The following is a 56,630-nucleotide window of genomic DNA, read 5'->3' as shown; positions in this document are numbered from 1 at the left end:
CTTGCATGACCACTGAACTTCCCAACCTCGAACACAGCCTGATCGGCCAGTTCTCCTTCCAGATCGCACCCAGCGCTCACAAACCACGCATCCTGTTGCTGCACGGCTCCACCCGTGAGCGCAGCTTCAGCCGTCTGTTGGTCGAGGAAGCGGCGCGGCTGCTGCAACACTTTGGCGCCGAGACCCGTATCTTCGATCCATCGGGCCTGCCGCTGCCCGATGATGCACCGGTTGAGCACCCCAAGGTGCAGGAGCTGCGGGACCTGGTGATGTGGTCGGAAGGGCAGGTCTGGTGCTCGCCGGAGCGGCATGGCGCCATGTCCGCGGTATTCAAGGCGCAGATCGACTGGATTCCGCTGGCGTTGGGGGCGGTTCGACCCAGCCAGGGCAAGACGCTCGCCGTGATGCAGGTTTGTGGCGGGTCGCAGTCGTTCAACGTGGTCAACCAGCTGCGCGTACTCGGGCGCTGGATGAGGATGTTCACCATCCCCAACCAGTCCTCGGTACCCAAGGCATTCACGGAGTTCGACGCTGAGGGGCGGATGAAGCCGTCTGCCTATTACGACCGGGTGGTCGATGTGATGGAGGAACTGATGAGGTTCACCCTGTTGCTGCGCGACCAGAAGGACTTTCTTGTAGATCGCTACTCCGAGCGCAAGGAAACCGCAGAACAACTTTCCGCCCGCGTTAATCAGCGTTCAATCTGAGGTGCCGTAGAGTGATTGACGTGAGACTGGCATCCGCGTCGGATGCCGAGGCAATCCAGGCCATCTATTCACCTGTGGTGCTGAACACCGCCATCTCGTTCGAAGAGATCCCTCCGTCACTGGAGGATATGCGTAGGCGGATTGTGGCGACGCTTGAGACCTATCCCTACCTGGTCGCCGAGCAGGCAGGCGCCGTGGTCGGCTATGCCTACGCCAGCCAGCACCGCGCCCGGGCAGCGTACCGCTGGGCCGTGGATGTGACGGTGTACATTGCAGAAGATGCTCGTCGCCAGGGCGTTGGGCGGCGTTTGTATGAAGTCCTGCTGCCGATGCTCCAAGCGATGGGCTACCGCAGCGCCTATGCGGGTATTGCCCTGCCGAACGATGGCAGCATCGGGCTTCATGAGCGCCTCGGCTTCTGCCACATCGGCACCTTTCCGCGGGTTGGCTACAAACATGGCGCCTGGCATGACGTGGGCTACTGGCTACTCGAGCAGGGCGAAACTTCAGCGCCTCCGAGCGAGCCAATTACTCTTGCTGCTTACCTTGCAGGCCGTGACGAAGGTTTTCGCTGAAAACGGTCTAGTGCAATTGCAAACCTATGAAGCCGGCGTGATCCCATACGCCACTCGATGATTCCTGCCAGGAGATTTAGATGCTTGTTGCGGCTGCCGTATTCGTCTTCACACTGGTTCTGGTCATCTGGCAACCCAAAGGGCTCGGCGTCGGCTGGAGCGCGACGATTGGCGCGGTTCTGGCGCTCGGTGTCGGTGCGGTATCTCTGCAGGACATTCCCACGGTGTGGGCGGTGGTGTGGAATGCCACGGCGGCGTTCGTGGCGATCATCATCATCAGCCTGCTGCTGGACGAGGCCGGCTTTTTCACCTGGGCGGCGCTGCATGTAGCGCGCTGGGCCGGTGGCAGCGGCCCGCGCCTGTTCGCTTTCGTGGTGCTGCTGGGCGCTGCGGTTTCCGCGGTGTTCGCCAATGACGGTGCGGCGCTGATTCTCACGCCCATCGTCATGTCGCTGCTGGTGGCGCTGCGTTTTTCCAGCGCGGCGACCCTGGCGTTCGTCATGGCCGCGGGCTTCATCGCCGATACCGCCAGCCTGCCGCTGGTGGTCTCGAACCTGGTCAATATCGTGTCTGCCGACTTCTTCAAGCTCGGCGTGGCCGACTATGCGGCGGTGATGGTGCCGGTGAATCTGGTCAGCGTGGCGGCCACCCTGGCGGTGCTGTACCTGTATTTTCGCCGCAGCATTCCGGCCAGCTACCAGGCAACCGAACTACAGGCCCCGAGCGAGGCCATTCGCGATCGCACCACCTTCATCTATGGCTGGTGGGTGCTGGCTTTCTTGCTGATCGGCATTTTCGCCCTCGAACCCATGGGCGTGCCGATCAGCGCCGTCGCGGCGCTGTGCGCGGTGGTGCTGCTTGCCGTCGCGGCAAAGGGGCATGTGATCTCGACGCGCCGGGTGATGCGCGAAGCGCCCTGGCAGATCGTGATCTTCTCCCTGGGCATGTACCTGGTGGTGTTCGGGCTGAGCAATGCCGGCCTGAGCCACTACCTGGCGACGCTGCTCGACCGGCTCGCCGAGCAGGGATTGTGGGCAGCCGCCCTGGGCACGGGCTTTCTGGCAGCGTTGCTGTCGTCGGTGATGAACAACCTGCCCAGCGTGCTGATCGGCGCGCTGTCCATCGAGGCGAGCCAGAGCAGCGGCATCGTGCGCGAGGCGATGATCTACGCCAACATCATCGGCTGCGACCTCGGTCCCAAGATCACGCCCATCGGCAGCCTCGCCACCTTGTTGTGGCTGCATGTGCTGCAGCGCAAGGGCCTGCGCATCACCTGGGGTTACTACTTCAAGGTTGGCGCCTTGCTGACGGTGCCGGTGCTGCTGGTTACCCTGTCGGCGCTCGCGTTGCGCCTGAGCCTCTAGCGGCGTGCTCGGTGATCAGATCACGGGCTGGGCGCTTGGCAGGAAGCGCTCGATGTCGATGGCGTCGATCTGGTCCGGCTGCAGGTGGCGTTCGGCGTAGCGCATCGGCATTTCGCTGCGCAGGAACAGGGCGAACAGGTCGGCATCGATATGCCCCTTGTCGCGCAGCCGGGCGAGAATCTCGATGGATTCGGAGAGGGTCTTGGCCTGTTTGTAGGGTCGGTCGGCGGCGGTCAGCGCTTCGAAGATATCGGCAATGGCCATGATGCGCGCCGGGATCGACAGCTGGCTCTTGTCCAGCTTGCGCGGGTATCCGGTACCGAGCAGGGTTTCGTGGTGGGTGCCGGCATATTCCGGTACGCGCTTGAGGTTCGAGGGCAGCGGCAGGTTTTCCAGCATGACGATGGTCTGGATGATGTGCTCGTTGATCTTGAAGCGTTCTTCGGCGGTCAGGGTGCCCTTGCTGATGCTCAGGTTGTAGAGCTCGCCGTGGTTGTAGAGGTGCTCCGGCACGCTGATCTGGAAGCCGTACTTGGGGTCGAAGTCCTTGGTTTGCGGGCGCGGGAAGATGTGCTGCGGCTTGTCGGCCAGCAGCCGCTCGCGCGCCGGTAGCGGCTCGGCGGGCAGCGCGGCCATGTGCATCAATTCACCGTGGGACAAGCCGAGTCGATCATCGAAATGCCTGAGCCAGGTGCGCTCGGCGGCCTTTTGCAGGGTGCCGACGTGCTCAGGGTTCATCAGCTCGCTGCCGATGTTGCAGCCAGCGATAAAGGCGAATTCGTCCTGCAGCGCCTGGGCCGTCGCCTGGTACTGCGCGTCGGCTTGTGCGCGGTCCTGGCCGTCGAGCAGTTGCTGCAGCCGCTCGAGCTGGGCATCGCGCAGGAGTACCTCGAAGCGCATGCGCACCTCGTGGATGCGGTTGTAGATGGTTTCCAGCTTGGTGGCCTTGTCGACCACATGCTCGGGCGTGGTGATCTTGCCGCAGTCGTGCAGCCAGGCGCCGATACGGAATTCGCGCCATTCATCTGCCGTGGTGAAGCGGAAATTGGCCAGCGGCCCTTCGTTCACCTCGCTGGCCGCTTCGGCGAGCATCATCGCCAGCTCCGGCACACGCTCGCAGTGGGCGCCCGTGTACGGGCTCTTGGCATCGATGGCGCCGGCGAGAATTTCGATCATGCCGTCGATCAGCGCCCGCTGCGAATCGATCAGGTTGTGGTTTTCCAGGGCCACGGCGGCCTGGGAGGCGAGGGCGCCGATAAAGGCCACCACCGGCGGCGAGAAGGCGATGACCTCGCCGGTCTCGACGTCCAGGGCGTTCATGAACTGCAGCACGCCGATCACTTCGCCGCCGCGGGGCGCCAGGGGCACGGTAAGCATGGACACGGTGTGAAAGCCCGACTCGCTGTCGAAACGGCGGGTGCCGCTCAGATCGAAGCGGCTTTCGCCGTATACGTCGTCGATCACCACGGTTTCGTTGTGCAGCGCCGCGTAGGTGGACACGTGCCGCTCGTTGGGCAGGCCGGTATGCGGGTCGTGCAGGGGAATCTCGACCGTCGGCAGCTCATCGTCCATCGAGCGCAGGGCGAAGCGCAGCGTGCCGTGCTCGGTCTTCAGGTACATGGTCGCCGCCTGGGCGTTACAGGTGCGCTTGCCCTGCATGAGGATGTGGCGCAGCAGCGCGTCGCGGTCGCGCTCCGAAGACAGCAGCAGACCGTTCTCCACCAGGCTGGCGAGCTTGAGCTGGGAAGCCTGCAGCGCCTGGGTCTGGCTCTGCAGCGCGTCCTTCATCTCGATGTGGTTGCGGTTTAGCGTCTCGATCTCGGCGAACAGCGAGGCCGGCGGCAGTTCACCGGAGAAATCCATCTGGCGGATTTTTTGTGTGTCCTGCACCAACAGATCGATGGTGCGATCTATGCTCTGCATACCGCCCAGCACCAACGGCATGGTGCACAGCAGGATGCCGACGGACAGGCCCAGTACCAGCAGCGAGGGAGCGCCCAGCGTGAGGGCGAGCAGCGGCGCCAGCTGCAGGAGCAGGAACAGGCCGACGACCAGGCTCCTGCTTCTGAACCGCAGTCGGAATCGCTGCTTGATTTGCCCTGATGACATACTGCAACCTGCGCTACGGTCCCATCGCGTATTTCACGTACCATCCGACCAGGCAACGGTGCTGCGGCTGGATGTGCAACGCTCAGTTCGACTCAGGGAATGAGATTAAAAAAGGAGAGTACTGTGTTTGCACCTTTCAGGATATGGCCACTTGCTGGCGTATTGCTAGCTACTTCACTTTTCGCCGCGGAACCTGGCTCGTCGATCGGCTACGTGATGAAGGTACAGGGTGAGGCTAGCGTCATCCGCGACGGCGCGACGGTGCCTGCGACGATCGGCACGCCGCTGTACGTCGGCAGCACGGTGAAGACCGGCCCGGCGGGCTCCATGGGCGTGACCCTGGAGGACAACACGGTGATGTCCTTCGGCCCCAACAGCGAGCTGACTCTGGACGAATTCATCTTCGACCCGGCCCAGGACGATCTGAAACTGAGCGCCAAGATCACCCACGGCACGCTGGATTACATTTCCGGCACCATCGCCAAGCTCAAGCCCCAGGCCGTCGAGATCAACACCCCGACCGGCACCATTGGCGTGCGCGGCACGCACTTTCTCGTCAAGGTGGATTGAGCTCGCATGTTTGCCAATCCATTGCGCCTGATCGGTCTGTTGCTCTGCGCGCTGCTGGCCAGCGGCTGCGCGTCGAAATCCTACGTGGTGCTGGTGGAAAGCCCGGACGGCAGTACCGGCGCCATCGAGGTCAAGACCAACAAGGGCATGACCCGCGTCGACCAGAAAGGTTATGCGGTCAATCTCGATGGCAGCAGCGCCGCGCCGTTCCAGGTCGAGCAGCCCAGGGTCGAGAAGGATTTCTCTGCCGCCCGCGCCGCTCAGCCAGCACTGCCGAAAAGCTACCTGCTGTATTTCAGGACTGGCGGTGCCAAGCTGACCGCGAAATCCCAGGCGGAGATCCCCGAGATCCTGCAGACCGTGCGTGACCGCGGGCCGTCGGCGGTTTCGGTGATCGGTCATACCGACACCGTCGGCAGCAAGATCGATAACGAGGATCTGGGCCTGCTACGTGCCCGGGCCATCGCCCGACAGCTGCAGGATAACGGCCTGCAGGCGATTGAGCTGGTGGTGACCTCCCACGGCGAAGGCAACCTGCTGGTGAAAACCCCGGACAACACGCCGGAGCCTGCCAACCGCCGGGTGGAAATCACCATCCGCTGAGGTCTTACTTGCTGGCCATCACCAACCGGTTGCCGTGCTCGCCACTGCGCAGGCGCTGCAGGTGATAGGCCACCAGTCCATCTTTGGGGCGCTGCGCAGCCAGCGCCTCGAACGCCGCCAGTGCCTCGGGCGCGCGGCTTGCCAGCAGGTGGTAGGCCGCTTCGTAATCCTCATCACTGTCATTCATCGGCACGGCCATGGCTTCCAATGGCTCGAACACTGCGACGGCCTCGGCCTTGCCCTTGAGCAATACCTCGCCGACCGGGCGCATCGGCACCTCGGGGCAGTGCTCGCGGATCGCGCTGGACACGCAGAGCAGGGTGCCGACCTGGCCGTTCAGGCTCTCCAGGCGCGAGGTGGTGTTCACCGGGTCACCGAGGGCGCGGTAATCGAAGATCACCGAGCCACCGAAGTTGCCGACCACTACCTCACCGCTGTGCACGGCGATGCGCGTGTGGCCAAAGGTGATGCCGCGCTCGCTCAGGGCGGCGACGTACCCCTGGGCGAAACGGTTGATCTCCAGGGCGCAGGCCAGGGCACGGCGTTGGTGGTCGGCCTGGGGGATCGGCGCCGAGAACATGATCGCCACCGCGTCGCCGACGATGCGATCCAGGGTGCCCTCATGGCGAAAGGCGATGCCGATCACCTGTTCCAGGTAATCGTTGAGCAGGCTGACCGCCGCTTCCGGTTTCTGACGCTCCATCATCGTGGTGAAGCCGGTGATATCGGTGAACACGAAGCTGCAGCTTTGCCGCTGCCCGCCGAGCGCCAGTTGTTCAGGGTGGGCGACCAGATGATTGACCAGGTTGGGCGACACGTAGCGCGAGAAGGCTTCCTGGATCCAGCGTTGCTCCCGCTCGGCGGCCATATGGCGCACGATGCTGGCAGCGCCGTAGACCAGCAGCAGGCCGATGGATGGCGTGAACAGATCCAGCAGCACCCGGTGCGCCACGAAGCCGTACCAGGCCGCCGCATTCAGCACCGCTACCAGGGCCAGCATCAGCAGCGCCGACAACAGGGCCCGTGCGTACAGCCCCAGCAAACCCAGCGCCAGGCCGCCCAGCAGTAGGGCCAGGCCTTCCACCGCCGTGGCCCAGCCGGGGCGCAGCAGCAGGGTGTCGGTCAGTACCTGCTCCAGCGTCTGGGCATGCACCTCGACGCCGGGAATGATCCCGCCCAGGGGACTGAAACGCAGATCCTGCAGACCCTGGGCCGAGGTGCCGACCAGGATGATGCTGCCTTCTACCGGCGGCGCCGAGCCGTCCAGCACCTGCCAGGCGGGAATGCTGCGGCTCGCCTGGGGCCGAGTGAAATACACCCACAGCTCGCCACTGGCTGCGGTGGGAATCTGCACGCGGCCGATATCCACGCGCTGCACGCCCGAGTCGCTGCTGATCAGCCGGTAGCGCCCGGTGCGCTGCGCCACCCGCAGGGCTTCGGCCACCAGCGAGGGGCGCAACTCGCCGTTCAGCGACACGAACAGCGGAACCCGCCGCACCACGCCATCGGCGTCGGGCCTGAAGGTCATGGCGCCAAGCCCGCGGGCGGCCTGTTCCAGTTGTGGCAGTGGCCGCGCGGCGCCCTGGAAACCGGGCACGAAAGCCAGTGGCGAGGGGCCTTGTTGTACCAGGCCAAAGCGGCTCATTGGCGGTCCGCCATCGCGGGGGCTTTGCTCGGCGGCGAAACCGAGCACGACATTGCTGCGTTTGAGCACCTCGGCGAATTGTTCGTCATGGTCTGGCAGGGCGGCCAGTTGGGTGGCCAGCGTCGGCGGCAGCAGGTTGCCGCGCAGCAGTTGCTCGGGCGAGGTGCGGTCAGGCTCGGCGAACAGCACGTCGAACACCACCGCCGCCGCGCCGGCCTGCTCGAGGCGCTGTACCATGTCTGCCACCTGGGTACGCGGCCAGGGCCACTGGCCGATACGCTTGAGGCTTTCCTCATCCAGGTCGACCACCCGCACCGGCGCGTCCTGATAAGGCCGCGGCTGCAAGCGTTGGTACTGATCGAACACCGCGTGGCGTGCCTTCTGTACCGGCATTGGGTCGAGCAGAAACACCACGCAAAGGCCCAGCAGCATGGCCAGGCAGAAGGCGCCGCCGGAAAAAATCAAGCGAGGTCTGGGCACGAGCGCTCCGAGTGGTGAAGGGCAGAAGGGCATGCTACAGGGCTGAGCGAGCGTAGCACTTCGAGGCCATCAGGCATGCAGGGGGCTGCTGTGAGGTTTAAAGTATCGCCGGCTGCCGCCTGTGATACGGGATTGTGCTTCAGGGGCGGCCGGCCCGAATAGCGAAACATTCGAACAATCGCCTACCGCAGCAGGAGTACGCGCAATGAATAAGCCCCTCCCGACAGGCATCCGCATGGACTGTGGCGTGGTGGACTTTCCCGTGCACTTCATGCGCGGCGGCACCTCCACAGGGTTGGTGATCGACGAGCGCGTCGCGCCCCAGGACATCGTCCTGCGCGAGGAACTGCTGCGCCACCTGATGGGCGTGCCGCTAGAAGGCGAGGCGCCCGGTAACCGCCAGCTCACCGGCCTGGGTCGTGGCCCGGCGACCAGTAACAAGGTGTTCTTCGTCGAGTTGGAAAACGTCGAGGGCAAGCTGCGCCTGGTCAGCACTCTGGCGCAACTGGCCGCCAGCCATCCGGCCATCGACTGGAGCGTGAACTGCGGGAACATGTCGTCGGCACTACCGTTGTGGGCGCTGGACATGGGTCTGGCTGACGGCGCGAACGGTGATTTCGAGATCGATATCCGCAACACCAACACCGGTGTGATCACCACCGGGCGGGTGCTGCGCGATGCCGACAAAGCGCTGCGCAAGGTGGCGATTCCCGGTGTGCCGGGGCAGTTTCCAGGTGTGGACCTGTTCCTGCATCACCCGGTCGGCGCCAAGACCGGTGCCTTGCTGCCGACCGGCAATGCGCTCGACGAGATTCTCGGCCACCCGGTGTCCTGCGTGGATGTGGCGGTGCCGATGGTGATCATCGACGCAGCATCCTTCGGCAAGACGGCACGCGAGCCGCTCGTCGAGCTGGAGGCCGATAGCGCCTTCATGCAGGCGCTGCGCGAAGTGTGGATCGAGGCGGGGCTGCGCATGGGCCTGAAAAAACGCAGTGGCGAGCCGATGAGCCGCGAGGAGATCAGCCGCAGCGAGACCATCCCCAAGGTGTGCATCATCGGCCCGGCCGCGAACGGCGGCACGCTCTCGGTGCGCTACTTCACCCCGCAGACGCTTCACGCCTCCATGGCTGTGTCCGGCGGCTGCTGCCTGGCCGCTGCCACCTTGATACCGGGCACCGTCGCCGCCCGCCTGGCCGCCGCTACACCGCAGGTCGGCGAGCAATTCGCCGAATACGCCGTGGCCATGGAAAACCCTGCCGGCATCCTCGACGCCACGGTGGTGGCCCGCGATGCTGGCGCCGGGCTGGAAGTCAGAACCGTGGCCTACCGACGCAGCGCCCAGGTGCTGCAGCGTGGGCATGTGCCGCTGTACAACGCTTCTGAGGAGTTGGTCGCGGCGCTGGAAGCGCTGATGTAAGGCGCCCGGGGCGAACGACCGGCTGGATCTTCGTGAGACAAGGCCTGCGCCTGTATATGGGCATTGTTCATTGCTGAGTCAGAGCCTTGTAGCGTGCTGATCATTATATTGGTGATGGCTGGCGGAATTGCTGACTCAGCCAAACTCGCCAGCATTGGCCACACCATCGAGCAGCCACTGCCGGAACACGCCCAGCGCCGGCAGCACGACATTGCGTTTGGGGTAGGCGAGAAAGTAGGTGCGGCCACTGGCAACCGGTGTGCCGGTGGTGCGCAGCTGGCCCTGGCGCAGTTCTTCCTCGACCAGCACCTGGGGCACCAGGCCGACGCCGATACCGGCGCGCACGGCCTGGATCAGGTGCGAGGTCAACTCGAAGTTGGGGCCGTCCTGCAACTGCCCGCTGTTCACCCCATGCCGAGCGAACCAGGTCGACCACATCGGCGGGTGGCTGGCCACCTGTAGCAGCAACTGCCTGGCCGCCAGCTCGGGCGTCAGCGGCTCGCCGGCCGCGAGAATCGCCGGGCTGGCGATCAGCACCATGGATTCCTCGAGCAGCGGGTGGGCCACCAGTTCCGGCCAGGCGCCGTCACCCACGCAGATCGCGCCGTCGAGCTGACCGTCGCTGAAGTCGGCGTGGATACGCGAATGGATGTGCACCTGTACGCCCGGGTTGGCGGCGTAGAACTCGTGCAGCCGCGGCAGCAGCCATTTCGAGCCGAAGGTCGGCAGCAGCGCCAGGCGCAGGGTGCCGCCACCGGAGCCGTAGTCGATGGCCTGCAGCGTCGCGTTGCGAATGCGCGCCAGGGCGTCGGACAGCGTGTCGGCGTACAGCCGGCCCACGTCGGTGAGCACCACGTTGCGGCCTTCGCGTTGGAACAGGGTGATGCCCAGGAAGGCTTCCAGCGCCTGCACCTGGCGGCTCACTGCGCTCTGGGTCAGCGACAGTTCGGCGGCGGCGCGGGTATAGCTCTGGTGGCGCGCCGCCGACTCGAAGGCCAGCAGCAGGGACATCGACGGCGTCAGTCTGCGCAGATTCATTCGTAAAACTCATGGGTTGCTACGGCGAATACCCTTGTAGCACAGGCATGCACTCTCGAAAATGCTCGCTATTAACCGCCTGATGTAATCGCCCGTTAGAGGCGTGTAGCTCAATGGGAGATAACCGATGATCGCCAACCTGAGTGTTCCACAACCGACCCAGGCCCTTTACCTGGCCTTTCTCGACGCGCTCGGCGCCGCCGGCTTTCGCGGCGAGATCGCTCGTGACCACGCCAGCCGCACCGTGCTGGCGACCGACAACTCCATCTACCAGCGTCAGCCCCAGGCGGCGGTGTTCCCCCTCAACGAGGACGACGTGCAGGTGCTGGCGCGAGTGGTCAGCGAGCCTGCGCACCGCAGCGTCAAGCTGACGCCACGGGGCGGCGGCACCGGTACCAATGGCCAGTCGCTCACCGATGGGGTGGTGGTCGACCTGTCGCGGCACATGAACCGCATCCTGGAGATCAATGCCGGGGAGCGCTGGGTGCGGGTGCAGGCCGGGGTGGTCAAGGACCAGCTCAACGCCGCGCTCAAGCCCCACGGGCTGTTCTTCGCGCCGGAGCTGTCGACCTCCAACCGCGCGACCATCGGCGGCATGATCAACACCGACGCCAGCGGCCAGGGCAGCTGCACCTACGGCAAGACCCGTGACCACGTGCTGGAGCTGACCACCATCCTGCTCGGCGGCGAACGCCTGCACAGCCATCCGTTGAGTGAGTCGACCCTCAGCGAACAGCTGGCCCGCAGCGACCGCACCGGCCAGGTGTACCAGTGCGCCGAGCAGATCCAGCGCGAGAAGGCGGCGTTGATCGAGGCGACCTTTCCGAAGCTCAACCGCTGCCTGACCGGCTACGACCTGGCGCACCTGCGCGAGGCGGACGGGCGCTTCAACCTCAACAGCGTGCTGTGCGGCTCCGAGGGCTCCCTGGGTTTCATCGTCGAGGCGCGTCTCAACGTGCTGCCAATTCCCCAGTACTCGGTGCTGGTCAACGTGCGCTATGCCGGCTTCATGGACGCGCTGCGCGATGCGCGCAACCTGATCACCCTGCAGCCGCTGTCCATCGAGACCGTGGATTCCAAGGTGCTGCTGCTGGCGATGAACGACATCGTCTGGCACGGCGTCGCCGAGTACTTCCCCGAAGACCCCCAGCGGCCGACCCTGGGCATCAACCTGGTGGAATTCAGCGGCGATGACCCCGATGAGGTCAACGGCCGCGTCGAGCGCTTCATCCAGCATATTCAGCAGGACACCAGCGTGGTGCGCCTCGGCCACACTCTGGCCAGCGGGCGGGCGGCGGTGTCGCGGGTCTACGCGATGCGCAAGCGCGCGGTGGGCTTGCTCGGCAACGTCGACGGCGAGGTGCGACCGCAGCCATTCGTCGAGGACACGGCGGTGCCGCCGGAAAACCTCGCCGACTTCATCGCCGAATTCCGCGCGCTGCTCGACGGCCACGGCCTGACCTACGGCATGTTCGGCCACGTCGACGCCGGCGTGCTGCACGTGCGCCCGGCGCTGGACATGAAGGATCCGAAGCAGGCCGCGGCCATCCGTCCGATCTCCGATGCGGTGGCGGCCCTGACCCAGCGCTACGGCGGTCTGCTGTGGGGCGAGCACGGCAAGGGCGTGCGCTCGGAATACGCGCCGGCGTTCTTCGGTGAGCTGTATCTCTCGCTGCAGGCACTCAAGGCCGCGTTCGACCCCTACAACCAGCTGAACCCCGGCAAGATCGCCACGCCCCTGGGCAGTGACGAGGCGCTGCTGAAGATCGACGAAGTGACCCTGCGCGGCGACCTCGACCGGCAGATCGACGAGCGTGTGTGGCAGAGCTACGGCACCGCGGTGCACTGCAACGGCAACGGCGCCTGCTACAACTTCGACCCGGACGACGCCATGTGCCCGTCCTGGAAGGCCACGCGCCAGCGCGTGCATTCGCCGAAGGGCCGGGCCTCGCTGGTGCGCGAGTGGCTGCGCCTGCAGGGCCAGGCCGGCGTGGACGTGCTGGCGCCGATCGCCAGCGGCCCGCTGGATTTCCTGCGCAGCCTGCCGAGTCGCTGGCGCCATTCCCGCGCAGGCGATGACGACTTTTCCCACGAGGTCTACGAGGCGATGGCCGGCTGCCTGGCGTGCAAGTCCTGCGCAGGGCAGTGCCCGGTGAAGGTCAACGTGCCGGAGTTTCGCTCGCGCTTCCTGGAGCGCTACCACCAGCGTTACCTGCGCCCGCTGCGCGACTATCTGATCGGCTCGCTGGAATTCAGCCTGCCGCTGTTCGCCCGCATGCCGCGGCTGTACAACGGAGTGATGGGTTCGCCCCTGGTGACGCGCCTGCTGGCCGAGCACATCGGCATGGTCGACAGCCCGCTGCTCAGCGATTTCGACTTCAAGGCCCTGGCGGCGCGCCATCGCCTGGCGACCGCCACGCCGGCCGAGCTGGCGCGGCTGAGCGCGGCGCAGCGGGGCAAGAGCCTGATCCTGGTGCAGGACGCCTTTACCCGCTATTTCGAGACGCCGGTGTTCGCCGCCTTCATCGAACTGGCCAGCCGGATGGGCTATCGCGTATGGCTGGCGCCGTTTATGGCCAACGGTAAGCCGCTGCACGTGCAGGGCTTTCTGCCGGCCTTCGAACGCACCGCACGGCGCACCGCGAAAGGCCTGCAGGCGCTGGCCGGCTTCGACATCCCGCTGGTGGGGCTGGATCCGGCAATGACCCTGGTTTACCGCCAGGAATACCGCAAGATCGCCGGCCTGCAATGCCCGGACGTGCTGCTGCCCCAGGAATGGCTGCTCAAGGCCCTCGACGGCCAGCCCAAGCTGGCGGCCAAGAACGTGGCGTTCCGGTTGCTGGGCCACTGCACCGAGAAGACCAACGCGGCGCCGAGTGCGGCGATGTGGGTGAAGGTGTTCGAGCAGGCCGGGCTGCAGGTGTCGGCCGAGGCCACCGGTTGTTGCGGCATGTCCGGCACCTACGGGCACGAGGCGCGCAACCTGGAAACCTCGCGGACGATCTTCGCCCAGTCCTGGGGACCTGCACTGAATTCCGGCGCCGCCGCCGAGCCCCTGGCGACCGGTTATTCGTGCCGCAGTCAGGTGGCACGCCTGAAGAGCGCCACGTTGCGCCACCCGATCCAGGCATTGCTGGAGCATCTGCAGTAGGAGGAGGAGTAGTGGCGATTCCTGTGGCTAGGTAGGGCAGGGAGCATCGCTGCAGGGCTGGAATTTTCGCGGGCACGGCCCGCTCCCACGAGAGAGTGCAGTCGTAGAATTGATGGGTTTCACCCATCCTACGGTCTAAGAGCCTGTTCAAAGTCTCGCGAGCTAGAGCAATGCAAGGCCTAGGCGGCCCCGCAAAAACAAGCGAGGACCGGTCGGAGTCGCGCTCGACTTTACGAGCTGTAAATGAGCAGTCCGACTGCGCTGGCAATCCAGCCTGTTTTTAACGCCGCAGTGCCGACGCGCAGCAAACTTTGAACAGGTTCTAAGCGGCGGAAACGGCCGGTCGCTTAATCGGTAGGAGGGGCTTTAGCCCCGAGCTCTTTGCGCTCTAATACAGCTCGGGGCTAAAGCCCCTCCTACCGGATTGTTAGATGTCCGCTTCTGCCTTGTAGCAGCCTCATCGGCGCCGCCTGAAAAGACCGTGAACAGGCTCTAGAGGATCACCCGCAGACACTGGCCGGCGTGGTACAGCGAGAAGCCCGCTTCGTAGTAGCAGGCGCGCAGCGCGGCGGTACGCAGCGCTTTCATCCGCGACAGCGGAATGGGCAGCACGCTGGTGTCGCTTTTGAGCAGGTAGTCGGCCAGGGCGTGGCCCACCACGGTGCCGGTGGTGTTGCCGCGGCCGTTGTAGCCGGTCACCGCGACCACGCCAGGCGCCGGTTCGAACAGCTTCATCAGGTGATCCGGGGTGAAGTCGATGCAACCGGTCCAGTGCATTTCCCAATCGACCTTGCCGAGCTGCGGGAAGTAATGGCCCTGGATGCGGTCCGCCCAACTGCGCACGAACCAGTCCGGCTTGTTGTTGGACTTGCCCATGCTGCCCAGCAGCAGGCGGCCCTGGTCATCACGGCGTATGCTGCTGAGCACCGTGCGGGTGTCCCACGAGCCCTGGCCGTGGGGCAGCACGCTGTCGGCCGCCGTGCCGCTCAGCGGCTTCGAGGCGACCTGATAATAATAGCCGCGGAAGAAGTTGCGCTGCACCTCGGTCCAGTCGCCCTCGGTGTAGGCACCGGTGGAAATCACGATCTTCTCGGCCGTGACCGTGCCCAGGGCCGTGCGCACCAGCCAGCCATCGGCCTGCCTGTGCAGCTCGCTCACCGGCGATTGCTGGTGCAGCACACCACCCAGGCGCAGCACGGCACCGGCGAGGCCCTTGGTATAGCCCATGGGGTTGATGGTGCCGGCGCGACGGTCCAGCAGGGCGCCGGTGATCTTGTCGGTGCCGCAATGCTCCACACAGGTGGCGCCGGTCAGCAGCTCGACATCCGCGCCACGGCGGCGCCACTGCGATTCGCGGGCCTTGAGGTCTTCCAGGCCTGCGGCGTTGTGGGCCATGTGCAGGGTGCCTTGATGGCGTGCCTGGCAGTCGATCTGGTAGCGAGCGATGGCTTCGAACACCTTGGCCGGCGCATCGCCCAATACCTTATTGAGGCGGCTACCGACCTTTTCGCCCAGCGTGGCTTCCACGTCGTCGGGCTTGATCCAGGTGCCGGCGTTGACCAGCCCGACGTTGCGCCCCGAACCGCCATGGCCGACTTCGAAGGCCTCCAGCACGCACACGCGCTTGCCTGCCTCAAGTAGTTGCAACGCCGCCGACAGCCCGGTGATTCCGCCGCCGATCACGCAGACATCGACTTTAACCTCGCCAACCATTACACCGGCGTCAATGGGCGCTGGCGTTGCCACTTCCCAGAGGCACTGTTGCTGGAAAACTGTCATTTCACCCACTCCCTTCAACATCGGTTAGCGCGGTAGCAGGCCCATTTCCGGCGACGCTGCGAAAGGACCTGCTCTCTTACGTTTTGGTGTGGCAGCCCGCCCAGGTTGGGGCCGTTATTTTTCCAGTACCCGGATTGGACTGAAAAGGCCATCGGTATTGCTTTGAACTGGTGCCTGCGGCTGACCCTAGGTATGAACTTTCCGGTGGCCGCCCAGATCAGTCCGATCACCGGCGACAGCCAGCAAGCGAACGCGACTGGCGCATACAGCAGGGTCGGTATGCCCAGCGAGGATGAGACGAATGCCCCGCCCATGTTCCAGGGAATCAGCGGTGAACACAGCGTGCCGCAATCTTCGATGCTGCGCGACAGTACCGTCGGCTTGTAGCCCATGGCGGCGTACTTGTCTTTGAGCAGTTGCCCGGGTAGTACCAGCGAGGTGTAGACATCACCGACCAGGGTGCCAACGCCCAGTACGCTGGTGTAGCTGCTCAGCACGAGGCCAAAGCGATTCTTGATCACCTGATCGAGCTTCTTGCGTAGGGCGTCGAGCGTGCCGTGGGCCTCCAGGGCGCCGACGAAAGCCAGTGCGATCAGCGTCAGGGTGATGACCCAGGTCATCGACATGATGCCGCCCTTGGACAGCAGCTTGTCCACTGAGGCGATCCCTGTCTGGCTGACGAAGCCGTTATGCAGGATATTGGTCAGCTCCTTGGGGCTGACACCCTGGTAGAACACCGCCACAACGGCGGCCAGCACTACGCCAGCGAACATCACTGGCAGGGCCGGCGCTTTGCGCATGGCCAGGATGATCACCGCCAGCGGTGGCAGCATGGTCAACAGGCCGATACGGTAATGCTGCTCTACGCCAGAACGCATCAGCTCAATACCGCTGGCATCCACCGCCTGAGCTGCGTAGCCGGAACCGATCCAGGCGTAGAGCACCAGGGAAATCAGCATGGCCGGTACGGTGGTCGGCAGCATGCCCTTGATGTGGCTCCAAAGATCGGTACCGCACACGGCCGGGGTCAGGTTGGTGGTTTCCGAAAGCGGTGACATCTTGTCGCCGAAGAAGGCGCCGGAGACGATCGCACCGCCGGTCAGGTAGGCCGGTACGCCCAGCCCTTCGCCTACGCCCATCAGTGCCAGGCCTACCGTGCCCACGGTGCCCCATGAGGTTCCGGTCATCAGTGAGATCAACGAACAGAGCAGGCACGTCACCACCAGGAAGCTGCCACCAGACAGGTAGCTGAAACCGTAATAGAGCAGCGTGGGCACGGTACCGGAGGCGATCCACGAGCCGATCAGCATGCCGATGCACATCAGAATGAAGATGGCCGGGATGCCGATACGCACCACCTTGAACATCGAGGCTTCGATACTGAACCAGGGCATGCCCCGGCCTACTGCGAACAGTCCGCACAGCAGCACACCCAAGGCGAGCGGTACATGGGGGGTGAAATCCTCGAAGAGGAAGAACTGAACCATCAGCAAGATGGCGGTAATTATCAGGGGAGCCACTGCCACAGCAAAGGACGGCGCCTCCCTGGTCACTTCCTTACGGGCGTCCAAGGTCAAACTCCTTTGTTTTTGGGGCAGTACGCGAAAAGGGGGGAGTGCGCATCGCGAGCCTCTTTTGTTTTTATTGGGCTGCAGTCACTGGCTCCTCTGCCTTTGCTGCACGCAGGCAGGGGCCGCTGTGTAACGGTCAACAGCTACTGGTTATCCGTCTTTGTGGGAAACGCCATGCCGATCCAGATCGACATGGCGGGTGCCAATCAGTCGAACACGATGCCCTGGGCCAGCGGCAGTTCGCGGGAGTAGTTGACGGTGTTGGTCTGGCGGCGCATGTAGGCCTTCCAGGCATCGGAGCCGGACTCGCGACCGCCACCGGTTTCCTTCTCGCCGCCAAAGGCGCCGCCGATCTCCGCACCGCTGGTGCCAATGTTGACGTTGGCGATGCCGCAGTCGCTGCCGGCCGAGCCCTGGAAGGCTTCGGCCTCGCGCACGTCGGTGGTGAAAATGCACGAGGACAGGCCCTGGGGTACTTCGTTGTTCAGGCGCAGCGCTTCCTCGAAGTCGTCGTAGGCGAGCACGTAGAGGATCGGCGCGAAGGTTTCATGGCGCACCACTGCAGTCTGGCCCGGCATCTCGACGATGGCGGGGCTCACGTAGTAGCCGTTGGGGAAGGTGTCGGCCAGCTGACGCTCGCCACCGAACACCTGGCCGCCTTCGTCGCGGGCCTTGGTCAGGGCGTCCTGCATGGCGCTGAACGCCTGCTTGTCGATCAGCGGGCCGATCAGGTTGCCCTGGCGTGGGTCGCCGATGCGTACCTTGGCATAAGCGGCTTTGACGCGGGCGACTACCTCGTCCTTGATCGAGCGATGGACGATCAGGCGGCGCAGGGTGGTGCAGCGCTGGCCGGCGGTGCCCACGGCGCTGAACAGGATGCCGCGCACGGCCAGGTCAAGGTCGGCGCTGGGAGTGAGGATCATGGCGTTGTTGCCGCCCAGCTCCAGGATGCTGCGGCCGAAGCGGGCGGCTACGCGAGGGGCGACTTCACGGCCCATGCGGGTACTGCCGGTGGCGCTGATCAGCGGCACGCGCGGGTCGTCGACCAGCACTTCGCCGGCTTCGCGGTCACCGATGACCAGTTGCGCCAGGCCTTGCGGAGCGTCGTTGCCGAAGCGGGCGAGAGCCTTGTCGAATAGCGCCTGAGAGGCGAGGGCGGTCAGCGGGGTCTTTTCCGACGGTTTCCAGATCACCGCGTTGCCGGCGACCAGGGCCAGGGTGGTGTTCCACGCCCACACGGCGACCGGGAAGTTGAAGGCGCTGATCACCCCGACCACGCCCAGCGGGTGCCAGGTTTCACGCATATGGTGGCCGGGGCGCTCGGAGGCGATGGTCAGGCCGTAGAGCTGACGCGACAGGCCGACGGCGAAGTCGCAGATGTCGATCATTTCCTGCACTTCGCCCAGGCCTTCCTGGGTGATCTTGCCGGCTTCGATGGACACCAGTTCGCCGAGGTCGGCCTTGTGCTCGCGCAGCACCTCGCCGAACAGGCGTACCAGCTCGCCACGGCGCGGCGCCGGCACCTTGCGCCAGGCCAGAAAGGCGTTGTGGCCGGCGGTGATCTTGGCGCGCACGGCATCGGCGCCCTCAAGGGTCAGGCTGCCGATCTGGCTGCCGTCGATCGGCGTGTAAACTGCGTGGCTGCCGTTCTGGTAGGCGCTGGCGCTGACACCGAGACGTTCGAGTAGCGAGTTGACCATGACGATCTCCTGAGTCGTGAAGTTGAAATCCGGGATGAGGATCAGTATTAATCCCGAATCTGCGCTCAACAAACGACGTTTACGCACCATATCATTCCGTCATGGAATCAAGTCGCCCCGTCTGACCTCGAGAAACCCATGTCCAAACGCCTGCTGCCAACCATGACCGCCCTGCAATGTTTCGAGGCCGCAGCCAGGCACCTGAGCTTCACCCGCGCCGCCCAGGAATTGCACCTGACGCAGAGCGCGGTGAGCAAGCAGGTGGCGCAGCTCGAGGACATGCTCCAGCACCCGCTGTTTCATCGCGTGCGCCGCCGCCTGCAACTGGCGCCGGCCGGCGAGCTTTACCTGGCCGAGGTCAACAAGATCCTCACCCAGGTGGATATCTCCAGCCGCTATATTCTCTCCTACGGCGGCGAAACCGAGGTGCTCAAGGTGGCGACCCAGCCGACCTTCGGCGCGCGCTGGCTGGTGCCCAACCTCAAAGGCTTCTCGAAGCGCCACCCGACTATCCACCTGGACATCAAGAACGAACTCGAACCCTTCGATCTGGTGCAGGCCAAGGCTGATGTGGCGTTCTTCTACGGTACCGGTTCCTGGCCGGGCGCCATCTGCATCGAGCTGTTCGGCGAGGATGTGATCCCGGTGTGCGCACCGGACATCCTGCCCAGCGAGCCGCTGTTCGATGCCGGCGACCTCACCAGCCTGGTGCTGCTGCAATGCACCTCGCGCCCCGGTGCCTGGCACGAATGGTTCGAGGAGCAGGGCATCAGCACCGAAAACAGCTACCACGGGCCGCGCTTCGACACCTTCTACATGTGCATCCGTGCCGCCGAGTCGGGCTGCGGCGTGGCCCTGGTGCCGCGCTTTCTGGTGCTGGACGAACTGCAGGAAGGCAAGCTGGTGATCCCCTGGCAGCATTACAAGCCCAGTCAGGGCGCACACTTCATCGCCTTCGCCGAGCAGTCGGCCGAGGTACCCAAGATCAGGGCGCTGATCGACTGGATTGTGGAAAAGGCCAGGGCCGGAACCGGTGGCGTTCAGCCAGTTCCTGAATTTAAGGAATGACGGCAGCACTTTATTTCGCTTGTGGCAGGCCCGCCTGACTCGCTTTGATAGGCGCATCGTTTCCAGGCACCGCTGTCTGTCATCGCGCCGCGGTGATGGCGGCCCAGGTAGGTAATCCATGAGTGCTTCGCCCATCAGCTCGTCCCTTTCCGTGGTGCATCCCATCACCCTGTCCCATGGCCTTAACGCCCAAGTGTGGGACACCGAGGGCAAGTCGTATATCGACTTCGTCGGCGGCATCGGCGTGCTCAACCTCGGCCACTGCAACCCTCAGGTGGTCAGTGCCATCACCGAGCAGGCCGGGCGGCTGACCCATTCGACCTTCAACGCCTTACCGCACCAGGGCTACCGGGAGCTGATGGACGCGCTGGCGGCCTTCGTGCCGGTCAGCTATCCGCTGGCGGGCATGCTCACCAACAGCGGTGCCGAGGCTGCCGAGAATGCCCTGAAGGTGGTGCGTGCGGCGACCGGCCGTAGCGTGGTGATCGCCTTCGACGGCGGCTTCCACGGTCGCACCCTGGCCACCCTCAACCTCAACGGCAAGGTGGCGCCCTACAAGCAGAAGGTCGGCGTGCTACCCGGCCCGGTCTATCACGTGCCGTACCCGAGCGCGGATACCGGGGTGAGCGCGGACGAGGCCTTCAAGGCCATCGAGCGGCTGTTCAGCGTCGAGGTGGACGTCAACGATGTTGCCTGCTTCATCATCGAGCCGGTGCAGGGCGAGGGCGGTTTTCTGGCTCTGGATGCGGACTTCGCCAAGCGCCTGCGCCGCTGGTGCGACGAGCACGGTGTGCTGCTGATGCTTGATGAAATCCAGTCCGGCTTCGGCCGCACCGGGCAGCGCTTCGCCTTCACCCGCCTGGGCATCGAGCCCGACCTGCTGCTGCTCGGCAAGAGCATCGCCGGCGGTCTGCCGCTGGGCGCCGTGGTTGGCCGCCCCGAGCTGCTGGGCGCGCTGCCCAAAGGCGGGCTCGGCGGCACCTACTCGGGCAACCCCATCGCCTGTGCGGCGGCCCTGGCCAGCCTGCGGCAGATGACCGACGCCAACCTGGCCACCTGGGGCGAGGCCCAGGAACAGGCGCTGCTGCGCCGCTACGAGCAGTGGCGCGCCACGGGCCTGTCGCCGTACCTGGGCCGGCTTACCGGGGTTGGCGCGATGCGCGGTATCGAGCTGCTCACCCGCGACGGCCAGCCCGGCACTGCGCAGTTGGCCGAACTGCTGGAGGCAGCGCGGGCCAGGGGCCTGTTGCTGATGCCCAGCGGCAAGAACCGCCATATCGTGCGCCTGTTCGCACCGCTGACCATCGAGCCGGCGCTGTTCGAGCAGGGCCTGGATATCATCGAACACTGCCTGGCCAACCTCGGCTGAGCGCATTCGCCACCTTCAGGGCCGCGAGCGCCGCCGGGGCCAACCGACAAGCGCGACAGGAGATTCGCCCGCTATGAACACCTCAGGATTCGTCGATCCCTCGCAAATCCGTGCGCAGTTTTCCAGCGCCATGTCCGCCATGTACCGCGCCGAAGTGCCGCTGTACGGCGACCTGCTGGATCTGGTGGCAGACACCAACGCCCAGGCGCTGGCGGGCTCTGCCGCGCTGAAGCAGCAACTGGAGTGGACCGGGGAAATCGAGCGCCTGGCCATGGAGCGCCACGGCGCGATTCGCGTCGGCACTGCCGAGGAGCTGTCGACCATCCGCCGCCTGTTCGCGGTCATGGGCATGCAGCCGGTGGGCTACTACGACCTCAGCTCGGCCGGCGTGCCGGTGCATTCCACCGCCTTTCGCGCTGTGCATGAAACCGACCTGCAGGTCAGCCCGTTTCGCGTGTTCACCTCGCTGTTGCGTCTGGAGCTGATCGAGGACGAAGCACTGCGTGCCCTGGCCGCCGAGATTCTCACCAAGCGCGACATCTTCACCCCGCGCGCGCGGGCGCTGATCGAACAATGCGAAGCCCAGGGCGGCCTGAATGCCGCCGATGCCGAGGAGTTCGTCAAGCAAGCCCTGGAGACCTTTCGCTGGCACACCGAGGCCACCGTCAGCGCCGCCGAGTACGACAGGTTGCACGGCCAGCACCGCCTGATCGCCGACGTGGTGGCCTTCAAGGGGCCGCACATCAATCACCTGACGCCGCGCACCCTGGATATCGATGAAGTGCAGGCGGCCATGCCCCGGCGCGGCATCACGCCCAAGGCGGTGGTCGAGGGCCCGCCCCGGCGCCAGTGCCCGATCCTGCTGCGCCAGACCAGCTTCAAGGCGCTGCAGGAACGCGTGGCCTTCGTCGGCCAGCCCAGCGCGGCCGGCAGCCACACCGCGCGCTTTGGCGAGATCGAGCAGCGCGGTGCCGCCCTGACCCCTGCCGGTCGCGCGCTGTACGACCGGCTGCTCAACGAAGCGCGCGACGACCTGGGCGAGTTCCCCAGCGAAGCCAATGCCCAGCGCTATGCAGACTTGCTGGAACAACGCTTCGAAGCCTTCCCGGATAGCTACCTGGCCATGCGCCGCGAAGGCCTGGCCTACTTCCGCTACTTCGTCACCGAAGCCGGCAAGGCCGCGCGCCGAGACGAAACCGCACCGCGCAGCCTGGACGCCCTGATCGAGGCCGGCCATGTGCATTTCGAGCCGCTGGTCTACGAGGATTTTCTGCCGGTGAGCGCTGCTGGCATCTTCCAGTCCAACCTCGGTGACGACGCCCAGGTCAGCTACGACGCCACCTCCAACCAGCAGGCCTTCCATGCCGCCCTCGGCGCCACGGTGCACGACGAGTTGGCGCTGTACGCCGAAACCCAGCGCCGCTCGCTGGCCGAGTGCGCGAAGGCACTGGGGCTCGAATCGCTGGGCTGATCAACGCGGCTTGGCGCGTTACCGCTTCTGACCAGGCGCGTTGCGCGGATTCTGGTCAGCGGTCGCCAGCACCAGCTCGCTATCGACGCTGATGCTCTGTTCACTGACCACTGCCCGCACGGTGGTGGTCAGGGTGTAGTAGATCTCCGGGCTGATCATCTGGCGGCCATCGGCATAGGTCACGCTGAAGGTGATACCGCCCTCGCCAGGCACCCTGAACACCTCGGTCTGCCCAGGCCGGATCGCGCCCAGGTCGTGGCTCTGGTTACGCCACTGGGCCACCACCTGCACGGCAGCGGCCGACTCGTTGCGCACCTCGGCGGTCGGCACGGCCCAGTAGGCAATGGCGACGAACAGCGCACCCAGCGCTGCGACAATGACGGCCAATGCAATCGCCAGTTGTTTGAGGCTGTGCCTCATGGAGTCTCTCTTTCCCGTTGGCGGCTTCGGTTGGTGCCTTTTGCTGGCAGTGATGGCCGTCGGTACGGCATTGTAGGTCTGCTGGCGGGTTGCTCGATGTGAAGCGCCTGGCTGATCTGAATTTCAATCTGGAGGATCGGAAGACCCATGGATATCCGCGCCACCCAAAAGGAAGACTGGACGCTACTGAAACGGATCCGCCTGGCCGCCTTGCAGGACACGCCTACCGCGTTCGGAGTGAGTTACCAGATGGCAGCGGCCGACAGCGATGCCCACTGGCAGGTGCGGGCGGCGGGGGAGAGGACGCGGTTCTGGCTGGCACTCGACGAGGGCAGGCCGGTCGGCCTGGTGGGTGCGGGTTTTCGGGATTCCGCCCGCTATGAGCTGATCGCCATGTGGGTCGAGCCGGCTGCTCGCGGTTCAGGCATGGCGGACGGGCTGGTAGCGGCCGTGAAGGCATCTGCGATAGAGCTGGGCGTCGATGCGCTGTTTCTCGAAGTCGCCCCGGAGAACATCAGGGCCGTGCAGTTCTACCGCCGGCACGGTTTCGAATTCCTCGACGAGTGGGAACCGATCGACAGCCACCCGCATATCCTCGCGCAGAGCATGCGCTGGAGCTGCAAGTAACGATTGGAGAAGGGACGAGGCACCCGGAACGGGTGCCTCGTTTATTCGATCAGCCGAAGATCAGCGTCGAGACGTAGAACAGGCCGGCGGCCAGGGCCATGGAGGTGGGCAGGGTGAGCACCCAAGCCAGCAGGATGTTGCTGATGGTGCTGCCCTGCAGGCCGCTGCGGTTGGCGACCATGGTGCCGGCCACGCCCGAGGACAATACGTGGGTGGTCGACACCGGCAGGCTGTAGACGTTGGCCAGGCCGATGGCGCAGGCCGCGGTGATCTGCGCGCTCATGCCCTGGGCGTAGGTCATGCCCTGCTTGCCGATCTTCTCGCCGACGGTTTTCACCACGCGCTTCCAGCCGACCATGGTGCCGATTCCCAGGGCCAGGGCCACGGCGAGGATCACCCAGAACGGCGCGTATTCGGTGGTGGCGGTCAGGTCCTTGCGCAGCTTGTCGAGGTCGGCCTTCTCGCGTGCCGGCAGGTCCGGCAGCTTGCCGACCTTCTTCGCCGAGTCGTCGAGGCACAGCAGGTAGCGACGGATGTCGATGCGCGCCTCTTCGTTGAGGTCGCGGTAGTCGTTGACGCCATCGAGGGTGCGCAGCAGGCCGTTGATGGTCGGCTCGGTGAGCTTGGGGTCGCAACGGAACTGCTTGGGCAGCTCGGTATTGGCAGCCTGGCCCAGGGCCAGGTATTCGCTCAGGGTCGGCGCGTTGCGCTGATAGAACTCACCCAGGTGCACGGCCGCATCGCGGGTCCGGGAAATCTGGTAGGTGGTGCTGTTCAGGTCGAGCACGAACTTGGCCGGCACGATACCGATCAGCACCAGCATGATCAGGCCGATACCTTTCTGGCCGTCGTTGGAGCCGTGCACGAAGCTCACCGCCATGGCCGAAACGATCAGCACCAGGCGGTTCCAGAACGGCGGCTTGTTCTTGCCCTTGGTTTCCTTGCGCACCACCGGCGTGCTGTGCACCTTGGGCGTCGGCATCCAATACTTGAGCGCCAGGAACAGCAGGGCGGCGACCACGAAGCCAGCCACCGGCGAGAACACCAGCGACAGGCCGATATCGATCGCCTTCTGCCAGTTCACGCCGTCACCCAGGGGAATATCGGTGAGCAGCGCGTTGGCCAGGCCGACGCCGAGGATCGAGCCGATCAGGGTGTGCGAGCTGGACGCCGGGATGCCGAAATACCAGGTGCCCAGGTTCCAAGTGATGGCCGCAGCCAGCAGTGAGAACACCATGATCAGGCCGCGACTGGTGTTGACGTTGATCAGCAGCTCCACCGGTAGCAGGTGGACGATGGCATAGGCCACGCCGACGCCGCCGAGCAGCACGCCGAGGAAGTTGAAGATGCCGGACATGATCACCGCCAGGTTTGGCGGCATAGCCTTGGTGTAGATGACCGTGGCCACGGCGTTGGCCGTGTCGTGGAAACCGTTGATGAATTCGAAGGTTAGGACGAAGAGCAGGGCGAGTGCGAGGCTCAGCGCCAACCAGGCATCAAGCCCGCTGAATAGTTCGAACATGGGGGGTTACGTCTGGCTCAAGGAAAAAGTGGGTTGTTCCAGGCAACGCAGGGCGTTGTCGACCGATTGTATGGCCTGACAGCCGGCAGTCGTGGAGTGAGCACTAAAGCGGTGTGCCATGCCTGCGATGCTCTCTACCCGTCGAAAGCCAAGGCACGCTGCCAGGCAAGACCTGGCAGCGTGCAATCGATGCGGGCGGGGTACCACGAGGGTCAGCAAGCGCCTGCGCAGCGCGAGCCGATTTGGCTCACGGATCTGCTTTTTACGCTGCTTGCCCAGGCGTCGATCCCGCCACCTGAAATATCTGGACGCGATTTACCGCCAAAATCGATCCAGAAACAACAGTTGGTGCATAAAGAATACATATTTTTTTAATCTGACTCAGGGCCGCCAGACTACCTCTCAGCCCTTTGCAACCCGTCTACAGCATGCGTTTGAGCACGTTGTCGCGGCGTGCGAAGTGGTGCCAGAGCGCCGCGGCGATATGCAGGGCGATCACGTAGTAGAACGCGGTGCCGACCAGCACGTGCAGCTCCTCGATATTGTGGGCCAGCGCTTTGTCGAGTGCGAAAGGCGAGGGCACCATCATGCTGCCCAAGGGGATGCCGCCGCGCTCGAGCAGGACCACCAGTACGCCCATCAGCGGTTGCAACAGTAGGAAAGCATAGAGCGCTACGTGGGTCAGCTTGGAGAACAGGTTGATCATCGGGCTGAGGGGCGGCTCGATCGCTGGCACCGGCTTGGAGAAGCGCGCCAGCAGGCGCGGTAGTACCAATGCCAGAACCAGCAAGCCTACCCAGAAGTGGCCCTGGACAAACAGCGTACGCAGGGCGCTGCCTTTTTCAAACCAGCCACGACCGTTGATCAATATGTAGGCGAGTACCACCAGCGCGGCCATCAGCCAGTGCAGATGACGACTGGCTGCGCTATAGGTGGCCTGGCCAGTTGAGAGTTGCCGGGGCGATGAGCTGTTGTGTTGGTTCATGTCGACCTCTGCGAGTGACTGGCCGGACAACCTTGTCCGGCCTTGTGGAAATAGTTTTGGTGAATTGCCTTAAGGGAGTCTGAAGAAGCACGGTGCTCGGCCTTCAGGTCACCTCCAAATGGCGTGCGAATGTCAGGGTCGCGAGCAGGCCGCCGTCAGGGTGATTGCTCAGGCTGATACGACCGCCCAGATGACTGGCGATCATCTCCACGATGGACAGGCCCAGACCGGCACCGCCAGGGTTGTCGCGGCTGTAGAAACGCTCGAACAGCCGCTCCATTTTCTGTTCGTCGATGCCCGGGCCGTGATCTCGCACGCTGAGGCTGACTTGCTGTTCGTCGTCGGCCGCTAGAGTTACCTCTACCTCGGCGCCTTGCGGCGAGAAGTTGGCGGCGTTGGTGACCAGATTCTGCAGGGCAATTGCGACCAGCTGCGCATTGCCGTGAATCAGGTAACTGCCGGGCTTCACGTCCAGGGCCAGCTCCAGGCCCCTGCCGAGCATCCACGGGGTGAGCTCTACCAGCGTCTCGCGAGCGGTACTTTCCAGGTCCACGGGTTGCCAGGCCTGGCGGGCGATTTCCGGCTCGACGCGGGCAAGGGTCAACAATTGGTTGACCACCCGGGTCAGGCGGTCAACGCCGCCAACCAGATGGTTCAGGGCTTTGTCTCGTGGTTCGGCCTGGGTGGCCTGCAGGGCGTTCTGGGCATGGATGCGCAAGGTCGCCAGGGGCGTGCGCATTTCGTGGGCGGCATCGCCGATAAAGCGCCGTTCGCGCTGCAGCAACTGCTCGATCTGCGAGAGCAGCCGATTGAGCGCCGCCTGCATGGGTTCCAACTCACGGGGCAGGGGTGTCAGTTGCAGCGGTTCAAGAGAGCCGCCGTGACGTTTGCGGATGATCTGCGCCATGTTCTGCAAGGGCCGCAGGCCCCAGCCGATGGCCAGCCAGATCAGCGCAGAGAGCACGATGATGCCGATCAGATTGGGGATCAGGGTGTGGCGCACGATGCGATTGACCAGGTCCTGGCGCACATCCTCGCGCTCACCGACCCAGATCAGCAGACCGTGGCGTTCATCAGGTAGCAGAAAACCGTGCCAGTTGACGTCGTAGAGGCGCTGATCGGAAAACCCGGGGGTGGTCAGCGGGCGCTCGAATGCCGGTGCGCTGGAGGAGCGAATCAGGCTGTTGCCCTCTTTGTCCCACACCTGAAAGGCCATCTTTCCTTCATAGGGGTGGCCGATGCGGTGGTTGCCAGCCTGGCTCAGGGCCGCATTGAAGGCGCGATACAGCGCCTGGCGCTGCTCGTCCGGCAGTTGGGCGCGGATGGCGCCCTGTAACAGCCGTGCACTCTGCGCCAGCTGGGCATCGTAAATCTCGCCGATTTCATGGCGGCTGTCGTGAAAATTGTAAAGGCTGATGGTCAGGGTACCGAGCAACAACAGGCCCAGTACCAAGACCAGTGTGCGGCGACGCAGTGAAGTCATCTCAGGCCTCCACCAGGTAGCCGATGCCGCGTACGGTTTTGATCAGCTCGCTGAACAGCTTCTTGCGCAGATGCGAGATGTGTACCTCCAGGGTGTTGCTTTCCGCTTCCTCGTCCCAGCCGTAGAGCAGCTGTACGAGGCGCTCGCGGGTGAACACCTTGCCCGGATGCGCCAGCAGCTCGTGCAGCAGCAGGTATTCCTTGGGCGTCAGCGCAACGGGGTTGCCTTGGTATTGCACCTGCTGGCTAGCGGGGTTGAGGGTGATACCAGCGTGTTCGACCAGCGCCTGGCCACGCCCTGCGCTGCGGCGCAACAGGGCACGGATACGCGCCTTGAGTTCGTTGAGGTCGAATGGTTTGGCCAGGTAATCGTCGGCGCCGGCGTCCAGCCCGGCGACGCGATCACGAGGTTCGTCCCGGGCGGTGAGAATCAGCACCGGAAGCTGCGAGCCGTTCTTGCGCAGCTGCTGCAATACCTGGATGCCGCTAAGGCGCGGCAGGCCCAGGTCTAGAACCAACAGGTCGAAGGTTTCGCTGAGCAGGGCATGCGCCGCGCTGGCGCCGTCGTATAGCCAGTCGACGGTGTAACCCTCGGCTTGCAACCCGTTACGCAGGCCCTCGCCAAGGGGGATATCGTCTTCAACCAGGAGCAGTCGCATGCGTGTCCTTAATCAGCCAACTTCCATCAATGGAGGTATCAATCGATCTTGCGCTCGACGTCGTTGAGTAAAGCAGATATCTCGCGCTGACGTCCTTGGTCGGCCAGTTCTCGACCCGGGCGTGGCGCGGCCTGCTGAGCTTTGAGCAATGCTTGCTTGGCTTCGGCATATTTGCCTTCGCGGGCCAGATGATCACCCCAGAAATACAGGCTGTCGATGCCGTTCGGGTTGATCAGCAGGGCCTGACGCAGTAGCTCATCGGCCTTCTTGGCATCGCCGAAACCGATGGGCCAACCGGGCACCCGGTCGTATAGCGCCGCCAGGCTGGTGTAGGCCGAGCCTTGCAGGGCGTCGGGGTCGAGCTGCAGGGCCTTTTCCAGATCGCTGCGCGACTGCTTGACCTTGCCCAGCGCACCGAGGCCACCCTGAGCACCGGCCCAGCTACTGGTGACGATGCCTTTCCAGATCCACGCTTCGGCGGCTTTCGGTTCGGCGGCTGTGAAGGCTTCGGCCTGCACCGCCAGCTTCTCGAACTCGGCCTCCTTGCGGTCATCCGGGGTGTCGTACTGGATCTGCGCCCAGCGTTGCTGAATGGCCTGCAGTTGCTGGGTACCGGCGGCGTCCAGCGCCCAGGCGCCGGTTTGTGCACTCAGGGCGGCAAGGGCCAAAGTGAGATGAAGCAGCGTCTTTTTCATCGTGGAGGCATCTCGGTGGAGTGGATAAAACGGCGGATGATCGGCAGTTGTTTGCGGATCGCCCGGTCGACCAGGCCCGGCAGCAAGCCGTTGAGGCGTACCAGAAGTTTTTCCGGCCAGCCCAGATAGAGCTCGGCCAGATTGCGCTCGATGGCGCTGGTCACCTGCATGGCCACGCGCTGGGGCTCGTCAATGCGGCTGTTGAGCGCCTCGTTGAGGGCCATGGCGGCGCTGCTGTTCATGCCGGTGCGGGTCGCCCGGGGCGCCACGTAGAGCACATCGACCTCGGTGTCGGCCAGTTCGCGGCGCAGCGCTTCGGAGAAACCACGCAGGGCGAATTTGCTGGCGCAATACACCGCGTAGCCCGGATAGCCGATGGAGCCGTAGGTGGAACCGACGTTGACGATCAGCGCATGGGGCTGATTGCGCAAGGTCGGCAGCAGGGCGCGGGTCAGCTGCAGGGTGGCAATGAGGTTTACGGTCAGGAGGTCGTCGATCTGCTCGTCATCGACCTGCTCGAACAGCGCGAAGCGGTTGACTCCGGCGGCGTTGAGCAGCAGGTTGACGCCGCCCATGCGCCGCGCGGCATCGAGCACGGCGTGGCGGCCGGCGGCGTCACGCAGGTCCGCCTCCACCGGGTGGATGCGCTGTGGGTACTGGCGCTGCAGGGCTTCGAGCACCTGGGGCTGGCGCGTTACGGCCAGCACCTGGGCACCCTCGGCGCACAGCTGTTCGGCGAGTGCCATGCCAATGCCACCGCTGGCGCCGGTAAGCACCACCCGGCAATCAGACAGCCGCATGGCGGGTCTCCCGATGAGCCGTTTCAAGGCGTGGCAGGCCGCGGAACATTTCAGCGTAGAGTTGGTAGACCACCTTGCTGGCGTGGATCACTGCCAACTGGTCGGCGCGGTCGTCGAGGCGGTTCATCAGGCTGCGATAGGTGTCCATGTGGCCGATGTCCAACGAACCGTGGGAAGCCAGGTAACTGAATGCCGTAGGCGGCAGCTGCAGGCCTTCACGTATGGCGCCGGCGGCTTGAGTGGCCAGGGCGATGCTGGTGCCCTCAAGCACGTTGACCATGCCGAGCAGGCCGACCGGATTGCCGCGGGCGATCAGGTCGTAGAGAAAGCTGACCATCAGCTCGATGGGAAGAGATGGCTGGCCATCGCGCACCTGCTCGGCTTCACCACCGCACACGCGGATGTCATTGAGGATCCACTGCTCGTGGCCGTATTCCTCCTCGATGTATTCGCATACCGCGCCGCGCAGCCATTCCAGGCGTGCCGGCAGGCGCGCACCGCAGGCCATCATCAGCGGCACGGTATGGCGCACGTGGTAGTAGGCCTGCGTCAGGAAGGCGCGATAGCCCTCCAGGCTCACCTGCCCAGCCAGGGCGTCGCGAATCACCGGCGTGGCGAACAGCGCTTGGCGCTCTGCGGCGGTGGTGTTCTGCAGTTCGTCGAAGAAAGTCATGGCTGCTCCTTTTGGGCAACTGGGGTGGAAAAACGATGGGCGTAGCGGGCCATAATGGCCTCGCGGCGCAGTCGGCCGTTGCTGGTGAGCAGGCCGTTGGCAGGGGTGAAGGGTTCGGGCAAGCGCTGCCACTGGTGCACCCGTGCATAGTCAGGCAGTTCGATGTTGGCCCAGGCAACGCTGTTCTCCAGGGCCTCGTCGCTGCACTGCGGGTCGAGCGGCCAGAGCAGCGCGATGTTGTGGTCCATGGCTTCACCGTGGACGAAGGCCTGGGCGATCACCCCGCGTTGGGTCAGCTCGGCCTCGACCCAATCCGGATTGACGTTGCGCCCGAAGCTGGTAGTGAACTGATGTTTCTTGCGGCCCTTCAGAAACAGGTAACCGTCGGCATCGAGCACGCCGATATCTCCGGTGGCCAGCCAGTCGCCGGCGAATGGCGCCTCGCCCAGATAACCCAGCAGCGCCGAGCCGCGTACCCATACCTCGCCATCCTCGGCGATGCGCAGCTCGACATGGGGAAGGGGGCGCCCGACGCTGCCAGGGCGGTTATAGGCCGGGGTGTTAAGGCACACCACCGAGGCACATTCGGAAAGACCATAGCCCTGGTAGACCGGCAGATTCAGCTGCGCAGCACGTTCCAGCAGCTCGTCGCTGACCCGCGCACCGCCGACCGCAATGAAGTGAAATTGCCCGGCGTCCACCTGCCCGTGCTCCACGGCTATGATGAGGCCGAGCAGCAGCTGCGGCACCAGGATCAGGCTCTGCGCCTGCTGGCGCACCAGTTGGCCGAGCAGGCGCGGCCAGTCGACCCGGGTAGCGCCTTCGATGCCCAGACTTGGTTGTGGCAGCAGGGTGACGCTGGCGCCGGCTAGCAGGGCTGCGTAGGTGCCGAGGTTTTCCAGCAGTACTGCGAGCGGCAGCAGTGCCAGGTAATTGCGCGGCGCGGCCGGACGGCTGGCGGCGTACAGTTCCTGGGCCACACGCAACAGGGATTCGGCACTCAGGCACACGCCTTTGGGGGTGCCGGTGGTCCCCGAGGTGTAGGTAACCTTGGCGGTGCCGGCCGGCAATGATTCGCCGGCCGGGGTTTCACGTACCCAGAAACCGCCGGCTTGGCGGAAGCCTGCATCACCCAGTTGCTCGGCCAGCGGCGCGTCGGTCAGCAGCAGGTCGACGCCGCTCTGCTCCAGGCAATGGGCGGTCTGCGCCCAGGTGAAGAACGGCGGCAGGGTCACGCAGGGAATGCCGGCGAACAGCGCGGCCAGGTCCCAGAGCAGCATCTGCGGGCTGTTGTTCATCAACAGCGCGAAGGTCTTGCCGGGTTGGGCGAGCAGGAGCGCCTTATGGGTTTCGATCTCGCTCCACAGCTGCGCGTAGTCGATGCTCCCGTTGTCGTCGCGCAGCGCCGCGCACGACGGTTGGCGATGAGCGTGCAGCAGTAGCAGGGCCTTGAAGTCAGTCAGTTCAGGCTGCATGACTTTGCTCCATATCGAAGGCCGGCAGGCCCAGGCGTGCGGCCATGCCGCTGACCTGCAGATGGGCGAGACCGGCGCGGATGCTGCCGGCGAACACCTGGGGACGCTGCGCGTAGTAACTGCCCCAGCTGTGCTGTTCGCTACCCAGGCGCTGCGGGTCGGCATCACCGAGCAACAGCGGGTTGAGGCCCAGACGCTGAAAGCTGTTGATCAGCGAAGCGGCGCCGGTAAAGACCACCCAGTCGAGCTTGCGATGGGCCAGCAGCCAAGTCATAACCACGATGATGAGTCGGGCGCTGCCGCCACTGCGCGCGGCCAGATTGCCGACCTCGACGATCTGCTGGCGCTCCACCGGGGCACCTGCGAGCCGCGACACCACGCGCTCGATCGGCTGCTGCAGGTACTGCTCGAGAAACAGCGCGCCGCTGTCGGCGGTGCGCACGCCGGCGGCAGCGCAGAAGGTCCCGTGCGAATCGCGCAGGGCCATCAGGGTAGGCATGAAATGGCGGATGTCGGCGTGGTGCACAGTGGCGAAGCACTCGCGCACGAACCACTCCAGCGATTCACGATCAGCGTGTTGTTGCGGCACCAGCGACAGCGACAGATCGCGCCCGGCATACGGGCCAATGTGCAGCGGCAGGGCAAGGTTCCATTGGGTATCGATCATCGACAGCGCTCCAGTGACTAGGCGTTGGAGACACTATCGGGGCCGAACCTTAACGAAGTCTGAAGATGATTGGCGGGCCGCGGCTCAGTGTTTGGGCAACTGCTGTTGGCGCACGGTATGACGCGTGCGCTGCGGGGTTCAGGCGCGCATGCCTTCGAAAATCAGCCGTGTGGAGGCCCGCACGGTGGCCGAGTGGGCCTGCATGTCCGGCTCGTCGCTGGCGGTCAGGCGCAGCAGTTGCAGATGGGAGTAGTCGTTGAGCAGGAACGCCGCCAGCTCCACGTCCAGGTCGGCGCGTAGCTTGCCGGCCTCCTGCAGTTCGCGCACCACGTTGGCAATCTCGCCCTGCAGGCCGCGGTTCATCTGCCGGTAGGCCTCCGGCAGGCCGCCATCGCCGCCCACCAGCACCAGTGGTAACAGCTCGCGCCAGAGCGCCGGCGGCAACATTTCCAGGGCATAGCTGACAAGGATGTTTTCCAGGTGGCAGAGCGCGTCGACCGGGTCGTCGAACTCGGGAATACGCTTGTGCACGTCGATCAGCGCACGGCGATCGGACTCCTTGATCATCTCCAGGATGATCTCGTGCTTGCTGCCGAAGTACTTGAAAACCGTGGGCGCCGATACGCCGGCATCGCGGGCGATCTGCTCGATGGTGGTCTCGCGAAAACCCTGGCGCTGGAACAGCGACACTGCGGCTGCCGAGATGGCCTGGCGGCGTAATTCCTTCTGACGTTCGCGTAATCCGCTCACCGTCGCTCCTGGGTTCGTGGGGTTAGCGGGAATGATAGCTGGCTAGGTTTTTTCGCGAAAATATTTTATTGACTAAAACAATTAATAGGATTAATTATTTTCCCGTACCTGCCGCACGCAGGGCCACTTCCAGGATGAGTCAGATGAACCATATCCTCGACCGCTCCCTGGTTTCCCGTAATACGGAAGTCAGTGAGATGTACGACAAACAAGAACAAGAGCCCGTACTGATGCAGGGCTTTCCTGCCGAGCCGGAAAAGCGCGTGACCTGGGCCAACTGGATGTCGCCGCCGTTCAACCGCTGGGGCTTCCGTAACCTGGCTCGCCTGCGTCCCACCATCGAGGTCGCCGCTGGTTCGCGGCCAAGCTCGGTACTGGCCCATGCGCCGGCAGAAGTCGAAGGTCTGACATTCCAGAGCAGCTGCGGACGCACCGTGAGCGTGCTCGACCACCTGCGCGCCAGCAAGACCGACAGCTTCCTGGTTCTGCACAAGGGCCGCGTGGTCTATGAAAACTATTTCAACGGCCAGGTCGCCAGCGACCGCCACATCATGTTCTCCGTCACCAAGTCGCTGATTGGCGTGCTCGGTGAGCAACTGGTCCACGACGGCGTGCTCGACCCCAACGCCCAGACCCAGCATTACGTGCCCGAGCTGGCCGGCAGCGCCTTTGGCGACGCCACCGTGCGCCATCTGTTCGATATGGCCGTTGGCGTTCACTACACCGAGATGTACGACGATCCGGCTTCGGAAAGCTCCCAGTACGGCTATGCCTGCGGTTTCAAGCCGGCGCTGCCCGAATATGCCCAGTACGAATCGCTGTACCAGTACCTGCCGTCGCTGCGTAAGCGTTGCGAGCATGGCGGCCTGTTCCATTACGTGACCGCCACCACCGAAGTGCTGGCCTGGGTGATGGAGCGCGCCAGTGGCGTGGGCTGCGCCGAGCAACTGCAAGCGGTATGGCAGCAACTGGGTTGCGAGCGCGACGCCTACTTCATGGCCGACCCCTGGGGCCGCAGCGTCGCCGGTGCCGGCTTCAACGCCACCCTGCGCGACATGGGCCGTTTCGGCCTGATGCTTGGCAACGGCGGCAAGGTCGACGGCAAGCTGGTCATCGACAAGGCGGTGATCGAGGCGATTGCCGCCGGTTCCGATCCGGCTATCTACGGCGTGCACAAGGACTTCTCCGAGTGGACCCCGGGCGCCTCCTACCGCAGCCAGTGGTACGTCTTCAACGACCACAGCCCGGCCATCATGGCCAGCGGCATCCATGGCCAGTACCTGTTCGTCGACTTCGACTCCGAGGTGGTGATCGTCAAGCAGTCGTCGCTGCCCGAGGCCGTCACCGAGCTGGATATCGACACCGTACAAATGCTCAGGACCATCACCGCTCAACTGCGCGGCTGATTCAACGCTGCTTCAACAGAACAAGATCCAAGAGCGCGGGTTCGCCGGCGCTCCTGCCTGCTGCGTCAGGTAATAGGTGGTCGAATTGGCCACCACTCACTGCCCTGTAATACAAAAAAAATACACAGGAGCTTCATATGTACACGTCCAAGCGTATCCCCTGCGTGTTGCTCGCTCTCGGCTTCCCGCTGCTCAGCCAACCGGCTCTGGCGGGTTACCAGTTCGAAGAAGGAAACCTCAAAGGCGAACTCAACCTGACCTTCGGCGCGGCCTCCGTCTCCACCCGCGGCGTCAACTTCGGCGCAGGTGTGGCTGACGCCCGTAACGGCGAAGACAAAGGCACCAAGATCAACTGGCAGGAGGCTTACCTCAAGCCAGGCATCACCCTCGATTACTCCCTCAATGAAACCGTCAGCCTGCTGGCCGGTGCCTCAGCGGTTGGCGCCTGGACCTTCGGTGACGGCGATGCCGCTGGCACCACGCGCAGCTCCGACAACCGCATCAACACAGAAGAGGCCTACGTCGGTTTTCGCGCCGGCGACTGGAAGTTCACCGCCGGCCGGCAGAACTACACCATCGGCACCGGCTTCATCGTCATGGACGGTAACCTCGACCTGTTCGGCGATGGCGCCTACTGGCTCGGCCCGCGCACGGCCTTCAAGGATTCGGCGATTCTCGACTGGAGCCACGGCCCGGTGAAGGCCCAGGCGTTCACCCTGCGCACCGATGATCATTACGGCGACTACCGCATGACCGGTGGCAACCTGGACTACGATCTCGACGGCCAGGTAACCCTCGGCGCGATGGCCATGAAGGTCGACACGGAGGCGAGCAAAAGCAGCAACGCGGTACGCCGCGACGGCATGGAGGTGTTCAACGTCCGCGCCTTGCGTGGTCATCTGCCGGGTGTGCCGAACCTGACCCTCAACGGCGAATATGCCGTGCAGCGCGGTGGCGACTCCACGCTGAAATTCGATGCCGATGCCTGGTACGCGCAAGCCGATTATCTGTTTCAGGATCTGCCGTTGACCCCGACGCTGGGCTACCGCTACGCGGTGTTCTCCGGCGACGACGACCTGACCGACAACACTCAGAAGGCCTGGGATCCGCTCAGCAAGGGCTTCGTGGACTGGAGCAGCTGGCTGGTCGGCGACGTGGTGGGCAACTACCTGTTGTTCAACAGCAACGAACGGGTTCAGCAGTTCTCGATCCGTACCCGCCTGACCGACACCCTGGCCCTGGGCACCATCCATTACCAGTTCTGGCTCGACGAGAAGAATTTCCGCGGTGCCGCCGTGGATGATCGCCGCTTCGCCGACGAGACCGTGGTGTTCCTCGACTGGACGCCCACCCCGAGCTTCTACGGTTCGGTGGCCTACAACTGGGTGAACGCCAAGTCGGCGGCCAAGCAGGCCTTCGGCGACGACGACCAGTTCAGCGCCCTCGAACTGTACATGACCTACCGCTACTGAAACCGAGCCAGCAGCGCCCTCTGGGGCGCAGGAGTGCGTGATGACAACCACAGCGCAAACCGGGCTCGGCGTGCCGACTCTGGAATGGGTAATGAGCATCCATGTGTTGATCGCCGCAGGAGAAGGGCTGGGCGCTTGCACGGATGGCCAGCGCAGCAATTTTCCCATCCTCGGTGGGCATTTCGAAGGCCTGGACGTACGTGGCGAAGTGCTCGCCGGCGGCGCCGACTTCTACCTGCAGCGCAGCGACGGCGTGGGTGAGCTGGATGCCCGCTACAGCCTGCTCAGCGACCGCGGCGAGCGGATCAACATCCACAACGTCGGCGTGATCGTGCTCAGCGACAAGGCCCGCGAACTCGACGCGCAAGGCATCTGGCCGGTCGACGAGCAGAAGTACCAATGCACCTGTTCGCCGCGCTTTCAGGTGGCGAGCGGGCGACTGGACTGGCTGACCCGCAGTGCGCTGATCGGCAAGGTGGTTTATCCCGCCGCCGATCAGGTGGTCATTCACTGCTACCGACTCGCCTGACCGGCTTTCCTTTTCGCCATTCCTGAATTTCACTGAAACGGCAGGCCACCCGGTGGCCCAGCCGGCAGGTAACGACCATGAACACCGCCAACCAGAACCTTGTACGTGCCGCCTGTATTTTCATCGCGGCTGCTTCGATCATCGTCATCGGCGTGCAGCCGATTTTCATCGGTCTGTTGACCGAACGTCTGACCCTGACTCTGCTCCAGCAGAGCTGGACCATGTCCGCCGAGATGTGCGGCTCCATCGTCGGCACGTTGCTGTATGTGCCGATGCTGCGCTTTCTCGGGCCACGCACCATCGCCCTGAGCACGTCTCTCGTGCTGCTATTTGCCAACGTAGCCACCGCCAGCGTCACCGAGCTAGACATGCTGTTGGTACTGCGTTGCATCTCCGGCGTCTGCTCCGGAATCTTGTATTCCTATGCCATCTATTGTCTGGGCCGCATGAATGGGCCGGATCGCTCGTTCGGCATTCTGCTGTTCGTGCAGACCGCGCTATTCGCCAGCAGCGCGGTGATTCTGCCAATGATCGCCGAGTGGAAGGGGTTTACGGGGGCAATCTACTATCTGGTGGCCTGGTTCGTGCTGCTCTGCCTGGTGTGCTTCTGCCTGCCGACCAAGCAGAGTGAGCAAGACCAGATCGTCTCCAGCGAGCCGATGCTGTCCGGGCTGACCCTGATTGGCGTCTGCTCGCTGCTCGGCATGCTGTTCCTGCAGCTGTCGATCTACTCACTGTGGGGTTTCGTTGAGGGTATCGCCAGCGAGGCGGGCATCGCACCGGTGGACATTGGCTGGGCGATCAGCATCGGTCTGCTCGGCGGCCTGCCGGGTGCGGCGCTGCCAAGCATCGCCGGTCGCCACCTGGGTCGCATGCCGATGATCCTGCTCGGCTCGCTGGCCGTGCTCGCTGCCATCTACATGTTTGCAACGCGTATCCACGTGGCTTCGGACCTGGCGATCGCCGTGTTCCTGATGAACTTCGGCTGGAACCTGGCGCTGTCGTACTACATGTCCTCGGTGGTCACCCACGACCCGACCGGCCGCCTCACCAAGATCGTCGGTGTGGTGCAGGTGGCATCGGCCGCCGCGGCGCCGACCCTGCTGAGCCTGTTCATTGAAGGCAATGATCGCTTCAGCATCTTCGTGCTGTCCTCGGGTGCGATCCTGGTCGGCTGCGTCCTGGTGGTCATCATGCTGACCTTCGGGCGCCGTAACCTGCACAAGCCGGTCAGCAGTCTGGTCTGAGGCAGGGCGGCTGCAAGGTCTACCGCCTCGCGGTACCCTTGCAGCCCTGAAACGCAGGAGGGCGCAGATGAATACGGAGCAGGGCATCCTGCGTGGCTCGATTGCCATGACGTTGTTGGTGGCGGCCTTCGGCGTCGTCATCGGCCTGCTCTCGGGGTCGTTTTCCATCGTCTTCGATGGCGTCTACTCCCTGGCCGACGCCAGCATGAGCGGCCTGGCCCTGGTGGTTTCCACGCTGATTCTCCGGCACACCACGCAGAACGAGGCCAGCCGCCGGCTGGCCGAGCGTTTCAACATGGGCTTCTGGCACCTGGAGCCGATGGTGCTTGCCCTCAACGGTACGCTGCTGTGTGGGGTGGTGGCCTATGCACTGATCAACGCTCTGGCCAATCTGCTGTCCGGCGGTACACCGTTGGCGTTCGGCCTGGCGGCGCTGTATGCCGGTGTCGCCACGCTGATCTGCTTCGCGTTCGCCAGCTACGAGTTTCGTGCCAACCGGCGTATCCGCTCGGACTTCCTTGCCCTCGACGCCAAAGGCTGGGTGATGTCCGGGTGTATTTCCCTGGCCCTGCTGATTGCCTTCGTCGTCGGCTACCTGATTGAGCAGACGCGCTACGCCTGGCTTGGCCCGTACATCGACCCGGCGGTGCTGGCATTGATCTGCCTGGTGATCCTGCCGATGCCGCTGGCGACCATTCGCCAGGCACTGGCGGATATCCTGCTGGTCACCCCTCCGGCGCTCAAACAACATGTGGATGATGTGGCCCAGGGCATCGTCGAGCAGTACGGTTTCATCAGCCACCAGGCCTATGTTGCGCGAGTCGGCCGTGCCCGGCAGATCGAGCTGTACTTCATCGTGCCGGTCGACTGGCCGGCGCAAACCCTCGATGAGTGGGACGCCGTGCGCGACGTCATCGGCCAGGCCATCGGTGACGAAGGCCCCAACCGCTGGCTGACCATCGCCTTCACCACGGACCCGCAGTGGTCCCGGTGAGGAGGGCGGCGCAACGGATGCCTTGACGTCGCCCGGGTTAGCGAGCCACGAGCTTTTTAGCGCCCGACGGTTTACCGTATCGCCTGCCTGGCAGCGGCACGGAGAACGACATGGGCAAATCGACAGGCCGCAGCGACTGGTTGCTGCGCAGCCCTGATCAGGGGCGGGTGGAGCGCATCGAGGCGTATTTCAGCGGCCATGGATACGACCCTCATCGCCATGACGCTTACGCCATCGGCTGCACGCTGTCCGGTGTGCAGAGTTTTCGTTACCGGCGCGCCATGCGTCACAGCCTGCCCGGCGGCACTTTGGTGCTGCACCCGGATGAGCTCCATGACGGCATGGCCGGCACCGAGGCCGGCTTTCATTACCGCATGCTGTATATCGACCCGGTGCTGATCCAGCAGGTGCTCGGCGGTAAGCCGCTGCCGTTCATTCAGGGTGGTTTGAGTGATGACGTGCGCCTGCGCCGGGCGACTCAGCGCTTCCTGCAGGCGATGGACGGCCCGCTGGAGTCGCTGGAAGAGGATGGCGCCATATACGACCTGGCACGCGCTCTCGAAGCCGTTGCCGGCAAACCCCGCGGCCGCCGCGCCTTCGATTACCCCGCTACGCAGCGGGCGCGCGAGTATATCCACAGCCGTAACGGCGCGAGCATTACCCTGGACGAGCTGGAGCATGTCAGCGGGCGGGATCGCTGGAGCCTGTCGCGGGATTTTCGTGCCCTGTTCGGTACCAGCCCCTATCGCTACGTGACCATGCGCCGCCTGGCGCGCTGCCGCGAGCTGGCCCTGTCGGGTGTCGGCCTGGCCGATGCGGCGTTGATTGCCGGGTTCTTCGACCAGAGCCATATGACCCGGCATTTCGTGGCCAGCTTCGGCTTGGCCCCGGCGCGCTGGCTGGCCATGCAGAAGTTGCAGGATCGTACAAGATAGCGCCTGGGGCCCCTCGCTAGAGTGGTGAAAACCAACCGAGGAACGCTCCATGAACCCGCCAGTTTCGTCTGCCAAACAATCCATCAACCTGATCCGCAAGCTTGACCTGATCGCCGAACAATGGTCACCGCGGGTGGTTGCGGAAATAAACGACTACCAGTTCAAGGTGGTGCGCCTGCAGGGTGATTTCATCTGGCATGCCCATGCCGAAACCGATGAAGCCTTTCTGGTGCTCGACGGCCAGCTGCGCCTGGATTTTCGTGACGGTTCGGTAACCTTGGGCAGCGGCGAGCTGTACGTGGTGCCCAGGGGCGTGGAGCACAAACCCTATGCCGAGGATGAGGTGAAGTTGCTGCTGATCGAGCCGCGCGGCGTGCTGAACACCGGGGCGGAGGGCGGGGAGCGTACGGCGATCCACGATCTGTGGATCTGACGGCCGGGTTGGCGCTCCTGCGAGCGCCAACCCTTGGCAAGCGTTTCAGGTGCCGCTTTTCACCTTGGTCCAGATCCGTGTGCGGATGCGGTCGATGTTCAGCGGCATGGCTTCCAGGGCGTAGAGCTTTTCCATCACGTCAGCGGGCGGGTAGACGGTGGGGTCGGCCTTTAGCGCCGTGTCGACCAGCGCGTCGGCTTGGCTGTTGCCGTTGGCGTAGTGCACATGATCGCTGATGCCGGCGATCACCTCTGGCTCGAGCAGGTAGTTCATGAAGGCATAGGCTGCCTTTTCGTTGGGCGCGTCCTTGGGCATGGCGACCATGTCGAACCACATCGGCGCGCCTTCCTTGGGGATCACGTAGGCGATGTTCACACCATTGCCGGCCTCCTTGGCACGGGCGCTGGCCTGCATGATGTCGCCAGAGAAGCCCACCGCCATGCACACGTCGCCGTTGGCCAGCTCACCGACATATTTGGAGGAGTGGAAGTAGGCGACGTTCTTGCGCATCTCCATCAGCAGCGCTTCGGCCTTCTTGTAGTCCTCGGGCTTCTGGCTGTGGTGCGGCAGGCCCAGGTAGTGCAGGGCGATGGGCAGCATTTCCGGGCCGTTGTCGAGAATCGCCACGCCGCATTTGCTCAGCTTGGCCATCAGCTCGGGCTTGAAGATCAGGTCCCAGGAGTCCAGCGGCACGTCGTCGCCGAGCACGGCCTTGACCTTCTCGACGTTATAGCCGATGCCGGTGCTCCCCCACAGATACGGGAAACCGTGCTTGTTGCCTGGGTCGTTGCCTTCCAGGGCCTTGAGCAGCGTCGGGTTGAGGTTCTTCCAATTGGGCAACTGGCTCTTGTCCAGCTCCTTGAGCGCGCCGCCCTGGATCTGCCGGGCCATGAAGTGGTTGGAGGGAAACGCCACATCGTAGCCGGAGCGCCCGGCCATCAGCTTGGCGTCGAGGGTTTCGTTGCTGTCGTAAACGTCGTAGTGGGGCGTCACGCCGCTGGCCTGCTGAAAGCTCTTCAGCGTGTCGGGGGCGATGTAGTCGGTCCAGTTGTAGATGCGCACGTCCTGCGCCGCCTGGCTGACCGAGGCGACGAGCATCAGCGGGATAAGCGTTTTCAGCATGGGAAACCTCAACCGTTGTTGTCGATGTTGTGGAGGCAGCGGTCAGGACCTGTTCAAAGCCTGCTGCGCGTCGGCACTGCTGCGTTAAAAACAGGCTCAGAATGCTCATTTACAGCACGTAAACTGCGCTTCTTCGCCTGTTTTTGCCTTGCATTGCTCTAGCTCGCGAGACTTTGAATAGATCCTCAGAAAATCAGTACGTAGGTCTTGCGCAGCGTTTCTTGTATGTTCCACACGCCTGTGGTGTTGGCCGGCAACATCAGCGCGTCGCCGGCTTTTATTTCGATGGGCTCGCCCACGTCGGGAATGAAGGTGCAGCGCCCCGCGATGAAGTGGCAGAACTCCTGTTGCACGATCTGCCGACGCCAGCGGCCGGGCGTGCATTCCCATATGCCGGTTTCCACGCCGTCGTCGCGCTCCACGCAGGTCACCGAAGTGACGGCGGCGGGCTCGCTGAGCGGTACCGCGACCGGGTTGTGTTCGTCGAGTGCAACGCTGTCGGTATTACGGAAGTGGGTGATGGTCATGACTTCAAACCTTGCATGTGGGAGAGGGCGTTCACTTCATGAATCCTTCCACCAGGCTGGCGATGCGCTGCGCCATGTAGCGCTGCCAGGGCCGGCTGGATGGGTCGGCCAGCAGCCGGTCTTCGCGCACGAAGCTGCGGATGATCGCGTTGTAACCCAGCCAGCGGCACGGCTCCGGCTCCCAGCGCGGCAGGTCCTGCACGCGGGTTTCGTGGCGTACCCAGGGCTGGCGGGTGAGCACGGTGCTGTGGCCGAGAATCAGGTCGGCCAGGGTGCGCCCGCCGAGGTTGCTGGCGCCCACGCCTTCGCCGCCATAACCGCCGGACAGGGCGATGCCGGCGCTGCGGTCGCAGAGCATGTGCGGGTGGAAGCGCCGCGCCATGCCCAGGTTGCCGCCCCAGGCGTGGGTGATGCGCACGTTGCGCAACTGCGGGAACAGTTCGCTGAACAGGTAGCGGCGTAGGCCGCGCTCCTCGTCGTTGAGGTTGAAGTCGCTGCGCAGCTTGCTGCCGAAGCGATAGCCACCGCGGGCGCCGAAGATCAGTCGGTCGTCGCGGCTGCGCTGGCCGTAGGTGACCTGGCGGCTGGCTTCGCAAAACGCCTGGCCGCGCTCCAGGCCGATTTCCGCCCAGGTCGAGGCCGGGAGCGGTTCGGTGGCGACGATCAGGCTCTGCACCGGAATCTGATGGCGGCCCAGTGGCGGCAGCTTGGGTGAGTAGCCCTCGACGGCCGGCACCACCCAGTCGGCGCGCACCTCACCGGCCTCGCAGCGCACGCTTCCGGCCTGCCAGCTCAGGGCAGGGGTGCCTTCATAGATGCTCACGCCCATGGCTTCGACGCAACGCGCCAGGCCACGAACCAGGCGGGCCGGCTGGATGGTCGCGCAATGGGGGGTGTGGATCGCCCCGTAGGCACCGGGAATGCGCAGTTGCTGGGCCAACTCCTCGGCGGGCAGCCAGCGATAATCGTCGTCGTTCAGCCCCTCTTCGCGGTAGCCGCGCAGGTACTCGCGCAGGCGCAGCTCCTGCTCCGGGTAGCGGGCTGCGCAATACAGTACGCCGCCCTTACGGTAGTCGCAGTCGATGCCTTCGCGCTCCAGCACCTGGCCGACCTCGTCGGGAATGCCGTGCAGCAGGTCGTAGGATTCCCGCCGTGCCTGCGGGCTGAGGCCGGCGAGCAGGCGATCCTCGCCGAGCAGGTTGCCCATCAGCCAGCCGCCGTTGCGACCGGAAGCACCGAAACCGGCGATCTTCGCCTCGAGGATGGCGATGCGCAGATTGGGCGCCTGGCGCTTGAGGTAGTAGGCCGTCCACAGGCCGGTGTAGCCCGCACCGATGATGGCCACGTCGACCTGCAGATCGCCGCGCAGCGACGGGCGCGGCGTCAGGGGCTCATCGAGTTGATCCATCCACAGGCTGATGTTGCGCCAGTCGTTCATGCACCGCTTCCACACAAGATGTATGGGGCAAGACTAGTGACCGACTCAGGCGTTGTCTTGCTTGCGTGCCCGCGCGTACAGGTCTTTCAGGTAGGCCTTGGGCGTCATTCCGGTATGCCGGCGGAAGGTGCTGTAGAAGGCGGTCAGGGAGTTGAAGCCGGCCTCGAAGGCCAGTTCGTCCATGCGCCGCAGATCGTTGCCGGCCTGCAGGCGTTCGAGCAGGTGCTGCAGGCGCGCCTGGTTGACGTAGCGGTAGAAGCTCTGGCCGAGCACCTGGTTGAGCAGGTAGGAAATCTGGTTGCGGCTGTAGCCGGTGGCGCTGGCCACCTGCTGCAGGCTCAGGGCCGGGTCGAGAAAGGGCTGGCGCCTCTGGAAGTAATCCTGCAGGTCCTGGGCCATGAAGCCCAGCTGGCGGGTCGACAGGCCCAGCTTGCTGATCGCCGCGCTGCTCTGGATCGGCGCCCGCGCATCGGGTCCTTCGTGCACCAGCGAAGCGTATTCGTTGACCCGCCAGATCAGCCCGTCGCGCACGGTGATGGCCTCGGCGGTGCGAAACGACACCAGCCCCTCGCCGCCATGCAGCGTGGTGCGGTACTGGATGAACGCGGTATGGCCGTCGATGCGGATGCGGTCGGTGTGTTCCAGCGCCTCGTCCGGGTGGCGCGGCATGGTGCTGAGCACGTAGTCGCGCAGCTCGGCCAGGCCCATGGCGCGGTTGAGGAAGAAGTCGTGGTACTCGATCTCGGGGTGATACAGCGCCATCACCGCGTCGAGGTCGCGGTATTTCCAGCTGTAGTGATAGCGCAGCACGGTTTCGCGGGTGCGCTCGGTCTGGGCGGGGTCGTCGGGAAGCTCAGGCATGCCGGTCGTGTCCACAGGGCTGCAGCCAGCTTGCCCGAACTGCACCGTTTACCTCAAGCCGCTGAGCGAGGCGCATGAGCCATATCGATGAAACATGAGGGAAACTTGTTTTTAACGTTAGCACGTTGAGTTTGTTTCACTTGGGCCGAGTCTCGACAATGCACGCCATCATTTATGCAGTGGAGAGATCACCATGGCCCTGGCCCACAGCCTCGGATTCCCCCGAATCGGACGTGACCGTGAATTGAAGAAAGCCCAGGAGGCGTTCTGGAAAGTTGAACTGGACGAAGCCGGCCTGCGCGCCGTGGGCCGCGAGCTGCGGGCGCGCCATTGGCAGGTGCAGAAGGACGCCGGCATCGAGCTGCTGCCGGTCGGCGATTTCGCCTGGTATGACGGGGTGCTGGCGCACTCGCTGACCTTCGGCGTGATTCCCGAGCGCTTCCGCCCGGCGGGCGGCAAACCGACCCTGCAGACGCTGTTCGCCATGGCCCGTGGCGTCAGTGGCGATGCCTGCTGCGGTGGTTCTCACGCCCAAGAGATGACCAAGTGGTTCGATACCAACTACCACTACCTGGTGCCCGAATTCACCGCCGACCAGCAGTTCGCTCTCAGCTGGGAGCAGCTGTTCGAGGAAGTGGCCGAGGCCCATGCTCTTGGCCACAACGTCAAGCCGGTGGTGATCGGGCCGCTGACCTACCTGTGGCTGGGCAAGCTCAAGGGCGATGTTCAGGGTTTCGACAAGCTGGAGCTGCTCGAACGCCTGCTGCCGCTATACGGGCAGATCTTCCGGCGCCTGGCCGAGCAGGGCGTGGAGTGGGTGCAGATCGACGAGCCGATCCTAGTGCTCGATTTGCCTCAGGACTGGAAGAATGCCTTCGAACGCGCTTACAACATCTTGCAGCGCGAGCCACTGAAGAAGCTGATCGCCACCTACTTCGGCGGCCTGGAAGACAATCTCGGCCTGGCCGCCAACCTGCCGGTGGACGGTTTGCACATCGACCTGGTGCGCGCGCCGGAGCAGTACCCGACCATTCTCGACCGCCTGCCGGCCTACAAGGTGCTGTCCCTTGGTGTGGTCAATGGCCGCAATGTATGGCGCTGCGATCTGGAAAAGGCCCTGGCGGTGATCGGCCATGCCCACAGTCGGCTTGGCGAACGCCTGTGGATCGCGCCGTCCTGCTCGCTGCTGCACAGCCCGGTAGACCTGGCCCGTGAGGATGGCCTGGATGCGGAACTGAAAAGCTGGCTGGCCTTCGCCACCCAGAAGTGCGCCGAAGTGGCGGTGCTGGCGCGGGCCGTCAACCAGCCCGATGCCCCCGAGGTACACAAGGCGCTGGCCGAAAGCCGCGCCGTGCAGGCCGGCCGGGCGGCGTCGCCACGCATTCACAAACCCCAGGTGCAGGCGCGTCTCGCCGCGGTTAAAACGGGCGACAGCCAGCGCCGTTCGCCTTTCGCCCAGCGTATCGCCAAGCAGCGCATTGGCCTGGCCCTGCCGCCATTCCCCACCACCACCATCGGCTCCTTTCCGCAGACCTCGGCGATTCGCCTGGCCCGTCAGGCGTTCAGGCAGGGCAAGCTGTCGCTGGGTGATTACACCGATGCCATGCACGCCGAGATTCGCCATGCGGTGGAGATTCAGGAACGCCTGGGCCTGGACGTACTGGTGCACGGCGAGGCCGAGCGCAACGACATGGTCGAGTACTTCACCGAGCAGCTCGACGGCTACCTGTTCACCCGCTTCGGCTGGGTGCAGAGCTACGGTTCGCGTTGCGTCAAACCGGCGATCATCTACGGTGACCTGAGCCGCCCGAAAGCCATGACCGTGGAGTGGATCCGCTATGCCCAGAGCCTCACTGGCAAGGTGATGAAGGGCATGCTGACCGGCCCGGTGACCATGCTAATGTGGTCGTTCCCCCGCGAGGACGTCAGCCGCGAGGTGCAGGCTCGCCAACTGGCCCTGGCGCTGCGTGAAGAGGTGGTGGACCTGGAAGCGGCCGGTATCAAGGTCATCCAGATCGACGAGGCGGCGTTCCGGGAAGGCTTGCCGTTGCGCAAGGCCGAGTGGCAGCGCTACCTGGACTGGGCGACCGAGTCGTTTCGCCTGTGCGCCAGCGGTGTGCGCGACGACACCCAGATCCACACCCACATGTGCTATAGCGAGTTCAACGACGTGATCGAGTCCATCGCCGCCATGGATGCCGACGTGATCACCATCGAGACTTCGCGCTCGGACATGGAGTTGCTGGACGCTTTCGAGGCCTTCGAATACCCCAACGAAATCGGCCCGGGCGTTTACGACATCCACTCGCCGCGGGTGCCGGACACCGCCGAGATGGTAAAGCTGATGCGCAAGGCGGTGCGGCGCATTCCCGCCGAGCGCCTATGGGTCAACCCGGATTGCGGCCTGAAGACCCGCGGCTGGCCGGAGACCGAGGCGGCGTTGATCAATATGGTCGCGGCGGCGCGGCAGCTGCGTAGAGAGCTGGCGTGAGGTGTTTATAGCCCGGCGTTGAGCGAGGCGATACCCGGGAGCGATTGCCCTGGGTATCGCTGCGCTCAACCGCAGGCTACGGAGTTGCAGCGTCATCAAGGAGTGTGGCGTCGCGCGCATGTAGGATGGGTGGCAACCCATCAATTTGCCGATGGGTTAGCACCTACACGGCCCGACCCATCCTACAGACTAAAGCGCCTCCTACGAGCGCGTGTTCAGTCCGCCAGATACTGCTCGGTCGACACCACGGTGGCATAGGCAAATGCCAGGGCAGCCATATAAGCGGCCTGTACCTGGGCGGCGGGCACTTGCTTGCCCTCGAACTCCTGGTCGCGGGTCGCACAGGCGTCGTGGATCACCGTGGTGGCGTAACCGAAATCGGCACTGGCGCGGGCGGCGGCGTCGATGCACATATGGCTCATGGCGCCGACCAGGGTGATTTGCTCCACGCCGGCCTTGTCTAGCAGCGCCTTGAGGTCGGTGCCGAGAAAGGCATTGACCTTGTGCTTGAGCACCACGGCTTCGCCGCCCAGCGGCTGCACTTCGCTGTGAATCTGCGCGCCGCTGGAGCCCGGGGCGAAGAAGGGCGCGTCCATGCTTTCGAACTCGTGGCGCACATGTACCACCGTGTCGCCGGCGGCGCGGGCAGCGGCCAGCACGCGGGCGGCGTTGGCGGTGGCGGCGTCCATGCCGTGCAGGGTCCACTTGCCGCCGGCGAAGTAGTCGTTCTGGATGTCGATAAGGATCAGGGCGCGCTTGCTCATGGTGTTCTCCGTGGGATATATGGCCTACACCTTAGCCCCGGCGCGCCGCTGCGGGCACGGGCAGGGCCGACAATCTACGGGGAAAAACTGACAATGACGCGCTACCTGGAGATCGGCCTGCTGCTGTACCCCGGTGTACAACTGTCGGCGGTGCATGGCCTGGGCGACTTGTTCGCAGTGGCCAACCGCATGGCCGGCAGCCAGGGGCGAGAGGGCCTGGCTGCGCTGCGCATCAGCCATTGGCAAGTCGCTGAGCAAGGTACGCTGCATCGCGTGTACGACAGCATGCCCGCTGAGCAGAGCAGCCTGCGGGTGATCATCGTGCCGCCTTGTCTGCAGCCGGCGCCGGGGCGTTTGCTGGGCGAGCCTTATCTGAGCTGGCTTCGCGACCAGCATACGGCGGGCGTGACCCTGACCTCGGTATGTGCCGGCGCCTTTGCGCTGGCCGAGGCCGGGCTGCTCGACGGCCGCTCGGTGACCACTCACTGGGCGCTGGGCAACGAGCTGGCCCAGCAGTACCCGCAGGTTCGCGTGCTGCCCGAGCGCATGCTGGTGGAGGACGGTGACCTGATCACCGCCGGCGGCCTGATGGCCTGGACGGATCTGGGCCTGGCGCTGGTCAACCGGCTGCTCGGCGCCACCATCGCGGTGGAAACCGCGCGCTTTCTGGTGGTCGACCTGAACCGCACCTCGCAGCTGCACTTCAGCCACTTCGTGCCGGTTTTCGACCATGGCGATGCGCCGATCCTCGCTGTGCAGCACTGGTTGCAGGGACAGGCCACGGTGGAGGCGAGCCTAGGCGAGATGGCTGAGCGGGCGTGTCTGGGCGAGCGCACCTTTCTGCGTCGCTTCCGGGCGGCCACGGGCCTGAACCCGACCCAGTACTGCCAGCAATTGCGGGTGGCCAGGGCGCGGGATCTGCTGGAATTCACTCGCCAGAGCATCGATCAGGTGGCGTGGCAGGTGGGCTACCGCGACAGCGGCGCCTTCCGCGGTGTGTTCACCCGATTGGTCGGTCTGTCGCCGGGTGACTATCGCAAGCGCTTTGCGGCTCCAGCGCAATAGCGCGAGATCTCATACCGAATCTTCGGCCGCCTTGCCCGCTGGGTTTTCTCGGGTCGGCATATCGAGAATTTCCGGCAACACCTCACGGGCGAACACCGCGTGCAGGCGCCACAGCTCGGCGACCGGGTCGCGGTGATGGTCGACGCGGATGTCCCACAGCGGATACTCCTCGCGGTCGACAATATAAATGACCGCCGAGGACTCGCCTTCGCGGTCGCCGCCGCGGTCATCACCGGCTTCCAGGGCATCGATCAGGCGTTCAACCAGCGGGCGTTCCTCGCCGCGGCGAAAGGCATCGGCTACGGCATCGAGCACTTGCGGCCCGGCCAGGCGATTGCCCTGCACGGAGAACTGTTCGCCGGACAGCGAGCCAGCCCAGGGAATGCAATCGCTGCCCGTCCAGCATACGCTGTCGCCATTACGGTCGATCAGCGCCAACTGACGCAGCTGCATGCAGGGGTCGGTGCCCATCAGCTTTTTCAGGGCTGCTGGCGCCGAATGGCCGTCACGTAACAGCGCCAGGCCGTCGAGCCCCAGATACGGATTGACCTGGGCCTGGGTCGCCACCGCGCCGGCACCGGCACTGGCATGGCTAAGCAGTTTGCCTACGGCGGGCATGGCGGTGGCGGCGGCAACCCCGAACTGGCCGGTGCGTGGGCAGCGGGCGACGATGGAAAAGGTCATGGGCAACTCCTATAGGCGCGTGTGGCTTAGGCCGTGGGCGATGACGGATCGTTCCGCCGGCGTATTGGGGCACTACCGAATTTATTTGATAAGCATTATCATTCGCTCCGCTTGCCGCCACGCTCCTGTCGGCATCGCCACGAGCCGCTTTCCTTCATGGTCGACCTGCCGTCCTTGCCCGATACCCACCAACCGGATCCAGCCGCTGCGCCTGCACCGCAGCGCGATGATTTCCTGCGCACCTTTCTTGCCCGGCGAGAACAGATGGAAGCGGTGCTGCGCCGTCGTGTCGGCTGTCGGGCCACGGCGGCTGATCTGTTGCAGGAGCTGTTCCTGCGCTTCTGGCGGCGGCCCAGCGCCCCCCTCGAAGATCTGGGCAGCTACCTGATCCGCAGCGCCCACAACCTGGCCATCGATCATTTGCGTAGCGAGGGCGCCCGTTCCCGTAGCGAGGCAGGGCTACTGCCATCACAGTGTGATGACGGTGCTGCTTCCCCGGATGCTGTTCTGGAAGCCGGCAGTGATCTGCGCCGCGTGGAGGCCGCCTTGCGCGCCTTGCCAGAGCGCACCCGGCACATCTTTCTGCTCAACCGCATTCACGGCAAGACCTACGGGCAGATCGCCCGCAGCATGGCGCTTTCCCAGAGCGCGGTGGAAAAACATATGATGCGCGCCCTGGAAGCTTGCAAGGCCAGCGTCATCGATACGCCGGCCAGCCATTCACACGGAAGCGCTGCGCCATGAGCCTCGAGTCATCCCCACCGCTGTCGCCTATCGAGCAGGACGCCTGGCTATGGCTCGGCCGCCTGCAGGGCCAGCCCGACGATGGCGTGCAGATGGCGTTCGAGCAATGGCTGGCCGCTGCGCCCGAGCATGTCGATACCTTCGTGCGCATGCAGTCGCTCTGGCACCTGAGTCGCCCGGCTGCCCAGCAACTGGCCGATGAGGAGCATGCCGCCCTGCAGCAATACCTGCGTGCGCCGAAGCGCCGGCGCCGGTACTGGACGCCGACCTTGGCGATGGCCGCCTGCCTGCTGCTGGTGGTGGTGTGGGCCGGCGGCTGGCAGCCGCTGCGTTGGGTCGATGACCTGGGCGCGGATATGGTCTCGGCGCCGGGTGAGGTGCGCACCGTGACGCTAAGCGACGGATCGAGCGTGGTGCTGGACGCCGACAGCGCCATCGCCGTGCGCTACAGCGCGGTTGAGCGGCATGTCGAACTGCGCCGTGGAGCGGCTTACTTCAGCGTGGTGCGGGGCGAGATTCCCTTTACCGTTGCCGCGGCCGGTGGCGAGTCGCGGGTGCTCGGTACGCGTTTCGAGGTGCGGCGCCTGGGCGAGGGCGCGCGGGTTTCGGTGCAGCAGGGGCGGGTGGCGGTGCGCGGCGGGCCACTGGAAGCCCCGCGAGTGCTGACGGCTGATCAGCAGGTCAGTTACCGGGATGGCGTCAGCGGCAATCCCCTGGCTGTCGATACCGCTGCGCTGACCGCCTGGCGCGATGGCCGCCTGAGTTTCTATCGCGCCCCGCTGGGCGAGGTGCTTGATGAGCTGCGCCGTTACTACCCGGGGCGCATCGTGCTGCTCGACGATGCGCTGCGCGGCAAGCGGGTCAGCGGCAGCTTCGCCAGCCAGGATCCCGAAGCGATTCTCGATGCCCTGCAGGGCGTGGTGGGCTTCGAGCAGCACAAGGTGCTTGGCCGGCTGATCATCCTGCGCTGAAAAATATTTTCAGGCCGGGGTGAGGTAGAGCCGCGCGGCATTCGTGTAGTGCTTTGAATGCGACTTTTTCGCACTGACAGCCCGCCTCTGGATGAACACCACCATGAACCACCGCACCATGCGCCGGCAGGATGCCTCCTTGAAACACATCGGTCTGGCCACCTGCCTGCTGGGCTCGGCCATCCTGCCCCTGGCGCAGCCGGCCCAGGCCCAGGTCAGCGCCGATCAGGCCGCGACCTATGACTTCGCCATCGCTGCGCAGCCGCTGCCACGGGCGCTCGACGCCTTCAGCCGCGTCACCGGCCTCAATGTGGTGTACACCGACGAAGCGCCCTACGCGTTACAGGCGCCAGCGCTCGAGGGGCGCATGAGCGCCGAGCAGGCGCTGGCCCGGTTGCTGGCCGGCTCCGGCTTCACCTTCGCCCGAGTCGGCGCCACCACCGTTACCCTGCAGGCGCTGCCCGCCGACGGCGCGGTGAACCTCGGTGCGGTGAACATCCAGTCGCAGCGCACGCCGAGTTCCAGCTACCAGCCGCCGGAAACCACTTCGCTGACGCGCAGCGACACGCCGCTGCTGGAAATCCCCCAGGCCGTCGCGGTGGTGCCGACCCAGGTACTGCAGGATCAACAGCCGCAGACGCTCGACGAGGCGCTGGTCAACGTCAGTGGCATCACCCAGTCCAACACCTTGGGCAGCACCCTGGATGCGGTGATGAAGCGCGGTTTCGGCGATAACCGCGACGGCTCCATCCTGCGTGACGGCATGCGTACCATCCAGGGCCGCAACTTCACCGCCACCGCCGAGCGCGTCGAAGTGCTCAAGGGGCCGTCGTCGATGCTCTACGGCATTCTCGACCCGGGCGGCGTTATCAATGTGGTCAGCAAGAAGCCGCAGCTGGAAAGCTATCGCGCCATCACCGGCCGCGCTTCGACCTATGGCCACGGCAAGAACGGCAGCGGCGGTACCCTGGACGTCACCGGCCCGCTGGGTGAAACCGGCCTGGCTTACCGGCTGGTCGCCGATTACGACGACGCCGACTATTGGCGCGACTTCGGCCACAACCGCGACAAGACCTTCGCGCCCTCGCTGGCCTGGTATGGCCAGGACACCACGATCACCCTCAGCCACGAATACCGCGAGTATTCGGTGCCGTTCGACCGCGGCACCATTTTTCGCCACGGCAAGCCACTGGACATTCCCGCCGAGCGGCGCATGGACGAGGCCTATAACGTCACCGACGGCCGCTCGAACCTGACCATCTTCGACCTCTCGCACCAGCTCAACGAAGACTGGAAAGCCCACTTCGCTTACAGCTACAACCGTGATACCTACGACGACTACCAGGCGCGGATCTTTCGCGAGCCGCCCTCCGATAGCAGTAACGCCTATGTTCGCCGCCTGGATGGCACCCGCGGCGCGGTCAGCACCTCGCATTTCGCCACCTTCGATCTGGACGGCACCGTGCAACTCGGCGGCATGCAGCACGACCTTTTGATGGGCGTGGACCATGAGTACCGCAAGTTCTACCGCGAGGACCTGCTGCGCCAGAACACCGCCATTCGTTTCGACCCGTTCAACCCAGTCTACGGCAACGTGCCGGTGCCCACCACCGTGGCTGCATCGGACAGCGACCAGACCGATCGCGTGGTTACCCAGTCCGCCTTCTTCCAGGATTCGGTGCACCTCAACGAGCAATGGATCTTTGTGGCAGGCGCCCGCTATCAGCTCTATGACCAACTCGCCGGGCGTGGCCGGCCGTTCAACAAGAACACCGATATCGACGGTCAGGTCTGGGTGCCGCGGGTCGGCCTGGTGTACAAACTTAACGACGAGCTGTCGCTGTATGGCGGCTACACCGAATCGTTCAAGCCCAACTCGACCATCGCACCGCTGACCAATGGGGTCTCCATAAACGGTGTGTCGCCAGAGGAGGGCAAGAGCTGGGAGATCGGCGCCAAGCTGGATAGGCCCGGACGCATCACCGGCACCCTGGCGCTGTTCGATATCGTCAAGGAAAACGTGCTGGTGACCCAGACCGACAATGCTACAGGGCTCACAGTGGCGACTGGCGCCGGCGAAGTGCGCTCCCGCGGCGTCGAGCTGGATGTGACCGGGCAGCTGACCGATGACCTCAGCCTGATTGGCACTTACGCCTTTACCGATGCCGAGGTGACCAAGGACCCGGAGCTCAAGGGCAATGGCCTGCAGAACGTGGCCCGGCACACCGCGTCGCTGTACGGCGTGTACGACTTCGGTCAGGTGTTCGGTGGCGACCGTGTGCGTGCCGGTGTGGGCGCTCGCTATGTGGGTGACCGGGAAGGCGATGCGACCAACAGCTTCACCTTGCCGTCCTACACCGTGGCCGATGCCTTCACCAGCTACGACACGCGCCTGGGCGACAACAAGCTCAAGCTGCAGCTCAACGTGAAGAACCTGTTCGACAAGACCTACTACAGCTCGTCGGTGAACAACCTTGCCGTCTCCGTCGGCGAGCCGCGCCAGGTGCAGCTCTCCAGCACCCTAGAGTTCTGACTGGATGGCCGACCTGGGTATCGCTGCGTTCGACCACAGGCCTGTAGGATGGGTGTAACCCATCGAGCGTTGATGGGTTTCACCCATCCTACGAGCTGTCTGTAGCCCAGCGTTGAGCGTAGCGATACCCGGGGACGGTTGACGCTCGAATCCCAGAACGCAAAAGCCCGGCACTAGGCCGGGCTTTTGTTTATCGCAGGGCGATGCTTACTGCACTTCCACCGCCAGGCTTTCGGCGATCTTCTTGTTCCAGATCGCAGGGCCTGTGATGTGCACCGACTCGCCGTTGCTGTCGACGGCGACGGTGACTGGCATGTCCTTGACCTCGAACTCGTAGATCGCTTCCATGCCCAGCTCGGCGAACGCCAGCACCTTGGACTTCTTGATCGCCTGGGCGACCAGGTAGGCGGCGCCGCCGACGGCCATCAGGTACACGGCCTTGTTGTCCTTGATCGCTTCGATGGCGGTCGGGCCGCGCTCGGATTTGCCGATCATGCCCAACAGGCCGGTCTGCTCGAGGATCTGCCGGGTGAACTTGTCCATCCGCGTGGCGGTGGTCGGGCCGGCTGGGCCTACCACCTCGTCGCCGATCGGGTCGACCGGGCCCACGTAATAGATGAAGCGGCCTTTCAGGTCGACCGGCAGTTCTTCACCCTTGTTGAGCATCTCGACCATGCGCTTGTGCGCGGCGTCGCGACCGGTGAGCATCTTGCCGTTGAGCAGGATGGTCTCGCCCGGCTTCCAGCTCTGCACGTCTTCCGGGGTCAGGGTGTCGAGGTCGACGCGGCGCGCCGACGGGCCGGCTTCCCAGACGATTTCCGGGTAGGCGTCCAGGGACGGCGCTTCCAGCTCGGCCGGGCCGCTGCCATCGAGCACGAAGTGGGCGTGGCGGGTGGCGGCGCAGTTGGGGATCATGCACACCGGCAGCGAAGCGGCGTGGGTCGGGTAATCCATGATCTTCACGTCGAGCACGGTGGTCAGGCCGCCCAGGCCCTGGGCGCCGATGCCCAGCTGGTTGACCTTCTCGAACAGCTCCAGACGCAGTTCTTCGATCTTGTTCTGCGGGCCGCGGGCCTGCAGCTCATGGATGTCGATGTGCTCCATGAGCACTTCCTTGGCCATCACCGCAGCCTTCTCGGCGGTACCGCCGATGCCGATGCCGAGCATGCCCGGCGGGCACCAGCCAGCGCCCATGGTCGGCACGGTTTTCAGTACCCAGTCGACGATCGAGTCGGACGGGTTGAGCATGGCCATCTTCGACTTGTTCTCGGAGCCGCCGCCCTTGGCCGCGACGTCCACTTCCACCTTGTCACCAGGGACGATGGAGTAGTGGATGACTGCCGGGGTGTTGTCCTTGGTGTTCTTGCGGGCACCGGCCGGGTCGGCCAGGATCGAGGCGCGCAGCACGTTCTCGGGAAGATTGTAGGCGCGGCGAACGCCTTCGTTGATCATGTCATCCAGACTCATGGTGGCGCCGTCCCAGCGCACGTCCATGCCGACCTTGACGAATACGGTGACGATGCCGGTGTCCTGGCAGATCGGGCGGTGGCCGGTGGCACACATGCGCGAGTTGATGAGGATCTGCGCCATGGAGTCGCGCGCGGCCGGCGACTCTTCCTTCAGGTAGGCTTCGTGCATCGCCTGGATGAAGTCGACGGGGTGGTAGTAGGAGATGAACTGCAGGGCGTCGGCGACGCTCTGGATCAGGTCGTCTTGCTTGATCACGGTCATGTGGGGCGCTCCCTTGTAGGGCAGGAACTTCAAATGCCGGAACATGGCCGGCTGGTTCAAAAAGGCGCCGCAGTATACCGCGCGGGCAGGGCACGGGACACCCGTTGGGCGGCTGCGATAACTCCACATAATCTCTAGGTTTTTTACGAGCGCCCAGTTACAGTAGAGGCCAGTTGCCAGTATGGGAGGGAGCCCATGACCTCCAGCAACCGTCCACTCAATCAAAAGACCCTGCAGCGTCTGCTGATCAAGCGCTTCGCCTTGGCTGTCGCCACCTACCTGACGATTTCCGTCGTGGTACTGCTGGCTTATTTCTGCGATCTGTTCCGGGCGCCAGGCATCGCCGTCGCCGCTGTGCTGGTGGCCACCTTCGCCACCCAGGCGCTGCTGTTGGGTTTGTTCCTGAGTGGCCGCAATCTACGTTTCAATGACCCGAGCCTCACCGAGGCGCAGGTGCTGATCAGCCTGGTGCTGACCACGACCCTGGTAGCCATGATCGACTATGGGCGTGGCGCCCTGTTGGTGGTCTACCCGATGTCGATGCTGTTCGGGTTGTTCCAGCTGCGCACCTGGGTGTTCTTTCGCTGCGCCTTCCTGGCGTTCGTCGGTTTCGTGGGCATCAACCTCTACGAGCACCAGGCCGGTACCCTGCGCGATGTCAGCCTGGCGGTGCTGCAGACCGGCATGCTGGCGCTGGTGCTGATCTGGCTGAACCTGTTCGCCTGGTACATGCAGCAGATGCGCCAGCGCATGCGCAATCGGCGCTTCGCTCTGAAGGCGCACCAGGAAACCCTGCGTGGCATGATGCGCCAGCTGGAAGACATGGTGGCCACCGACGAGCTCACCGGCCTGTTTAACCGCCGCCACTTCCTGCGCATGGCCGCCCAGGCGCTCGAGAGCCTGACACCCTTGAGCCAGCATGGCCTGGCGCTGATCGACCTGGATCACTTCAAGAGCATCAACGACCGCTATGGCCATGCCGCCGGTGATCGCGTGCTGCAGGCGTTTGCCGGGGTGGCCAGCGCCTGCCTGCGCGAGGGCGATGTGATTGCCCGCTACGGCGGCGAGGAGTTCGTGCTGCTGATTCCCGATACCGATGCCGACTCTTTCATGGCCTGTTGCGAGCGCTTGCGCGTGGCCTTCAGCGAGTGCGAGCCGGTTAATGTTAAGGTGACCAACCTCAGCCTTTCCGTGGGAATGACCCTGGTGACCCTGTACGACGATCTCGACGATGCCCTGCACCGGGCTGATCAGGCCCTCTATGAGGCCAAGCGTAGCGGTCGCAACCGCAGCGCCTCGACCTGGCAGCTG

49 protein-coding genes (1 of these 49 only partly in view) are annotated in these 56,630 nt (G+C 64.5%); 25 read left to right on the top strand and 24 right to left on the bottom strand.

All coding sequences use genetic code 11. From position 1 onward, the window contains the following. The first annotated feature begins 5 nt into the window (after positions 1 to 5). The 3 genes from arsH (at position 6) to FB481_RS17920 (ending at position 2,646) form a co-directional block, all read left to right on the top strand. Positions 6 to 707 (top strand): arsenical resistance protein ArsH, encoded by a 702-nt coding sequence (arsH, locus tag FB481_RS17930; RefSeq protein ID WP_013790365.1) that lies wholly within the window; start codon positions 6 to 8, stop codon positions 705 to 707. 11 nt (positions 708 to 718) lie between these two features. Beyond that, complete coding sequence (locus tag FB481_RS17925; RefSeq protein ID WP_093505937.1) at positions 719 to 1,282, top strand: arsinothricin resistance N-acetyltransferase ArsN1 family B; 564 nt, start codon at positions 719 to 721, stop codon at positions 1,280 to 1,282. A gap of 80 nt (positions 1,283 to 1,362) precedes the next feature. Then, entirely contained in the window at positions 1,363 to 2,646 is a 1,284-nt protein-coding gene (locus FB481_RS17920) for an arsenic transporter (protein ID WP_093505935.1), read from the top strand. A 15-nt stretch (positions 2,647 to 2,661) separates the two neighbouring features. On the opposite strand, the gene FB481_RS17915 is transcribed toward FB481_RS17920, so the two are convergent. Continuing rightward, complete coding sequence (locus FB481_RS17915; RefSeq protein ID WP_093505933.1) at positions 2,662 to 4,755, bottom strand: HD domain-containing phosphohydrolase; 2,094 nt, start codon at positions 4,753 to 4,755, stop codon at positions 2,662 to 2,664. 216 nt (positions 4,756 to 4,971) lie between these two features. Here FB481_RS17915 and FB481_RS17910 point away from each other — a divergent pair, with 216 nt between their 5' ends. Together FB481_RS17910 and FB481_RS17905 are read left to right on the top strand one after the other, a co-directional pair. After that, positions 4,972 to 5,325 (top strand): FecR domain-containing protein, encoded by a 354-nt coding sequence (locus tag FB481_RS17910; RefSeq protein WP_244154187.1) that lies wholly within the window; start codon positions 4,972 to 4,974, stop codon positions 5,323 to 5,325. 6 nt (positions 5,326 to 5,331) lie between these two features. Continuing rightward, positions 5,332 to 5,928, top strand: coding sequence for an OmpA family protein (locus FB481_RS17905; RefSeq protein ID WP_093505930.1), 597 nt, complete (start codon positions 5,332 to 5,334; stop codon positions 5,926 to 5,928). A gap of 4 nt (positions 5,929 to 5,932) precedes the next feature. Here the strand turns inward: FB481_RS17905 and FB481_RS17900 are convergent, their stop codons facing one another. Continuing rightward, a complete protein-coding gene (locus tag FB481_RS17900; RefSeq protein ID WP_147177225.1) occupies positions 5,933 to 8,053 on the bottom strand; it encodes a CHASE2 domain-containing protein in 2,121 nt (706 codons plus the stop codon). 205 nt (positions 8,054 to 8,258) lie between these two features. Here FB481_RS17900 and FB481_RS17895 point away from each other — a divergent pair, with 205 nt between their 5' ends. Next, positions 8,259 to 9,470: a PrpF domain-containing protein gene (locus FB481_RS17895; RefSeq protein ID WP_147177224.1), complete on the top strand. Its 1,212-nt coding sequence runs from the start codon at positions 8,259 to 8,261 to the stop codon at positions 9,468 to 9,470. Between the two features lie 135 nt (positions 9,471 to 9,605). Here the strand turns inward: FB481_RS17895 and FB481_RS17890 are convergent, their stop codons facing one another. Beyond that, positions 9,606 to 10,508 carry a LysR substrate-binding domain-containing protein gene (locus FB481_RS17890; RefSeq protein WP_147177223.1) on the bottom strand — a complete coding sequence of 301 codons (903 nt, stop codon included), beginning with the start codon at positions 10,506 to 10,508 and terminating at the stop codon, positions 9,606 to 9,608. 127 nt (positions 10,509 to 10,635) lie between these two features. Between FB481_RS17890 and FB481_RS17885 the strand changes: the two genes are divergently transcribed. After that, positions 10,636 to 13,659, top strand: coding sequence for an FAD-binding and (Fe-S)-binding domain-containing protein (locus FB481_RS17885; protein WP_147177222.1), 3,024 nt, complete (start codon positions 10,636 to 10,638; stop codon positions 13,657 to 13,659). Positions 13,660 to 14,151: 492 nt separating this feature from the next. On the opposite strand, the gene FB481_RS17880 is transcribed toward FB481_RS17885, so the two are convergent. From FB481_RS17880 to FB481_RS17870, 3 genes are all read right to left on the bottom strand, one after another. After that, positions 14,152 to 15,438 carry an FAD-binding oxidoreductase gene (locus tag FB481_RS17880; RefSeq protein ID WP_093507508.1) on the bottom strand — a complete coding sequence of 429 codons (1,287 nt, stop codon included), beginning with the start codon at positions 15,436 to 15,438 and terminating at the stop codon, positions 14,152 to 14,154. 14 nt (positions 15,439 to 15,452) lie between these two features. Continuing rightward, a complete protein-coding gene (gene nhaC / locus FB481_RS17875; RefSeq protein WP_256662768.1) occupies positions 15,453 to 17,009 on the bottom strand; it encodes a Na+/H+ antiporter NhaC in 1,557 nt (518 codons plus the stop codon). 206 nt (positions 17,010 to 17,215) lie between these two features. Continuing rightward, positions 17,216 to 18,709 carry an aldehyde dehydrogenase family protein gene (locus FB481_RS17870; RefSeq protein ID WP_147177221.1) on the bottom strand — a complete coding sequence of 498 codons (1,494 nt, stop codon included), beginning with the start codon at positions 18,707 to 18,709 and terminating at the stop codon, positions 17,216 to 17,218. Between the two features lie 138 nt (positions 18,710 to 18,847). On the opposite strand from FB481_RS17870, the gene FB481_RS17865 reads away from it, so the two are divergent. The 3 genes from FB481_RS17865 (at position 18,848) to FB481_RS17855 (ending at position 22,617) form a co-directional block, all read left to right on the top strand. Beyond that, complete coding sequence (locus FB481_RS17865; RefSeq protein WP_147177220.1) at positions 18,848 to 19,777, top strand: LysR substrate-binding domain-containing protein; 930 nt, start codon at positions 18,848 to 18,850, stop codon at positions 19,775 to 19,777. A 118-nt stretch (positions 19,778 to 19,895) separates the two neighbouring features. Next, positions 19,896 to 21,146 carry an aspartate aminotransferase family protein gene (locus FB481_RS17860; RefSeq protein WP_147177219.1) on the top strand — a complete coding sequence of 417 codons (1,251 nt, stop codon included), beginning with the start codon at positions 19,896 to 19,898 and terminating at the stop codon, positions 21,144 to 21,146. A gap of 73 nt (positions 21,147 to 21,219) precedes the next feature. Then, complete coding sequence (locus tag FB481_RS17855) at positions 21,220 to 22,617, top strand: VOC family protein (RefSeq protein WP_147177218.1); 1,398 nt, start codon at positions 21,220 to 21,222, stop codon at positions 22,615 to 22,617. Between the two features lie 18 nt (positions 22,618 to 22,635). Here FB481_RS17855 and FB481_RS17850 read toward each other — a convergent pair whose 3' ends face one another. Next, a complete protein-coding gene (locus FB481_RS17850) occupies positions 22,636 to 23,037 on the bottom strand; it encodes a hypothetical protein (protein ID WP_147177217.1) in 402 nt (133 codons plus the stop codon). A 147-nt stretch (positions 23,038 to 23,184) separates the two neighbouring features. On the opposite strand from FB481_RS17850, the gene FB481_RS17845 reads away from it, so the two are divergent. Continuing rightward, positions 23,185 to 23,664: a GNAT family N-acetyltransferase gene (locus FB481_RS17845; protein WP_147177216.1), complete on the top strand. Its 480-nt coding sequence runs from the start codon at positions 23,185 to 23,187 to the stop codon at positions 23,662 to 23,664. Positions 23,665 to 23,713: 49 nt separating this feature from the next. Here FB481_RS17845 and FB481_RS17840 read toward each other — a convergent pair whose 3' ends face one another. Next, the gene (locus FB481_RS17840) at positions 23,714 to 25,186 is read right to left on the bottom strand and encodes an inorganic phosphate transporter (RefSeq protein ID WP_093507494.1); all 1,473 of its coding nucleotides are present in this window, start codon (positions 25,184 to 25,186) and stop codon (positions 23,714 to 23,716) included. A 33-nt stretch (positions 25,187 to 25,219) separates the two neighbouring features. Here FB481_RS17840 and FB481_RS17835 point away from each other — a divergent pair, with 33 nt between their 5' ends. Then, positions 25,220 to 25,561: a hypothetical protein gene (locus FB481_RS17835; RefSeq protein ID WP_147177215.1), complete on the top strand. Its 342-nt coding sequence runs from the start codon at positions 25,220 to 25,222 to the stop codon at positions 25,559 to 25,561. A gap of 46 nt (positions 25,562 to 25,607) precedes the next feature. On the opposite strand, the gene FB481_RS17830 is transcribed toward FB481_RS17835, so the two are convergent. The 9 genes from FB481_RS17830 to FB481_RS17790 all read right to left on the bottom strand — a co-directional run bounded on the left by FB481_RS17830 (position 25,608) and on the right by FB481_RS17790 (position 33,372). Next, positions 25,608 to 26,171: a cytochrome b gene (locus tag FB481_RS17830; protein WP_093507492.1), complete on the bottom strand. Its 564-nt coding sequence runs from the start codon at positions 26,169 to 26,171 to the stop codon at positions 25,608 to 25,610. A 103-nt stretch (positions 26,172 to 26,274) separates the two neighbouring features. Then, positions 26,275 to 27,654, bottom strand: coding sequence for an ATP-binding protein (locus tag FB481_RS17825; protein ID WP_093507490.1), 1,380 nt, complete (start codon positions 27,652 to 27,654; stop codon positions 26,275 to 26,277). Between the two features lies 1 nt (position 27,655). Then, entirely contained in the window at positions 27,656 to 28,312 is a 657-nt protein-coding gene (locus FB481_RS17820) for a response regulator (protein ID WP_093507488.1), read from the bottom strand. Between the two features lie 38 nt (positions 28,313 to 28,350). After that, a complete protein-coding gene (locus FB481_RS17815) occupies positions 28,351 to 29,007 on the bottom strand; it encodes a hypothetical protein (protein WP_093507486.1) in 657 nt (218 codons plus the stop codon). Beyond that, positions 29,004 to 29,807, bottom strand: coding sequence for an SDR family oxidoreductase (locus FB481_RS17810; protein ID WP_093507484.1), 804 nt, complete (start codon positions 29,805 to 29,807; stop codon positions 29,004 to 29,006). Before FB481_RS17810 ends, FB481_RS17815 begins: the two co-directional genes overlap by 4 nt. Next, positions 29,794 to 30,480 (bottom strand): TenA family transcriptional regulator, encoded by a 687-nt coding sequence (locus FB481_RS17805; RefSeq protein WP_147177214.1) that lies wholly within the window; start codon positions 30,478 to 30,480, stop codon positions 29,794 to 29,796. Before FB481_RS17805 ends, FB481_RS17810 begins: the two co-directional genes overlap by 14 nt. Continuing rightward, complete coding sequence (locus tag FB481_RS17800; protein WP_147177213.1) at positions 30,477 to 31,955, bottom strand: AMP-binding protein; 1,479 nt, start codon at positions 31,953 to 31,955, stop codon at positions 30,477 to 30,479. Before FB481_RS17800 ends, FB481_RS17805 begins: the two co-directional genes overlap by 4 nt. After that, positions 31,945 to 32,622, bottom strand: coding sequence for a thermostable hemolysin (locus FB481_RS17795; protein WP_147177212.1), 678 nt, complete (start codon positions 32,620 to 32,622; stop codon positions 31,945 to 31,947). The genes FB481_RS17800 and FB481_RS17795 overlap by 11 nt, the downstream gene beginning before the upstream one ends. 138 nt (positions 32,623 to 32,760) lie before the next feature. Beyond that, complete coding sequence (locus FB481_RS17790) at positions 32,761 to 33,372, bottom strand: TetR/AcrR family transcriptional regulator (RefSeq protein WP_093507476.1); 612 nt, start codon at positions 33,370 to 33,372, stop codon at positions 32,761 to 32,763. Positions 33,373 to 33,515: 143 nt separating this feature from the next. Between FB481_RS17790 and FB481_RS17785 the strand changes: the two genes are divergently transcribed. The 7 genes from FB481_RS17785 (at position 33,516) to FB481_RS17755 (ending at position 40,388) form a co-directional block, all read left to right on the top strand. Continuing rightward, entirely contained in the window at positions 33,516 to 34,778 is a 1,263-nt protein-coding gene (locus tag FB481_RS17785; RefSeq protein ID WP_093507474.1) for a serine hydrolase, read from the top strand. A gap of 137 nt (positions 34,779 to 34,915) precedes the next feature. After that, positions 34,916 to 36,250 carry an alginate export family protein gene (locus tag FB481_RS17780; protein ID WP_147177211.1) on the top strand — a complete coding sequence of 445 codons (1,335 nt, stop codon included), beginning with the start codon at positions 34,916 to 34,918 and terminating at the stop codon, positions 36,248 to 36,250. 40 nt (positions 36,251 to 36,290) lie between these two features. Next, a complete protein-coding gene (locus FB481_RS17775) occupies positions 36,291 to 36,779 on the top strand; it encodes a DUF3237 domain-containing protein (protein WP_093507470.1) in 489 nt (162 codons plus the stop codon). A gap of 77 nt (positions 36,780 to 36,856) precedes the next feature. Then, complete coding sequence (locus tag FB481_RS17770) at positions 36,857 to 38,026, top strand: MFS transporter (RefSeq protein ID WP_093507468.1); 1,170 nt, start codon at positions 36,857 to 36,859, stop codon at positions 38,024 to 38,026. A 67-nt stretch (positions 38,027 to 38,093) separates the two neighbouring features. Next, on the top strand, positions 38,094 to 39,020 hold the full coding sequence (locus FB481_RS17765) for a cation diffusion facilitator family transporter (RefSeq protein ID WP_147177210.1): 927 nt from the start codon (positions 38,094 to 38,096) through the stop codon (positions 39,018 to 39,020). 110 nt (positions 39,021 to 39,130) lie between these two features. After that, positions 39,131 to 39,955 carry an AraC family transcriptional regulator gene (locus FB481_RS17760; protein ID WP_147177209.1) on the top strand — a complete coding sequence of 275 codons (825 nt, stop codon included), beginning with the start codon at positions 39,131 to 39,133 and terminating at the stop codon, positions 39,953 to 39,955. Positions 39,956 to 40,004: 49 nt separating this feature from the next. Next, positions 40,005 to 40,388 carry a cupin domain-containing protein gene (locus tag FB481_RS17755; RefSeq protein WP_147177208.1) on the top strand — a complete coding sequence of 128 codons (384 nt, stop codon included), beginning with the start codon at positions 40,005 to 40,007 and terminating at the stop codon, positions 40,386 to 40,388. Between the two features lie 45 nt (positions 40,389 to 40,433). Here FB481_RS17755 and FB481_RS17750 read toward each other — a convergent pair whose 3' ends face one another. From FB481_RS17750 to FB481_RS17735, 4 genes are all read right to left on the bottom strand, one after another. Beyond that, a complete protein-coding gene (locus tag FB481_RS17750) occupies positions 40,434 to 41,510 on the bottom strand; it encodes a polyamine ABC transporter substrate-binding protein (RefSeq protein WP_147177207.1) in 1,077 nt (358 codons plus the stop codon). A gap of 185 nt (positions 41,511 to 41,695) precedes the next feature. After that, entirely contained in the window at positions 41,696 to 42,037 is a 342-nt protein-coding gene (locus tag FB481_RS17745) for a cupin domain-containing protein (protein WP_147177206.1), read from the bottom strand. 31 nt (positions 42,038 to 42,068) lie between these two features. Beyond that, the gene (locus FB481_RS17740) at positions 42,069 to 43,475 is read right to left on the bottom strand and encodes an FAD-binding oxidoreductase (RefSeq protein WP_147177205.1); all 1,407 of its coding nucleotides are present in this window, start codon (positions 43,473 to 43,475) and stop codon (positions 42,069 to 42,071) included. A 45-nt stretch (positions 43,476 to 43,520) separates the two neighbouring features. Further along, positions 43,521 to 44,336 carry an AraC family transcriptional regulator gene (locus FB481_RS17735; protein WP_147177204.1) on the bottom strand — a complete coding sequence of 272 codons (816 nt, stop codon included), beginning with the start codon at positions 44,334 to 44,336 and terminating at the stop codon, positions 43,521 to 43,523. A 193-nt stretch (positions 44,337 to 44,529) separates the two neighbouring features. Between FB481_RS17735 and metE the strand changes: the two genes are divergently transcribed. Then, on the top strand, positions 44,530 to 46,827 hold the full coding sequence (gene metE, locus FB481_RS17730; RefSeq protein WP_093507454.1) for a 5-methyltetrahydropteroyltriglutamate--homocysteine S-methyltransferase: 2,298 nt from the start codon (positions 44,530 to 44,532) through the stop codon (positions 46,825 to 46,827). A gap of 215 nt (positions 46,828 to 47,042) precedes the next feature. Here metE and FB481_RS17725 read toward each other — a convergent pair whose 3' ends face one another. Further along, the gene (locus FB481_RS17725) at positions 47,043 to 47,591 is read right to left on the bottom strand and encodes a cysteine hydrolase family protein (RefSeq protein ID WP_147177203.1); all 549 of its coding nucleotides are present in this window, start codon (positions 47,589 to 47,591) and stop codon (positions 47,043 to 47,045) included. A gap of 93 nt (positions 47,592 to 47,684) precedes the next feature. On the opposite strand from FB481_RS17725, the gene FB481_RS17720 reads away from it, so the two are divergent. Continuing rightward, complete coding sequence (locus FB481_RS17720; RefSeq protein ID WP_147177202.1) at positions 47,685 to 48,656, top strand: GlxA family transcriptional regulator; 972 nt, start codon at positions 47,685 to 47,687, stop codon at positions 48,654 to 48,656. A gap of 9 nt (positions 48,657 to 48,665) precedes the next feature. Here FB481_RS17720 and FB481_RS17715 read toward each other — a convergent pair whose 3' ends face one another. After that, on the bottom strand, positions 48,666 to 49,340 hold the full coding sequence (locus FB481_RS17715; protein WP_147177201.1) for a DUF1028 domain-containing protein: 675 nt from the start codon (positions 49,338 to 49,340) through the stop codon (positions 48,666 to 48,668). Positions 49,341 to 49,496: 156 nt separating this feature from the next. Between FB481_RS17715 and FB481_RS17710 the strand changes: the two genes are divergently transcribed. The 3 genes from FB481_RS17710 to FB481_RS17700 all read left to right on the top strand — a co-directional run bounded on the left by FB481_RS17710 (position 49,497) and on the right by FB481_RS17700 (position 53,588). Beyond that, the gene (locus tag FB481_RS17710) at positions 49,497 to 50,084 is read left to right on the top strand and encodes an RNA polymerase sigma factor (protein WP_093507448.1); all 588 of its coding nucleotides are present in this window, start codon (positions 49,497 to 49,499) and stop codon (positions 50,082 to 50,084) included. Beyond that, a complete protein-coding gene (locus FB481_RS17705; protein ID WP_147177200.1) occupies positions 50,081 to 51,055 on the top strand; it encodes a FecR family protein in 975 nt (324 codons plus the stop codon). The genes FB481_RS17710 and FB481_RS17705 overlap by 4 nt, the downstream gene beginning before the upstream one ends. Positions 51,056 to 51,158: 103 nt before the next feature. After that, complete coding sequence (locus FB481_RS17700) at positions 51,159 to 53,588, top strand: TonB-dependent receptor (protein WP_147177199.1); 2,430 nt, start codon at positions 51,159 to 51,161, stop codon at positions 53,586 to 53,588. Between the two features lie 207 nt (positions 53,589 to 53,795). Here FB481_RS17700 and FB481_RS17695 read toward each other — a convergent pair whose 3' ends face one another. Next, complete coding sequence (locus tag FB481_RS17695; protein ID WP_147177198.1) at positions 53,796 to 55,319, bottom strand: fumarate hydratase; 1,524 nt, start codon at positions 55,317 to 55,319, stop codon at positions 53,796 to 53,798. A 195-nt stretch (positions 55,320 to 55,514) separates the two neighbouring features. Between FB481_RS17695 and FB481_RS17690 the strand changes: the two genes are divergently transcribed. Beyond that, positions 55,515 to 56,630, top strand: partial view of a diguanylate cyclase gene (locus FB481_RS17690; RefSeq protein ID WP_093507438.1) — the 5' portion only. Its footprint extends 27 nt past the window's final position; only the first 1,116 of its 1,143 coding nucleotides appear in the window; its start codon is at positions 55,515 to 55,517; its stop codon lies off the right edge, out of view.

Source organism: Pseudomonas sp. AG1028 (assembly GCF_007993955.1).
Lineage (GTDB): Bacteria > Pseudomonadota > Gammaproteobacteria > Pseudomonadales > Pseudomonadaceae > Aquipseudomonas > Aquipseudomonas straminea.
This window is presented reverse-complemented; position numbering and strand designations above follow the sequence as displayed.

What these genes read in the sequence shown, in the direction of transcription:
- FB481_RS17695 (WP_147177198.1), bottom strand. Translation starts at nt 55,319, where the DNA reads ATGACCGTGATCAAGCAAGACGACCTGATCCAGAGCGTCGCCGACGCC.
- FB481_RS17865 (WP_147177220.1), top strand. Translation starts at nt 18,848, where the DNA reads ATGTCCAAACGCCTGCTGCCAACCATGACCGCCCTGCAATGTTTCGAG.
- FB481_RS17880 (WP_093507508.1), bottom strand. Translation starts at nt 15,438, where the DNA reads ATGACAGTTTTCCAGCAACAGTGCCTCTGGGAAGTGGCAACGCCAGCG.
- FB481_RS17705 (WP_147177200.1), top strand. Translation starts at nt 50,081, where the DNA reads ATGAGCCTCGAGTCATCCCCACCGCTGTCGCCTATCGAGCAGGACGCC.
- FB481_RS17795 (WP_147177212.1), bottom strand. Translation starts at nt 32,622, where the DNA reads ATGATCGATACCCAATGGAACCTTGCCCTGCCGCTGCACATTGGCCCG.
- FB481_RS17725 (WP_147177203.1), bottom strand. Translation starts at nt 47,591, where the DNA reads ATGAGCAAGCGCGCCCTGATCCTTATCGACATCCAGAACGACTACTTC.
- arsH (WP_013790365.1), top strand. Translation starts at nt 6, where the DNA reads ATGACCACTGAACTTCCCAACCTCGAACACAGCCTGATCGGCCAGTTC.
- FB481_RS17840 (WP_093507494.1), bottom strand. Translation starts at nt 25,186, where the DNA reads ATGTTCGAACTATTCAGCGGGCTTGATGCCTGGTTGGCGCTGAGCCTC.
- FB481_RS17715 (WP_147177201.1), bottom strand. Translation starts at nt 49,340, where the DNA reads ATGACCTTTTCCATCGTCGCCCGCTGCCCACGCACCGGCCAGTTCGGG.
- FB481_RS17740 (WP_147177205.1), bottom strand. Translation starts at nt 43,475, where the DNA reads ATGAACGACTGGCGCAACATCAGCCTGTGGATGGATCAACTCGATGAG.
- FB481_RS17870 (WP_147177221.1), bottom strand. Translation starts at nt 18,709, where the DNA reads ATGGTCAACTCGCTACTCGAACGTCTCGGTGTCAGCGCCAGCGCCTAC.
- FB481_RS17830 (WP_093507492.1), bottom strand. Translation starts at nt 26,171, where the DNA reads ATGAACCAACACAACAGCTCATCGCCCCGGCAACTCTCAACTGGCCAG.
- FB481_RS17775 (WP_093507470.1), top strand. Translation starts at nt 36,291, where the DNA reads ATGACAACCACAGCGCAAACCGGGCTCGGCGTGCCGACTCTGGAATGG.
- FB481_RS17820 (WP_093507488.1), bottom strand. Translation starts at nt 28,312, where the DNA reads ATGCGACTGCTCCTGGTTGAAGACGATATCCCCCTTGGCGAGGGCCTG.
- FB481_RS17745 (WP_147177206.1), bottom strand. Translation starts at nt 42,037, where the DNA reads ATGACCATCACCCACTTCCGTAATACCGACAGCGTTGCACTCGACGAA.
- FB481_RS17815 (WP_093507486.1), bottom strand. Translation starts at nt 29,007, where the DNA reads ATGAAAAAGACGCTGCTTCATCTCACTTTGGCCCTTGCCGCCCTGAGT.
- FB481_RS17700 (WP_147177199.1), top strand. Translation starts at nt 51,159, where the DNA reads ATGAACCACCGCACCATGCGCCGGCAGGATGCCTCCTTGAAACACATC.
- FB481_RS17890 (WP_147177223.1), bottom strand. Translation starts at nt 10,508, where the DNA reads ATGAATCTGCGCAGACTGACGCCGTCGATGTCCCTGCTGCTGGCCTTC.
- FB481_RS17825 (WP_093507490.1), bottom strand. Translation starts at nt 27,654, where the DNA reads ATGACTTCACTGCGTCGCCGCACACTGGTCTTGGTACTGGGCCTGTTG.
- FB481_RS17895 (WP_147177224.1), top strand. Translation starts at nt 8,259, where the DNA reads ATGAATAAGCCCCTCCCGACAGGCATCCGCATGGACTGTGGCGTGGTG.
- FB481_RS17755 (WP_147177208.1), top strand. Translation starts at nt 40,005, where the DNA reads ATGAACCCGCCAGTTTCGTCTGCCAAACAATCCATCAACCTGATCCGC.
- metE (WP_093507454.1), top strand. Translation starts at nt 44,530, where the DNA reads ATGGCCCTGGCCCACAGCCTCGGATTCCCCCGAATCGGACGTGACCGT.
- FB481_RS17855 (WP_147177218.1), top strand. Translation starts at nt 21,220, where the DNA reads ATGAACACCTCAGGATTCGTCGATCCCTCGCAAATCCGTGCGCAGTTT.
- FB481_RS17920 (WP_093505935.1), top strand. Translation starts at nt 1,363, where the DNA reads ATGCTTGTTGCGGCTGCCGTATTCGTCTTCACACTGGTTCTGGTCATC.
- FB481_RS17800 (WP_147177213.1), bottom strand. Translation starts at nt 31,955, where the DNA reads ATGCAGCCTGAACTGACTGACTTCAAGGCCCTGCTACTGCTGCACGCT.
- FB481_RS17885 (WP_147177222.1), top strand. Translation starts at nt 10,636, where the DNA reads ATGATCGCCAACCTGAGTGTTCCACAACCGACCCAGGCCCTTTACCTG.
- FB481_RS17805 (WP_147177214.1), bottom strand. Translation starts at nt 30,480, where the DNA reads ATGACTTTCTTCGACGAACTGCAGAACACCACCGCCGCAGAGCGCCAA.
- FB481_RS17750 (WP_147177207.1), bottom strand. Translation starts at nt 41,510, where the DNA reads ATGCTGAAAACGCTTATCCCGCTGATGCTCGTCGCCTCGGTCAGCCAG.
- FB481_RS17905 (WP_093505930.1), top strand. Translation starts at nt 5,332, where the DNA reads ATGTTTGCCAATCCATTGCGCCTGATCGGTCTGTTGCTCTGCGCGCTG.
- FB481_RS17720 (WP_147177202.1), top strand. Translation starts at nt 47,685, where the DNA reads ATGACGCGCTACCTGGAGATCGGCCTGCTGCTGTACCCCGGTGTACAA.
- FB481_RS17845 (WP_147177216.1), top strand. Translation starts at nt 23,185, where the DNA reads ATGGATATCCGCGCCACCCAAAAGGAAGACTGGACGCTACTGAAACGG.
- FB481_RS17810 (WP_093507484.1), bottom strand. Translation starts at nt 29,807, where the DNA reads ATGCGGCTGTCTGATTGCCGGGTGGTGCTTACCGGCGCCAGCGGTGGC.
- FB481_RS17735 (WP_147177204.1), bottom strand. Translation starts at nt 44,336, where the DNA reads ATGCCTGAGCTTCCCGACGACCCCGCCCAGACCGAGCGCACCCGCGAA.
- FB481_RS17785 (WP_093507474.1), top strand. Translation starts at nt 33,516, where the DNA reads ATGAACCATATCCTCGACCGCTCCCTGGTTTCCCGTAATACGGAAGTC.
- FB481_RS17860 (WP_147177219.1), top strand. Translation starts at nt 19,896, where the DNA reads ATGAGTGCTTCGCCCATCAGCTCGTCCCTTTCCGTGGTGCATCCCATC.
- FB481_RS17915 (WP_093505933.1), bottom strand. Translation starts at nt 4,755, where the DNA reads ATGTCATCAGGGCAAATCAAGCAGCGATTCCGACTGCGGTTCAGAAGC.
- FB481_RS17765 (WP_147177210.1), top strand. Translation starts at nt 38,094, where the DNA reads ATGAATACGGAGCAGGGCATCCTGCGTGGCTCGATTGCCATGACGTTG.
- FB481_RS17910 (WP_244154187.1), top strand. Translation starts at nt 4,972, where the DNA reads ATGAAGGTACAGGGTGAGGCTAGCGTCATCCGCGACGGCGCGACGGTG.
- FB481_RS17780 (WP_147177211.1), top strand. Translation starts at nt 34,916, where the DNA reads ATGTACACGTCCAAGCGTATCCCCTGCGTGTTGCTCGCTCTCGGCTTC.
- FB481_RS17760 (WP_147177209.1), top strand. Translation starts at nt 39,131, where the DNA reads ATGGGCAAATCGACAGGCCGCAGCGACTGGTTGCTGCGCAGCCCTGAT.
- FB481_RS17770 (WP_093507468.1), top strand. Translation starts at nt 36,857, where the DNA reads ATGAACACCGCCAACCAGAACCTTGTACGTGCCGCCTGTATTTTCATC.
- FB481_RS17850 (WP_147177217.1), bottom strand. Translation starts at nt 23,037, where the DNA reads ATGAGGCACAGCCTCAAACAACTGGCGATTGCATTGGCCGTCATTGTC.
- FB481_RS17710 (WP_093507448.1), top strand. Translation starts at nt 49,497, where the DNA reads ATGGTCGACCTGCCGTCCTTGCCCGATACCCACCAACCGGATCCAGCC.